Genomic DNA, 54,274 nt, shown 5'->3' on the forward strand with positions numbered 1-54,274 from the left:
CATATAAGAATCTGTATGACCATCACCAATATTTTTATAATGCTCATTTGGAATCGAATAACTAATTATTTTCCCCTCTAATGTTTCAAATCTTTCTGTTTCATCAATTCTAATTTCACATGGTTCAAACATTTTTTTTATAAACAAGCCCAATTCATAATCCGACATTTCTATAAAATTAATATAATCTTTTTCTTCCGTTTTTCGCGAATATCCCCCTCTATTATTCCGTTCCCATCTTCTAATTTCTAATTCATCTCCATTTTGTTTCAAATCAATTCTTTGATAATTCTTGGAAAATGTTGGAAAACTTTTATATTTTGTTTGTTTCCAAAAATTGTTTAATTGAGATTCGTCTACTTTTGGGGAACTTTCTGCAATTTTTATTCCTTTTCTAATTGCACAGCCTATCTTATCTATTGTTTCTTCAGCCATAATTTCAATTGTAGGTTCGATAGAAATATAACATCCCATAAACCTTTCAATGGCATTAGGCACAATTAAGAAACCATATTTTTGATTATAATATACAGAAATCATATCCGTTTTCTCCTCTCTATTACTTAAGGGGAATAAAATATTCCCCTTAAGCTATTTACTTTGCTATTATTTTCCTACTGTAATAATGAGTTTAACACCTTTATCAATACCATGTTTTGTAGCATTATTAACTGCATTTATCTGAGCTTCGCTTAATGTTACATTTGGAACAACTACTTGTAATTGTCTACCCACTATTTCTTCCGCATTAACAAATTTACCATTAAATGTTTCTCCTATAAATCCTGAAACTTTATTAATGTCCTTGACAATTACCTTTTCCAATTTATTACCATTTTGATAAGTCTTTGCACCTAAGTCTCGGCTTTTAACACTAGTCACAACACCATTTTCTACTTTATCTATGGTCGGGAAATTGTGTCCCAAGTTATTTCCCATAGCTTTGTCAATAATATCTCCTCGCTCTAATGGTGGTTTTTCCCAAGTGCCTTCTGGCAATTTTGTTTCGGTTACTTCTGCAACTAATTTTTTAAACGATTTATCAATCCCATCATTATGGGTACTTCCTGCACTCCTTACTACATTCAAAAGTTTCCCAGCCCCATAACTAAGGCCACCCATAACGCCACCTGTCACTGCTCCTGCAATACCACCGACTAACGTATCTTTTGCTACTTGTTTCAGACTATTTCCAGACAAACCTGAATTCACTGCACTATATGAAGCTCCACCAATAGCTCCAATAACTGCTCCTGAAACCATCGCCGTTCCTAAGCCACCCATTGCTGGCAATGCTGCCAGAACTGCTCCTGCAGCCAAACCGCCTGTTGCAGCAACTACAAGACCAGAAACTGTAACCGCAGTTATACCAATGGCTACTTTTTTCACCGCATTCCAGTCTACTTTTCCAAGCTTATCTGTAATACGATTTGTTGTCGTACACATATGTCGTACCACTTCTGAGCGGATTTCTGCCGTTCTTTCTGAAACATAGGATTTGAAAGATGTATAAGTTTTTCCAATTTTCTGTACCCCATTGCTTACAGAACGAATAAACTGACTTCCTCTGGATGTGATCTTTTGATATGTACTGCTACTGGTTACACGATTTTTCACAGATTGATATGTCTGTTTTGCATGTTTAGCTGCATTTTTGGCAGTTTTTGCTACCCCCTTCACTGTGTTAACAATAGTTTTTGCTGCTTTCTTAGCTGTATTTACTACTGTTTTGACTACCTTTTTCGCAGTATTAACGATTTTCTTGCCGACACTCTTGACTGCTTTCGCTGCTTTTTTAGCTGTACTCTTAATCCTGCTCCACAATGAATGTCCTGTCGGATCACTGTAATTCAGCGGATTATTGGTCGTATAATCGTAGCGGTTTCTGGTCAATGGATTTTCTGTCGTTCCAAGGTCACTATCTTCAGTTGTAAAGGTTCCGTTCTCTGCGTTATAGTATCTTGCCCGCAGATACTGAAGTCCTGTTTTTACATTTGTGGACTCCCCATTGTAACCGTAGTAATTGACACCGTCTGCTGTTCCTGATGTAAGGTTACCGTATGAATCATACTGATAACTGTTCGTCAGATTAGCTGTTTCGGTCAGGATTCCGGTCACGCTGTTTCTTCCGTCATATAAATAATAACTGCTTTCTTCCGATTTATCAACGCTTACCCGTTCTCCGATTCCACTTTCTCCATAAGTATAAGCCTGACGTACTTTCTCGTCTGCTCCATACTCTGCAAGGACTTCTGTATTCTCGCGATTGATATCGTTGATATACTCTGTCAGTGTGTATCCTTTGGCATTGGAACCGCCTTTTACCAGAGAGGCAAGCTGCTCTTTCGGGCTGTTTCCATCTTCGGTACGCTGGTTCGCCGGGATCAGGACTTCATCGCCATAGCAGTCTTCCCATTTATAGGTGTTATCAAGTTCGAATACCCGGTTGTTATCTCCATCGTACATGGCTGCCATCAGGACTGTTCCACCCTGTTTTACTACTGCCAAACGATTCTCTGCTGTGTATTCATAAGTAACCGGATCTGCACTGTTTGTCTTATCACATTCCTGGATCAGATTGCCATCTTTATCATAGCTGTAGGTTGTTCCCGGATCGCCCCAGATCTTTGCATTGGTGCGTTTGATGAGCTGGTTGGAATCGTTGTACTTATAGTTATATTTTGCTTTGCTGACACCATCCTCGATCTTCTCGTAAGAGGTCCGGTTTCCAATCTTGTCATAAGTATAATTATGGACTGTCTTTTTACCGCCCTCTGCTTTTTCTGTACAGCGTGTCAGTTCCCAGTTGTCATCGTATTCATAGGTACGTGTCGTCTGGATCTCTTTTTCCTGATGCTCACAGTCTGCTTTGTCTGTCTCTTTCTGTGTATCGCCCCAGTTGTACCAGTCTTCCCAGCTTGGCGTCTTTCTTGTTCCAGCTTCCAGTTCCGTAGCTGTTTCTCCAACTACATATCCCTGATCATTGTACTTGTACTCATAAGTACTGATTACTTTGCCGCAGGAACCACAGGTATTCACAATCTTTGTGATATGATCTTCTGCATCGTAAGATACTTCCGTCTTTGTTCCATTACTTCTAGTAACTTCTGTCACACGGTTCAGTGCATCATGCTTGTAAGTGGTTACTTTTCTATTACGGTCTGTCAGTTTTACCAGATTATCATTTAAGTCGTATTCATAGCTGATCTTTGTCCCATCCGGGTATACGATTGCCTGCAGATTATCTGCGTCATCATAAACGTAGCTGACATCCTTTTTCGAACCGCTTGTCACTTTGGTGATTCTTCCAAGTGCATCGTATTCGTAGCTGCTCTTGCCTGTCTGATCCTTCATGGATACCCGTTCCCCGGCACTGTTATATGCGTAGGTCACGTCCTTTTCGGATGTCTCGCCTTTTGCGTCCTGATAAGATTTCTCCAACAGGTCATTCAGTTTGTCGTAATCATACGTGGTTTTCTTGCCGCTTGCCTGTGTATGTCCGGTCAGTCTGCCTTTTTCATCATAGTCGAATTTCTCCGTTCTTCCTGCCGGATCTTTGATGGATGTCAGGTTGCCTTCTAAGTCATAAGTATAATTCGTTGTCTTATTTGCTGCATTGGTGAAGGTCACCAGGTTATCCATGTTGTCGTAACCATAAGTTGTTACACCGCCAAGGGCATCAGTTACTTTGGTCAGGTTGTCATTCTTGTCATATTCCAGATGGCTCTTTAATCCGGTCTTATCTGTAACAACCTGAATATTCCCATGTGCATCGTAATCAAATCCCGTTGTGAATCCACGCTTGTCTGTAATAGAAGTTACCCTGCTGTCCTTATCATAGGTATAGGATTCCTTCTGCCCCAGTGCATCGGTCTCTTCTGTTACACGGTTGTCTTTATCGTAGACTGTCTTTGCAACATAGCCCATCGGATCTGTTACAGATGTAACATTATAATTCTTATCATATCCATAGCTGGTCTTTCTTCCACCCGGTTTGGTGATCTCAGTAATATTTCCTGCCGGGTCGTAAGTGTAAGCAGTTATCTTACCAAGCGGATCAGCTGCAGAAGTCATCTGACCTGCCAGGTCATAACTGTAGGTATTGCTCCGTCCAAGCGGATCTGTCTCCTTCACCAGATTGCCATACTTATCATAAGAAAAGCTGGTTGTTCCATCCAGTGCATTGGTAGAAGACTTCATGTTATGGAGCTTATCGTAAGTATAAGTAGTGGTACTCTTTAAGCTGTCGCTTTCTTTTACCACGTTGTCCACTTTATCATAAGAGAAATTTTTAGTATAACCCAGTGGACTGGTCATACTCTTCAGACGTCCGGCTTTATCATAACTATAGGTATACTCTCCACCATTCGCCTGTGTCATCTTTGTGACATTGTCATTCAGGTCAACACTGTACTGTGTCTCATTTCCCTTTGCATCCGTTACAGAAATGACATTGCCATGCTTGTCGTAATCATATTTGGTAACTGCTCCCTTTGGAGAAATCTGTTCCGTCATGTTACTCAGGCTGTCATATTTGTATTCGGTAATGAGTCCCATCGGATCTTTTGATTTGGTAAGATTTCCAATGGCATCATAACGGTATTCATTTGTTTCTTTTAACGGAGAAGTCTCACCGATCTTGCGGTCCAGTTCATCATACTGGTAGGTTGTCGTATTTCCATTTCCGTCTGTCTGGGATACGAGATTGTCATTTTTATCGTAAGCATACTTGGTAACCGTACCGTTTTCATCGACAGATTCCGTCACATTATCATTTCCGTCATACTTAAAGGTGCTGGATGCTCCCAGTGGATTTGTCTGAGAAATAACCCGGTCTTTCTTATCGTAAGCGTATTTATATGTGGCTTCCTCTTCTTCTGTCATGGATAACTGGTTGCCGACTTTATCGTAGGTAAAGGTTGTTTTATGACCTTCCGCATCCGTTACCGCTGTAATGCGGTCCATAACATCATATTCATAAGATGTGATACTTCCGTCTGCTTCAGTAAGTTTCAGGAGTCTGCCGTACTGATCGTACTTGTATGTTGCTGTCCTGCCAAGTTCATCGGTCTGTGTCAGTACATTTCCGGCACCATCATAAGTATAATCCATACTGTTTCCACCATTGTCGGAGGAATGGATCAGGTTGCCTGCTCCGTCATATTGATAGGTAATTACGAGTCCCTGTGCATCCGTACATTTTACAAGCTGTCCGATGGCATCGTACTCCATCAGCACCTTGTCCCCTGTCGGCAGTATTATGGATGTGTTATTTCCCTCTTTATCATACACATAACTATACGCATTGCCGAGGGCATCTGTCATCTTTGTGCTGTTGCCCTGTGAATCGTATTCGTAAGTGGTCTTTCCTTTCAGGGCATCCACCGTCTGTTCCAGATTGTCGGTGGAATCATATTTCATTGCTGTAATGTTGCCCTTTGCATCGCTTACCGATGTCATGTTTCCATTACCATCGTAAGTCATGGTACTGGTATTTCCATTTTCATCGGTAGAGGATACCAGATTTCCATTTAAGTCATACTTCATGGATACGGTATATCCAAGGGCATCTTTGGATGTAGTCAGATTTCCTGCCTTGTCGTAAGCATAAGTATCTGTTCTTCCCTCTTCATCGGTAGAAGATACCAGATTTCCTGCTTTATCATAAGTATATGTGGTAGTTCCACCTTCTGGGTTGGTTTCACTTAAGCGGTTTCCTGTATTATCGTAGGTATAAGTCCAGGTTCTTCCACTGTCATCTGATTTTGATACCAGATTGTCTGCCGCATCATAAGTATAAGTGGTAACTGCACCTAATTCATCTGTCTCTTTAGCGAGTCTTCCGCAGTTATCATATTCCTTGGAATGGCTGCTTCCATCTCCATAAGTAATCTTGGTTTCATTTCCTAATGCGTCATATTCATATTTGGTTATATTACCAACTGCATCTTTGGACTGAAGCACCTGTCCAAGAGAATCAAACTTGGATACGGTTGCATTTCCATTTCCATCGGTATATTTTTTCAGATTTCCTGCTTTGTCATATTCATAGAGCTTTGTTCCAAAATCTTTATTACTCTCTTCTATGACACGTCCCATGCTGTCATACTTATAAGTAATTGTATTTCCTTTTGCATCGGTTGCTTTGACCTGCTGATAATTCTTATCATAAACGTAGCTGATCTGATTTCCTTTCGGATCTGTACCACTGGTCATGTTGTACATCTTATCATAAGTATAAGTGGTGGTATTCCCCAGTGCGTCAGTACTTGCTGTAATATTTCCCACACCATCCAGCGTATAAGCGGTCACACCGCCATCGGCTGCTGTCTTGGAAGTCAGATTGCCATTCGCATCGTAACTGTTCGAGGTTACATTTCCAAGTGGATCTGTCATGGTAACTGCACGATTCATCGCGTCATACGTGAATCCCCATGCTGCTCCATTTCCATCCACATATCCGGTCATGTTCGGTCCGTCATACGAATACGTTGTTGTGACACCTCTGCCGTCTGTCTGGGATACCATACGATGTTTGTCATCGTAAGTATAGGTAATGGCTGTTCCATCCGGTTTTGTAGATGTGACCATATTTCCATTACCGTCATAACTGTAAGTAACCGTTGCTCCGTTATATCCAGTTGCACTGGTCAGCTTATTCTGCTCATTATAAGTATAAGAGGCTGTCTTTCCATCCTCTCTTGTCTCCGTTGCTACATTGCCAAATGTATCATAAGTGTAAGTTTTTGTTCCGGCTGCTGTCGTTTCGGAAGCAAGCTGATTCTCTGCATTATAAGTCTTTTCACAGGTTGTTCCATCCGGATATTCAATGGATGTTGTGCGGTACTGATCATCATAATGATAAACGGTCTTATTTCCTTCGTTATCCGTTGTTGTAGTAGAACTCTTTCCGTACTTGAAAGTTGCCGTTCCTTTTTCTGCATCAGTCTGCTCTACAACTCTTCCTTCTTTATCGTAAGTATTCTTTACAACCGTATTGCCATTCTCATCTTTCCAGCTTGTCATACGGCTGTCATCATCATATTTGTACTCTTTTGTTGTTCCATTCGGATCTGTTACAGATATCAGATTTCCCTGCTCATCATATTTGTAAGAAACTTTTCCACCATCTGGAAGAGACAGTTCCTTGATATGCCCGAATTTATCCTGTTTTACCCCGAATGTTTTTCCGGATGGTGTTGTAATCTTACTCAGATTATAATCATCGTCATAATCTAATACTGTCTTAAATCCATTCACATCCGTTACATAACGTAAAATTCCATATTTATCAAATGACCAGACGCTCTGATCCGCATCTGTCAGTTCCCATCCGATGTAGTCATGGTCTGTATCTTTATAGCTGACTGCTTTTAAATCATATACATAACCATCCGGAGCAGTGTAGCTTCCATCTTCATTCTTATCAAAGATCAGATAACTTCCGTCCCCTCTCATATACAGAAGACTTCCGTCCTCCATTTGAGAAAGTGACTGGTCATAGTTAAAGCTCCATCCACGTCCGAACATGGAATGCTGGTCTGTTCCTTTGGAATTGTAGCTTCTTGTAATGGAGAATTCTCCATTCAGTTCATTCATCGTCGCATCGGACTGATCCATGTAGAAGTTACCAGTATTTAAGTTGACTGGTTCAAATCCAAATTCACAGTGCAGGCCTCTTCCCATCAATGCTCCGTCAATCCGCATCTTATCCTGATCGGTAAGCGGTGCAGGACTATATGGAACATTTGTCTGTGGGTTACGGATAAAGATCGTGTTATTTGCGACTACCAGTGCGTCCATAACCTGATTGTCTTTCATAATGTTCTTAAGCGGAACACCATAATATTTTGCAATCTTCGGGAATGTATCAAACTGCTTCACTTCATAGATCACAAAGCTGTCACTGGTCACTTCTTTTCCTGTTTCCAGCTTTCCATCAATCTCTTTCGATGCTTTTGCTTTGATCTTATAAAGCTTGTCCTTCGTCAGCCCTGAATACAGTGCACTCTGCCAGTTGGAATCTTTGCTGTAATACTTATTCGCCTCCGGGAACTGCTTATTGTATTCAGTACTGTCTGGATAGGAATACAATGGTTTTGCATCTGTTTCGTGATGTTCTTCATTTTCCTCATCTGGAAGCAGATAATATTCTACTGTAGATTTGCTCTTTGCAATTCCGTCTGCAAATACGGCATCAAACTTCAGCTTTCCATTTGTATTCTTTTCTGTCATCGGGCGAAGCAGGATCGTTGTTTCATCCAGTGACATATCTCGCAGATATGGATCTTCAGCCGGTGACCACTGGATGCTGAGTTTCGGTCCATAAACGGATGCCCTGTTATTCAGTACCTCACACTGCATAGAAGCTCCAAGGTTATTTGCCTCGGCAATGGCTACCAGTGCAAATCCGTTATTCGCATGAGTTCCCTGCACCCAGTCATTGACCAGATCTTTGACGTCATAATTGATATAGCTGTTCCTGCTGGTACTTGCATTCTGTACATCCTGAAACGTAAGATTTACTGGTTTTGTTTTCCATGTGATGGAGGTGTTCCACGACTGATCTACACGATAAAGTCCAAACTGGGATGCACCACCACTGTATGCAGTTTTCTGACTGACTGCAAATGTTGCACTGTCAATTTTGGAATCTTTCGGAATCTGACTAAAATTTGAATTTACTTTGATATAAGTCCGGCAGTTCTGGTGTGCAGTACCAAATCCTGCAAGGTTCCCAGACTTAATACCATCATCAAATCCGACATACGGATAATTGTTGTCACCAATCTGACTGGTAGGACTTCCCTCTTCCACACCGATCATGTTAAAGGAACTCTTCTGAATCTCTACTGGTGTCGGATCGATCCTGACCGGATACTGACGTTCTTCTGCCGAAAGCCAATCCCTATCTGGTTTTACGGTCAGGATTGTTTTTCCATCTTCTTCCCGAAGTTCCAATGTGATCAGGAAACTGATTTCCCCGGCAGCATCTTCCATTGATGGCGTCTCCAGAAGATACTTCGCATCTTTGATTGTCTTCCCTTCCGGATAGATATAGACCTGATTGTCTTTTACTTCTGCCTGATACCCCGGAATCTGCAGCTCGTATTCATAGACTTCCCTGTCTGTTGGCTGCTGAAGTACGATATCTTCCTTAATGCTGGAATCCAGTACTGTATACTGAACATCTGCGCCCTCGTAAACTTCATTATAAAGGATCGCATTGTCTTTAATAACGGAATGTGTATAATCTCCATCTACCGGAATGATCCCGATTCTGGTCTTTCCATTTTCAATCGTTACACCATTCTCTTCTGACATCTGTTCCGGAAGAAGGATAGCATAATCGTTTGCCTTGTTCTGATAAACTTCTGTTTTCTCTTCCTTTTCTTCAGTTGCCACTACACTGCTGGCTTCCTGTGCTTCTTCGGATGCCGGAGTATCTGCTTCTTCTGGTTTTACAAGTGTATTATCAACCAGCTCGGTATCTCCATCCTCATTCTTATAAGTTCCGACATAACCTCCATAAACGGTTGTATACTGCTTGTCCCCTGTCTTATAAGTCTTGGAAATGGCATCATAATCAATCAGTTCACCTTCCGGTTCTTCTGGAATCGGATAGTAATCCTGTGGTTCTTTCAACTCCACTTCTTTTTCCTGCGGATTTTCTTCTGTTTCTTCCGCTGGAGTTGTCTGTTCTTCCTGCGTCTCTGTATCTTCTGATGGCGTCGTTTCATTTTGTACGTCCGCATCAGACTGCTGACTCTTATCTTGTTCTCCAGATGTGGAATCTGTAATCCCTGCTTCCTCTTCCGTCAAAGCCTCTGGTCTGGAGAAATCTGCATTCTTCTGTACATCCTCAATGGCCTCTTTTGCCTGTACAAAAATAGGCTCTGTTCCCTGTAGTGCCATCAGGAGTGCAAGTACTAAGGCTATAGCCGACTTTCGAAATCTCTTCATAGTCTCTTTCTCCCTCTTGTAATCTTTTTCTATAATTCCTTTACAAAATAACCGCTACCCTCCTTTTTTCTGACTTTGGCACTACTATAATCTAAAAAATCACAAAATTTTCATAAATGGTAAAAATGCCCCTTGAGGTGGCAAAAATAGACGAAATCGGTCGAAAAAAATAGTAAGACACCATCGCCTTACTATTTTTCATCTAATTTCATATATAATAATATTTTCACTTGAAAGGATTTCTCCGTATGGCAGATCTCCATCTGACCATGATATTTTTCTACTACGAGTTTCACATTTTGTAATCCTATTCCATGTCCTTCTTTCCTGCTTTTCGTTGTCAGATAAATTCCATTCCGCACTTTTGGTGTATCTTTTATGCTATTCTCAATCTGGATATTCATGATTCCTTTTCCATAATACATCTGAAACGATAATCTCCTTTCATCTGAAGCTGCTGTCCCACGAATAGCATTATCCATAAGATTTCCCACTATTATACTTATATCAAATAATTCTTCCCCTATATGATTCGGTATTTCTACAGAAATCTCCGGATTTTCAATTACTGATTTCGAATCTTCCAAAATATAATTCAGCAGATTATTCATATTACGGTTTTCTGTATATAAATGATGACATAAGGCTGTTCCGGCTATATTCTCCATTTGTTTCAGATACGATAGAATCTCTTCATTTCCTCCCGTTTTTGCCATTGCCCCTATTGTTGTAAGATGGTGCTTGTAATCATGATGTATCTTATTCAGCCTGTCCTGTGATTTCATCATCATCTCCAGTTCTTTTGCATACTGGCTCATCTGAATCTTCATCTCTTCCTGTTTTGCTGTTTCAATATAACTTTTCTGAACCTCATCGTGCAGATAAAAAATAAACACATTGATAAACAGTAAGAATAATACAATCGTAGACCGCACACCTCTTCTGTCTGGCAGCAATATCCTGATACAGACTATAATACTGATCACCGGGACAGAAAGCATAGCAAGCCAATGACGGTTCTTTATATAATAACTTCTCTTTACATCCACTTTTCTTTCAATAACAACTTCCAGTAAAAAGAATATAAAATTTCCCATTACGATAGTTCCCGGTCCCATGTGATGATGCACCGGATTTCTTGCAACCGCATACCGTTGAAAGAGCACGATTGGAATCCCATTACATAAAATTCCCATAATATATACCATAAGTGTATTCCAGACATGATGTTGCCAGTCTGCCTGATATGCCACTGTTATAATTAACAGAGCGATCAGCTCAAAGATCAGATCTCCGTACATCGTTCCCCACTGCATACTTCCCCAACAGGAAAGCAGATACGCGCAAAAATATGCAAATAGCTTTTGTGTATCCTCATCTTTGGGATACAGGATGGTATTGTAACGGAACACAGTATAAATCCAGAATAATTTACTTGTCAGATAAGTGATCAAATGGATATTCATAATCTTTTCTTCTCCGTTTGTAATAGTCTTTCCCTGACCTTCTTGCGATTTGCTTTACTGATACTGAGACGTGTCTTGTCTTTCATAACCACGTTGTCATATTCGTAATGCTCCACGTGTTCCATATTGATGAGATAGGACTTGTGAATCAGTAAGAAATATTCTTCTGTTACATCCGCTACATCCTTTAATTTTCCTCGATATTCAAATTCTTTTTCCGATGTCACGATATGTACTCTTTTTCCCAGACTATAAAAATACAGGATCTTGTCATAAGAAATTTTGTGGATTCCTTTTGTATCTGTATATTCAAATATTTTCTTCCGTTCTTTTAACAGTTCACGTAATTCACCTATTACCCGGAAAAGTTCTTCCTCTCGGATCGGCTTTACAAGAAAATCAAATGGATGCGGAATAATTTCATTGCATATTCCTGATATGTTGAAATATAGGTAATCTGCAGTTCTTTTCCATAATTTTTCTTTCGTATCTCCGTTCCGATATCAATTCCATTCTCATGTTCCAGACAAATATCAAGGAATAACATATCGTAGGATTCTTCTTCTAGTCTGTTAAGAAGCTGCACCGCAGAATAGTATATTTCTACAGATATATGGCAGTCATTCGCTTTTCCATAATGGAACAACTTCTGTTCTAACCAATTACACAGGATGATATCATCATCACAGATTGCAAGTTCCAGCATATTTTCTCACCCTCAGTCTTTCGTAACACGACAAATAGGGAAAAGAATCCCCTTCAATTCTTTTCCCGAATGGACATCACTAATTTTGTGTCATTTTTCCGATGCAACAGCACCACTTCCTTTGCTGTCTTATTTTGTCCTCTATATAATAAACACTTGAGTAAGAAAAAACTGTCGCCATTTTATAATTTATTTATACTTTTTATAATTTATTTGTATTTTATCCAAATATAACAGCAATAACTAATAATGTCACCCCCTGCATTATTCTTTTTATTTTTTGCGTCATTTGATAAAACATCAACGTTTTTGATGAAAAAAAGGGGACTGGCAAAACCAGATCCCCTCTTTAAAATACATGCTCTTCTCTAAAAGAATGATAAATCCACCATCCTCTGCTTATTTTTAAAAACTTTTTCCTTTTTTACAATACTTATAAATATTAAATGGTTTTTCTTTTTTTTCAAATAAAATCCCTGTTGTTTTAATAATTTTTATAAGTTCATCCGACTCCATATCTGTCGTTTTAAATATAAATATTTTCTTTTCATTTGTTATGAAAAAAAAGAAGTTTTTATATAAGAACATTCTATCAATATTTTTAAATTCATAAATTTGATCTTCATCTATTTTAATTGCGTTTTCATCGATATCCACCGTTTCATATCCTGATCTACCCCAGACAAATTCATGAACATTTTTTTCAAAATTTTTACCAATCATTTGATACCAAATAATCCAAGCCACACAAGCCACACAAGTTCCAATCCCTATTCCAAACATCAAATAACTTTCCGACAGATAACAATTAATCGACAGTAAAAATTCTACAGGTGTAAAAATATAGATAATCATTCTACTTTTCTGTCTTGTTTTAAATAATTGATTAGGAATTATAAACCCAAGCGAAAGCATTCTTTCTAATTCTTCCCTATCCTCATCTGACACAATTGATTTAATATGCATTCTTCTTAATCCCCCTTTTGCCAGAGGTCCTCTTTATAAAATCGAACCTCTGGCCATTGTCTCTTTTATTCTTTTACAATTTACAGCGCTTGAATCAACAAACCAAAAACAGTACCTGCTCCAGCTGAAAATAAAGCAATAATTGACGGAATTGCATTTACAACTAATGCACCCGCAAGAACTAATATTACGGCTCCTGCCAGTATATTACTATGCTCTTTTGTGAATTCTACAACATTAAATTCAAGACCACTATTAGAATTTAATGTCATTGTAAAAATCAAAGCAACCGATATTGTCCACTCTTTTTCCTCTTCTGGCAGCAAATCTGATGTACTAAATACAATGGAAAACTCTACACTATTGGCAAAAACATTATTTATTTCAAAAGCAATATTACCAGATTTAACCGATAAAGCAATTTTTTCTATCGTATTTCCAAAGTTATCTGCTCCCTCTATACCTGTATCTGATAAATTTGATGAAATCTCCATAATTTGATTTTTGCAAGTTTGTGTCAATTCTCCATCATTTCCTATATCCACTTTTATATTATAAATTTTACCAGTTGAACTTTCAAGCGATGTGGATATTTTAGTAGAAATATCAATTGCTCCTTGAGGACTCATCATTGTTCCCAGTGAAATTTCCTTATCATACTCCACACCCACATCCATAATTTTATTCAGATAACCAAGCGGCTCCATTACATTATAGACATATTGATTTCGTGCTATTTTTACCTTTGCCCGAAGATTTTCTTGCGCTATTTCCTCATCTGTTTTTGTCGATACGGCATCGAACTTTTTAAATCCAGTATCTCTCCCTGAATATGCATCTTTATCCAGCGGAAACGAAGGTGATGAAGAAAATGAACTCAACTCACAAAATTGATCAAACGCCCAGTTCTTCGGCATCGAATATCCCAAATTACAGCTAAACCCAGTCGACATATCTGCCACAAAAGATTTACTTGCCAATCCTGCTTCATAAACTTTAGTGCATACATATCTTGGTGCATAAATGCCGACTTTATAGTTTTTATCATTTGTCGAACTAAAAAAGATCATGTGAATCTGTTCAAAATAAGGTATAATAAATGTATCAATCTGATACGAATAACAATCAAAATCCACTGCAAAGTATATAGTCGTTCCACTTGGTATGCCGATTCTCTCAGCCGCTAAAATTGCCGTCTGAGCATCAACACTTCCCTGTGATGGATCTTTAAAATAGTTTAATTCATATCCTCCATCCTGATATATCGGGAATACCGATAATCCTGCATTTTCAATGTTTTTCACTTCTGTTGATGTCAAATATTTCGGTGTATGTTCTTTTCCAACAGAACCTGTCAGATAACGTCCTACATGAGTATACCCTGCATTTTTTATATCTAATGCCTGTTGTTTATTTAATACTGTTGCACAGTCACACGCTTTTGCTGCCCTGTTTGTATCGCCTTTACTCGTAAGCAATGATTTCATAGTAGAAACATTTACTTTTCCTTTTGTTACAAGTCCAATTCCTGTCAGACCATAAAACTCCTGAAATTCTGACACCTTTGACTCTGTAGTCGAATCAAACACGCCATCGAATCTTCCCGGATTATATCCGTTAAAATATAGTCCGTATTGAGCAATCTTATTAAATGGAACATATTTCGTCGAGTTCTGTCCGTTCTGTAATGTACCCGGAAACGCATTTGTTGTTGCATCGCCAAAATTAACTGAATTCAAATCTGTAATTAATTCAGTTGTAACTCCTTCAGCCGCCTGCAATGCACCAACTAAAGACAAAATTGTCTGTCTTGAGGCAATTCCATCACAAGGTCCAACACCAATAACATCTGACCAGTCACTATTTAATTGCTGTTGAATAAGAACAATATTGGAATCCCCACCAGAAACCTTTGTAAACCAGTTTAGGGATAACAATCCAGACCAAACTTTCCAATCAATTTTGCCCGTAACTTCCAGTCCTGCATTTTCCTGCATCTTTTTAACTGCATTTACTCCTGATGTATAATAAATTCCAGTAATTCCTCCAGCAGCATATCCTTTGCAAAACAGAGCACACTGAATCAAGCATACATTAACCTGCGGAGTATCATTCGGATCCATTTTTGTAATAATGGCTAACTTCTTCATGGTATTAATAGTAAGTGGTCCAACCGTTCCTGTAATCGTTGAGATTCCATTCTGAATCTGAAATGCACGAATGATTCCCTGCATCACGGCTGTTCCGGTCTTTCCATCTTCATCCAGTTTTACCCAATCCTTATGTCCACCAAACATCGCATTTAAATATTTTTGTGCTGCTTTTACATTCTGATCACTCATATTCACTACCTCCTAATTCAAGTCAATTATAAAGATTTCTAACTCTTTATATGTCTATCACTAAAAGTTACAATAACAATTTATCAATCAACTGTGCCTATTTTGTGACTATTTTCCAAAGAATTCATTAACTCCCTTATAAAATCCTTAACAAATTATGAAAGAAACCATCAATTTATCACCCCATATCCCATTATAGAACTGTAATCTACTGCATAATTTCTCTGCCGTACCTGATCACTGGAATTTCCCTCAATCGTGTAAACTCTTCCACCTTCACACTTTTCTACTATTCCTACATGATCCGATGTTCCATCATGATCCCAGTCAAAAAAGATGATCATTCCAGCTGTCGGAGTTGTTCCGCCACTCTGCCACTTATTCTTTCCCTGAAACCAGGACACTCCATCACTGCACAATGAGAATTTAGGAACATTCCCACTTGCAATCAGACCGCTCTGATCCGCACACCAGCTTACAAAACAGGCACACCATTCTACCCGACTGTCAAATCCGTACCAGCTCCAGAACTTCTGACCGCCACTGTTTCCAAGCTGCCCCATTGCAACCGACACAATCTGCTGATTACCAAACAAACCAGCAAACAGGCTGCCACCGGAATAATACCGCATCACATGGGGAACGTATTGGGGATCTCCGTAACTGCTCCATCCATGCGAAGCTGCCTGTTCCTGTGAAAACTGCAATGCATTGGCTTCTGTATAACCGCCTCTTTGCAATGCCCATCCTATGTAGCCATTTCCATAGTTATATCCCTGCCATGCAAGTTTCAGCTTGTCCAGATCCTGTGGACTGCTGCATCCTGCCTGTCTGATACAGTCTGCAAAGGTCTGTACTCCAACCTCTATCGAATAATCCGGATCAGTAATAGAACCAGGAGTGTGTGGGAATCTTGTATTATATGGACTTTCCGAACACTGCATCGGGTCTGTTCCCCTGCCTCCAGATTCCTGCATCATGATGGCCTGTATCGCAGACACATATTCCGGAATGCCGTATTGGGATGCATACTGCTGTATCACAGAAGTATACGCAAGCACTTCTTCACTTAGGGATTCGGAGCTTTCCGAATTACTGCTGAAAGCTGCTCCTGCAATGATTCCCACAATCAGAATAAATACCAGAAGAAATGCACTACCTCCGGCAGCAATCCATTTTCCCATTTTTTCAAGAGCTACTACCCCTTTTTGAATCGCTGCTGTAATTCCCTGTACGGATAACTTTGAACCCTTTCCAGTTACCTGAAGGACTGCTTTTCCACTTTCTGCCGATGCCTGTGCTGACTTTCTTGCCATCTGGGCTGCTCTTGCTTTCTGCATCGCCTGAAGACTTTTTTCCATCTGCTGTTTCTGCATGGATGCCTGTGTCTTTATTTTTTCTTGAGACAGACCGGATACTTTTACCACTCTCGGTGCTGCTTTCACCTGCCGTTTACCATTCTCCTTGGCAAGTGCTGCCTGCTCCGGTTTCAACTTGATTAATTTCTTTCCGCTTTCTGCCCCCTGCTCCATTGCTTCTTCGGCAGCTTTCGCTTCTTCCTGTCTGCTTTTTCTTTCCTTTATCTTCCTGTAGGTCACTCCAGCAAGTTTTTTTCCACCTTGATATGTGGTTTTCCCTATACTTTTTCCTGCCACACTCGCCGCTCTGTACTGTACGGATTCTATTTTTTCAGTTCCATACTGTGTTGGGGATTCTGACTGCCCACTGCTTTTTTCATGTAGTTCCCTTGGCTTTTCTTTTGCTTCCAGAACCGCTGAGCGAACCAGTTCTTTCGGAAGTCGGGCAGCCGGATTTCGAATCTTCGGATTCTTATCCCTTACCCGTTCCTTGATATCTTTCATCCGGTCACCCTCTTTCCGTATCTCTTATCTCATCGGGCAACATCCCGATGTTTCTTTTTTTCCTGCTGTTTCTGCAACTGCTCCACCTGTCTGATTGCCTCATTTACCAGTGGATGTTCGTTGTAATATGGCACAAGTTCCAAGTCTCCCCTGTCTTTTGATGACAACGGTAATGGATATTCCATGTCTGAATAAATTGATTCTGGATCATGAATAGAAAACTCAATAGCCGGACACATATTGGCAGATGTTCTACAATATTTCTGGTACTTTTTATATGCCTCTTCCAGCGTTCTGCATTTTGTATATTCTCCTAAATCATGGAACTCACCGCACTCTGCAGCATAAAAAGTTATCGTTACTTCTTCTTTTTTCTTCATTATGATTCTCCCGGTTTTGTTGTCATTAGTTTATAAAGGTCTGTATTCTTTGGGAACGTATTCTCAAATGGTACGATATTCCCAGAGCAACGGATTAGGCCACTGCCAACCGATACATTTGTAATATAGGACAGTTGGTTTTCGGAAATATTCAAAAGAGCTGCCAATTCTTCCCTGTCTGTACTTGCCTGATTCAAAAGAATCAAAAACTCACTGTTTGCCAACATCAGTCTTGCAGTGTCCGATTTCAGAAGTTCCTCAACATTTTGGGTTAAACCTGTCACGAATCCATTGTATTTTCTGATTCTCTTGTACAGTCGGTAGAAGAAATTTGCACTGTATTCATAGCGGAATAACAGATAGAACTCATCGGCAAATATCCATGTCGTTTTTCCTTCTTTCCAGTTCTGAATTACCCTGTTGAAAATACTGTCTAAGGTAACCAGCATTCCCAGTGGCATAAGCTGTTCCCCCAGTTCCCGGATATCATAATCCATGATCCTGTTCTTCTTATTCACATTGGTCGGCTGTGCAAAGGTGTTCAGGCTTCCATTGATAAAAAGTTCGGATGACAGTGCAAGTCCCCTTGCCTCTTCTTCCGGCTGTAACATCAACTGTCGGTACATATCTTTCAATGTCGGAACTTCTCCGGTATAACCACTTCGGATATAATCCCGGTACACATCTGCAGCACAGCGGTCCAGAATCGACTTTTCTTTTGCCGACAGATTTCCTGCTCCAACCAACTGCTCGAACACAGACAGGATAAACTCCGATTTTTCAATCAGTGGATTCTTTTCATTGCCGTAGGCTGCGTCCATATCCATTGCATTCAGATGATTGTCTGATGTCGCAGATACTTTTACAACCTGTCCGCCCAGAGCCTCTACTAATTTTGTAAATTCGGACTCCGGATCAAGAATCAGGATATCGTCATCGGTACTCAATGCCAGATGCACAATCTCTTCTTTTGCCGAAAAGCTCTTTCCTGATCCACTGACGCCCAACCGGAAACTGTTTCCATTCATCAGTTTCTTCCGGTCGGCTACCAGAAGGTTCTTGCTGACTGCATTCTGCCCATAATAGATACCTCCCGGCTGCAGGATTTCCTGTGTATGGAACGGGATTAAAACAGCCGTTGATTCCGTTGTCAATGTACGCAGGGCATTGATCTTTCGCAGTCCGTAAGGAAGCACTGTATTGAGTCCGTCCACTTGCTGCCACTTTAATGTTGCCATCTGACACAGATGCTTTCTTGCGATTGACAGAATCAGTTCCGTATCGGAATCCAGTTGCTTTTTGCTGTCTGCCAGATGTACCATTGTCAAAATCCCGAACATCATACGCTGGTCTCTGGTTGTCAGATCATCGAGCATTTCCTTGGTTTCTTTTCTCTGAAGTTCCATATCGTATGGTACGATTGCCGAGAAGTTATTATTAGCGTTCTGCCTTCTCTGCCAGTTGGTCACGTTAGTTTCCACACCAAGCAGTCGGTTCTGGATTTCCCTTACCGCTTCATCCGTAGGGACTGGCAGGATGTCAATCGACAACATCAGATTCCGGCTAAAGTCACACAATTCTGAAATCATGTCATCTTTGACATAACTTGCATAATCCTGCATATACAGGACTCTTCCGTATCTGTCACCGATTTTAAAATGGTCACGTTCAAATTCCATAGAATCCGGACACATCCAGTCTTTGAAGCTTGTCCCCTTCTTGGCAAATTGTTTCAGATCAAACGGAAATGCCTGTGGGACATCTCCCTTGAAGAAATCCCTGAAAATCTGGAGCCGGCTCTCTGCGTCCAGTCCTTCTGCTGTGGACGATAACTTTGCCAGATGTGTTACGATGTCTGTTCCGATACGTGCAAAATAGGTTCTTGCATCATCAATCGATCTTTTATGTACACTGACGGTCAGATACCGTTCCTGATAGATGCTGTTGTTTGTTCCTGTAATCTTAGACAGGAGCATTTCGTTGTATTCTTCCCGATAGTGGTCCAGTCCATCTTCCTTCATTGGAAGCAGAATAGACTTTTCGAATTCTTCTTTATTGATTCTCCGATTATTGATGGTAATTTGGGCAGAAATGCCGGAATCCAGTGAATTTAAGAGTTCAGAATAATCCAGAAACATTTCTGTCTTATTGTCCTTACTCGCAATATAATAGTTGATATCTGTAAAACGATATGTTTTTGAGAATTTCGTTCCCTGTTGAAAAATTCCATCCGGCCAGATTCGCTGGATGGGAATTGCCTGTTGGACGGATTTCGGAACTTTGAAGCGTTCCTTATCCATCCGAAGTGCCTGACTTAAGGTTTTAATCAAAGGCATCACTCCTTCCCTTGCGTTTCTTTCTCTGTTTTGCTTCTGCTTTTTGCTCCCGCTCTTTTATGATTTCCGCTCCATCCTTTTGATTCTTTTCTCCCAGCGAGATGGTCTCCTGCATGCAGGAGTAGTAGATATCTTCCGACTGAAACACCAGTTTCTTCGGATACAGCAATTCGGATTTGATCACTGCCCATAAAAACTGTTCGGCTGTCATACCATGATATTTGAAAAAGCCACAGGCAGCAAATGGAGCAGCACCAAGCGCACACAGCCATCCGGTTATTTCCTGTCCGGTAATATCACGCATTCCAAAGTAAATTCCGATTGCTGTAAGAATCGCAAGAACAGAACACACACATTGTCTCAGGTCCAGTCCCATAAACATGGATTCTTGATAGTCCCTGATTTCTTTGTTCATCTTTACTTCCATAAATTATCGTTCCTCTCCCCTGTTTTGTTTCTTCGTTTTCTGTGGTTTTTCTTTCGGTACTTCTATCCCGGCAAATCTACAGTGTTCCGCAACGCCTTCCGGATCAAATTCCGCAAGTCTTGCAAGGTCAAACGCTACCTTCTGATAGGTTGCATATCCTGATCTTCCTGTTTCATTCAACACTTTTCCAAGTTTATGTTCCTTGATAAAATGAAGCATATCCTTGGTAAAATCTCCTGTTATAAAAGCCTCATTTGGCTCTAAGAACTGATAGGGCAGATTAATGGTTACATCTCCAAAATCTTCCCAGTCTCTCCCTTCCTTATGGCAGAGTCCTACATATAAATTCCCATTGTTCCGATAAGAGCTCACTCGTATCGCTACTGTCTCACGTCCGAATTCCCAGTTATATCTTAATGTTTTCTTTGTATCCATATTTTTTAACCTCCAAGTCCCATCATTTCTCTGACAATACGGTCAGATGCCTTAATTGCTCCAACCAGCACCAGTAAATTGAATACCAGTTCTCCTACATAGTTCCACACGATTGTAACTGCACTCAGCTCCGTATCTCCCACTGCCGGAGGACTTGCCGCATAAGCAGAAAAGATAATACACGCCAGTGCAATAATTGCCCCTTCCAGACACACGCCTATATAAGAACGGATAAAGTTCTTTCCAATAGACTGCGTGGGTTCTCCTGCAAACGAGGAAATCGGAATCGGGGCGATTGCCGTATACATATAGATTTTGAACATTCTGCCATACACTGTCAGGATCATCACAAATGACAATACGGTGATCAGCAGACTGCCAAGCAGTGTGACAATCCACAATGGAATGGATTCCAGCATTCCCACACTCTCGATCTTATCTACAATCTCCGTTGGCAGTTCCGTCACGCTTCCTGCCATACTGGAGCCACTCATTACGGTTGTCACGATTCCTTGCACAATGGAAAACAGTGCCTGCATAAGTTCCATTCCATACGTGATTGCTCCCTGAGCAAGTGCAAACCGGATAAATGCTTTTAGCACATGTTCCGGCTTTTTCAGATCTGTAAAACTGCCACACGTTTTAATGATTCCGGCTGCAAAAAACAACACCAGTAATCCATAGGCAATAGCTGTCAGTGCATCATTGATATTGGTCATAATCCGCCAGATGCCGCCGCCTTTAAAAGTTGCCGGATTTTCAGTAAGCAGTGTCCACAGTTCTGCCATCTTTTCACTCCATGTAGACAACGCAGAGTTCAGATTCTGTACAATCCAGTTATCGCTCAAAAACTTTCACCTCCCTGAACATACTTTTGAATGCAGGAGTACCTTCCGGCACTCCTGCTGTTTCCTGATATACTTTTTCAAAGAGGCTTACGCCATAATCAGATCCAGGATTTCTTTGGCGAACGTAATAATTACTCCTCCGGCCAGTGTCAGAAATCCATTTGCCCTCTGGCTTGGATCATGGCTTTTTAAAGACAGACCAACCTGCACAACACCAAATCCAAGCAAAATCAAACCGATTGCACGAATCAGGGAAAAAATAAAAGTAGACAGGTTATTGATAACGGACAACGGATCACCGGCTGCGAATGCGGTCGTTGCTCCAACCGTTACGGTCAGTACCAGTGCCATGTAAAGGCTCATCCACTTTTTCTGTTTTCTCCCCATCGGCATCGGGGTTGTCATTTTTTCAGTTGTATTCTTTTTTGTTCTATTCTTTTCTCCTGTGAGAAATTTCTTCAATACACATCACTCCAATCCATCAAAAAACTGCTATTCACCAAGGATGTCTTCGGTAGACAGCAGTTCGTAGTCGTCTAATCTGTTAATGTCAATCTTTAGGTCGTCGTGAGCCAGTGGTGTTTTCGCATAATCATAAGGCGATGCACCACCGTCCTCTGTGTATCTGAAATTCACATGCTTTTTTAAATCATATTTATCGTCCATGATCGGACGCTCCCCACGAATAAACAAAATCGCTTTGCGGTTATCTAAAAGCCGTATTTCATCCGGTGTTAAAAGTTCCCTTCCAGTCTGCTGATAATTCACCGAATAGCTGCCGCTACGCCCTTTTGTCTGTCCGTAGGTATTGGTATCCAATGTTTCTTTTCCCAATAATTCCGAGACATACTTATGTCCTTCTTTTTCATTTCCACCCAGATATAAAAATTCATCGCAGTTGCCGATCAGACTCTCATACGAGTCTTTAAATAAGGCTTTCATCTGTGCGATATTCTGGATGATGATACTGCAGGAAATCCCTCTGGAACGCATGGTTGCCAGAATCTTGTCAAAATCATCCGGCAAGGCTACGTTTGGCCATTCATCCATAATGCAGTGTACCGGAATTGGAAGCCTTCCTCCGTACTTCCGGTCTGCCACATAATACAGTGTCTGAAACAGATTACTGTAAATCATGCCGACCAGATAATTCATGCTGGTGTCGGCATCCGGAATACAGCAAAACAGTGCTACTTTTTTCTCCCCGATACTGTATAAGTCCAGTTCGTCTGTACAGGTCAGATTTGCAATCTGTTTCAGGTTAAAAGCTGCCAGACGGACACCAACCGAGATCAAAATAGACTTTGCAGTCTTTCCGGCTGCCTGCTTATAAATGGCATACTGCTTGACCGCAATACTCTCCGGGTCCCGCATTTCCAGTCTTTCAAACAAAATGTCCAATGGGGACTGGTAATCCTCATCATCTTCTTTGACCTGAGCGCTTCCAAGCATTTCCATGATCATCGGAAAGTTCTGTTCTTCCGGTGGAGCCTCATGCAGCAAATACAGCATAAGTGCCTGTAAAAGTGCAGTCTCGGACTTCTCCCAGAACGGGTCTGAACTCTGCGCTCCCTTCGGTGTTGTGTTGCGGATCAGGTTATTGATCAGCTTCAGTACATCCTTATCATCCCAGACATACGCAAACGGATTATAACACCAGGAAGTCTCCGGATTGATCAAATCAAAAACCCGGACTTCATATCCATTCCGTTCCAGAACACCTCCGGTTTTACGCAAAAGTTCTGCCTTGGGATCAGTAATCACCATCGAACAGTTGCACTGCATGATGTTTGGGATTGCATACGTCCGGCTCTTTCCAGCTCCTGAACCTCCGACTACCAGCACATTTAGGTTTCGTTTGTGCTTATAGCCGTCCAGTCCCATACGGAAATGCTGTGTTAAAAGCAGATTTTGCGTGTATCGTTTTTCGCAGTAACGTCTGCAGATTTCGGACACGTTGCCCCATTTTGCGGAACCATGTTCCACACCTCTTCTATAATTTCTTTTTTGGGATTCATAAATACCAATGCCTAAGAAATAGGCTGCTGTGAATATCAGAATACATTTGAACGTATACGGTGTATACGTGATAAAAAACGGCTGTTCGAGTTTTTCGCTCAGCGTTTCTAAGATTTGAATAAAATTCTTATCCGGTGCAATGGCACAAGCGGTAATCGCTGCCGCCCACCAGACAAATGGCAGAAAGACAAGACACAGAACCAAGTCCTGCTTTTTTTTACTTATCTCTGCAAGTCAGATTCTCTTTTCTTGCGTGGCTTTTCTTCTGGATGTTCCTGTCCTTCTTTCTTATGAAAGGAATCCACTCCCGGTATCAGTGAGAGACTTCTGCCGTTGTCCCAACTGATGCCGAGCTGACCTGCATCATCCACATACTGCACAGTTCCTTCCAGTCCCTGCGGCATACCCGCTTCTCCGTCCATCGAATCCAGACAGATTCTTGTTCCTGCCGGATATTGTTCTCTAAGTCGTGCCACTTTTTCTCTTGAATAAATGACCAATCAACCACTCCTTTCTCTACCAGAACATGTGTCTGGTGGTATTCGGTTTTGCAACCTGAATAATGATTTTATCTATTCCATCACTATATCTTCCGGCTGCAAGATATTTACTTCTAAGCCTGTTCAGTGCCTTACGGATCTGCCTTTGTTCCCCGGCTGTAATCTGCAGCCGTTTCTGGGCGAGGTCGTATTCACTTACTTTTTTCAGAAGAGCTTTCGTTTCTTCCAAACATTCATCCTGCTCACTCTGTGCCTGCAGCTCATCATTCAGTGCCACCACGAACATATTTTTCATAATGTTATCCATCTTCAAATAGTATTTTGTCATCTGGCTGACCTCCTTTTTTTATTACACCAACCATATCACAAGACCTCCGTAATAGCTACTCCAACCGTCCAACTTTTTCACTTTTATCGTTCCGGCTGGCTCTTTGCTTTTTTCTCTTTTCCGGATACTTGTTCAGATGGTTTTTCATCCTTGGTTTCCGGTATTTTTACAGGGTCTCCGATTGCGAACTCATCGGTTATATACTCCTGTTCCTTTGCACCAAAATTGCGTTCGATATGGTTTCGTATACTGTAGGAAGCCTGACGGACATCATTTAAAAAGTCTCTCAGTTCCTGCGGATCTTTCTTTCCACATTCATTTCTCTGTGCAATATACTCCAGATTGAATCCGGTAACATCCACACCATAACGTTTTGCAATCACATAGGCCGCACAATATGCCTGTGCGCTGACTTTCTGTCGGCTGTAGGTTCCGGTATGCTGGTCCAGTGCTGCACATGCCAGTTCTCTGTTCAGTGCATGGAATGTCGTTACTTCACTCATTCCGTTGCGGATATAAATGGTACGGTATCTCGGATTGTACTGGGCCTGCACTTTGTCTGGCAGATTATCCTCAATCTGTACACGCACCGACTGGTCTTTTAAGACAACTCCTACCAGTTCTGTCAGACTTCGCTGTGGGCGTTCTTCTAATGGCTTTCCTGACATCTGACTGATGTCAAATCCTTTTCCGATCGTATATCCTCTCCGCATTTCTCCGTCTTTTTCGTATTCAGTGGAAATCATATAAGTAATGCCATGCTCCCCTGCTTTTACTGAACGGTGTTCTTCTCTCCAGCGTTCATAAGACCTTACCACCTTAAAATCCGGATGCTGTCCGTAGATCAAAAGCAGATTCGGAGTTCTCTGTGTATTACACTCTGCCATAAAATCCAGAAAGCCTTTCAGTTTTTCTCCATCCTGAAAAACTCCCTGTGCCTGTGAATCTACTTCAGCCCATACCTCTTCTCTTTCCTGCTGCTTCTTGGCTGCATATTCTTCCTTGGTCAATTTCTGTTCAGGAATCTGCTGTTCTTCCGTTCCACCTGAAATCATGTCTGTTAAATCCATATACATTACCTGCCTTTCGTTTTCATATTCTTACGTTTCTTCCTGCTCTCTCTGGCATTTTTCCGTCTGTCCGGCCTCTTACGTTTCTCTTCCTGTTCCTTACGGATATCTCCGAGTTCTTTCCGCACAGATGGTTTTTCATTCTTTTCTTCCCAGCTAGTTTCCCGACCGGAAGAAATATTTTTGTTGCGCGAGAAAGGTTCGGACGGATTCTTTGCTTTCCCCTCCTGCGCATGTGTAAAATTTCCTTCCGGGAAAGCCTCATCCCCGATCTGGAACATTTCTTCCGCATCATCCAGTTCAAATTCTATCTTGCCTTCCGGCAGGACAACAGTCTCTGTCCGTACATTCTCCCCGGTTTCTTTTTCCATCTGGTTCTCTGCCTTTTCCGGTGCATTCTCTTTTTCCACTGCTTCTGTAACCATAGAGCCTGATTCTGCTTTTACAAAATCCAGATTCATCCGGTCTAATACCCGGTTCATCTTTGCTGCATCATCTGCAAATACCATGACCTCTGTCTGATCCGGATTCACCTTATCTTTGATGACAACATATAAGATACCTCTCGCTTTGGCTTCTTTCGCAAATTCTTTTAAGCGGTCACCCGGAACGGTAAAAAATTTCATCGGGCGCTGTTCCTTTAACATTCTGGTAAGCCTTGTTTTCCCTCTTGTCTTTTTCTGATCTTTCAGGGCGGCCGCAATAAAGATTGCCACATGCTTTGCCACATTTCCGGTAATCTTCAAAGAGTATTCCATTCCTTCCAGACTGTACCGCACCACCTGATCTGCCGGTTCTGCTCCGTAATTCATACTTATCTCACCTCCTGACTCTCTTTTTCTTTGTGTTCCACACGTTTCTCATTCTGGTTTTGTTCTTCTGCCTTTCGAAGTCTTTCTTCGATTTCCAATGAATGCTTTTCAATCCGGACGGTCATACGGACTTCTTTTCCGAGATTTTTTAATTCCTCATTGATTTCAGACAGCCGTGCTTTTCCACTGTCTTCACTGTCATTCCGATAGAGCTTTCTGCGTTCCTTCATCAGTTCTGAAATCTGCTTTTGTAACGGCTCACGGTATGTGGCAAGCTGTTCTCTGGTCGTAATGTCATGCTTCATTAAAAACTCAATCTGTTCAATCCTCTGATCCAGTTTCCGGATATCCTCTCTGACAGCGTATGGACTCCTTTTCGGTCTTTTTGGCAGTACCCCCATTTGATATAAATAGGAATAATACAGTGCCTGAATCCCGGTCAGTTTCTTTTTGGGATGAATCTGTACTGCCTTTTGATAGACTCGTTTCACCTTGGGCTGTAGTATCTGCCCACGTATTTCCTCTTCAGAATAATTTTTTCCAAGGGAACGCAGACGAATATACCGCTCCATTCCCGGAGCTTTTAAAGAAATGTATTTCCTGTTCAGTTTCCATGTATAACCCCGCTTTTCCATCTCTTTTAGGAATTGTGACCAGGAGTAGCTTTCCTGTACCGATTCCCTGATATCCAAACGGATCGCCGTTCTCCATGTCGGCTTTCCTTCCTGTTCTGCTTTCCACTGTACATAAGGGATTGATTTTTTCTGATTGGATTCAATGATAGACAGACCATATTTTCTGCACAGCTCATCGGAGATCTTCCGGATCTCCGTATAATAACTCTTTGCATTGCTGTGGTACTTACGCCCGTCTGCCATGCTCACAGAGTTCCAGACAATGTGGTTATGATAATGTCTGGTATTCAGATGCGTTGTGATAACGACTTCATACTGTCCCTTTAAGAGCCGGTCTGCCAGTTCCTGTCCGATGAGATGTGCCAGTTCCGGTGTCACCTCACCTTCTGCAAAACTCTGTACCAGATGGTATCCTTCCACACCGCCCATCTTATGGAATCTCTTTTTTGTTGCCACCATATCTGCATACGCATTTTCATTGGTACATCCGATGGTATCTTCGAAGACCGCCTGTTCCGTCTTTGTCCGGTTCATGGCATAATCAATGGCAGCCTCCAAAGAGTCTGCTTTCTGTGTGGTTTTTTCTTTGTCTTTCACATATTCGATGGAACGGTCCAGGCGGTGGACGGGGATAACACTTGTATAAGCCATCGGTCATTACCACTCTTCCTTTACCAGATGCCATGTCTCTTTGGTAAGCCGCAGCATTTCCTGAATACTCTGCTCGCTTGCCATACCAGAAGCATTGGCAACATGTGCAAGCTGATTGGCATTGTTGCATAAGCCTGCAATCTTTCGGAGCAATTCGGGATGATGCTCACAGGGTTTTGCATGAACCTGCGCTCCTAAAATCAACGAACGCATAAACTCTTCCCGGCTCAGACCGCTTCTTTCGACCTGCTCATTCAGTTCCCTGACTTCCCTTGCATTAAGCCGTACCGGGATCACATGGTTTCGTTTTCGCATTGCATCACCGTCCCTTCTTTTTTCTCTTCCTCTTTCATCATACCGCCAAGATCCTCATCGGATTTTTTCGCTGCAACCATGCAACAGGTCACTATCACTCCTATAAATCCTCCGCTCATCAATGCGATTACAATCATTACTCCATTTCTTAACATGACTTGATCCTTCCTTTCCATTTCCGTCTGTGTCCGGGGGATTGGGGTTCTCCCCAAAGTGCGTTTGGATATCCAAACGCTATGCTTGCAAAACGAGTACCGCCAGTTTCTGTAGCACCGGATTGACTCGATTCTGATTTATTTTGATTCTTTTATCTGTACCAGTCCATCAAGTGTCGTACAAATGATATGGAGTCTGTCTGCCATACTGATTTCGGTATTCATTGTTCCTGTCACTTCTTTCCCACATACGACTACCATCCGGCATCTCCGTAAAAGGATATGGGACATTCTTCCATATCCCTGCATATCTTCTGCATCAGACTCTTCCAAGAATGGTGAGAATACAAATCTCGGACAGATTGGTACATACCCAAGTTCATAGATTTTTCTGCAATATTTCTGCACTTTTACCCGGCTTTCTTCTGCTGAACAGCACACATAAGCCAGCGCCTGTTCCATACGCTCCATCTCCTTCCTGCATCCAGTTGGATGCCACTCATTTTCTCTATAAAAAACAAGATGTCCAATTGGACATCCCGGCTACTTTTCATCCTCTTTCTGCTCTGCTTCTAATGCAATTTTCACTCTGTCACTTCCCAGTTTGTAGTAGGCATCTGTTACCTCAATTCCCACTGCACGATAACCTGTCATAACCGCTGCAAGGACAGTTGTTCCTGCTCCGACAAACGGGTCCAGGATCAGCCCTCTCGGTTCACAAATCTGGATAACATCTTTCATAAGCTGCAACGGTTTCTCTGTCACATGAATCCGGTTCTGCGGATTGCCATATCGGAAGACGCCCGGCAGACAAGATACCGGACGGTTGATCGGCATCGGTCCGTTACTGCCCCACACAATATATTCAGCCTGCTGGCGGAAACGGCCTTTCTGTGGACGGGAGTTTCCCTTATCCCACACCGCTGTTCCTCGCCAGATCCATCCTGCCCACTGCAATGCATCGGTAATCGATGGATACTGACGCCAGTCAATGAACAGACAGATCGGAGCACCTTTCTTGCAGGCTTTCCGCACATCATAGAGCCATTCAGCCATCCAGTGCGTCCAAGATCTCTGGTCTTTGTTATCCCCATCGAAATCCGGAAGTGCATTGGCAGCACTCATACTGCTGTATTTCTGATTTGTAGTACGATTTCTTTCATTCTGTTTTGTTCCACCGGATGCATACGGCGGATCGGTAATAACTGCATCAAAGATTCCCGGCTGGAATGCTTTGACCAGTTTTAATGTATCTCCATGTAATATTTTCCAGTTTTCCCCTTCAGTATATTCCTCCGGGTATGTTCCCTCTTTCATAAGTTCTTCCAAACTCAGGCCATTTGTCATAGGCATCATCCTTTCTTTTCTCAGCGTTCCGGCTGATTTTTCTTCTTTGTCTTTTTATTTTCTTTGGGCGGCGGACTCAACTCAGTTTCTACATATTCGCTGATAATCAAAAGTGCTTTGTAATAGTCCCCACTTTCCAATACCCTTTTACGCATTTCTTTTGCTTCTGCTGTCTGTTTATTCTTTTTCAAAAGAGTTGAGGCATCGCCCATAATGGAAAAAATATTCCCATCATGTCCAAGGAGCTGTAACTTGGGACGTTGTTTCTCAGGCTTTGTCGGAATCTGCTCTGTTTTCTTTTCATACATTTTCGGCTGTTCCATATTAGGATGCCAAAAATGCACATTCATCGTTCCACCATCTACCTTGATATCCCTCTGTTCAAATCCTTCACCCCACCCGTCACTGTACTGCCCTGTAATGTATTCGGTGAATTCCTGTAGTTCTTCCTGACTTAAAAATTCATTTAATTCCAGTTTGGTACAGCCGTACAGGATTCCGTCTTTGTTTTCTATCGTAACAACTGCACTTTGTATCTTTTCCTGAATGGACTCACTTCCGTCAAAATACTGCATGAGATCATCTTCCCCATAGCGTTCCAGTTCTTCTCGGATGACTTCTTCATAATCGGCAAGTTCTGTTCCATCTAATGGCATTCCATATTCATCACTCTCCGACCACTCTTCTTCCCATTCGGATTCTTCTGAATAAAGATTTCCAGTCAGCTCCGTCAACAGATGTACGTGCATCGTTCCTTTTTCTTCCATTCTCTATCACCTTCTTTCCAATGGTCTGTCCCTGCATTTATTTGCCTGCTTTTTTTCTTTCGCAAGGTCTGCATAATCTGCCCCTTCTTTTTCCGGCAGATTGCAGATAATCTGATACGTTCCCTCGTAATGTTTTTTCATCTGTTCTTTCGCCCATCTCCCGGCAAAGTCATTATCGGTGCATATTTCAATTTCTTTGATTTCCGGATGGTTCTTCAGAAACTCTTCCAGTGCGTCCGGCGGCTTTTTAAAACGTTCACTCTGTATCAGTGCGTTTTCTTTCGGAGCAGCGATTCCCCCAAGGGAAAGACGATATTTATCCCTCTTTCCTTCTTCCAGTGTCATGTGTGCCAATGCATCAATACACGCTTCATATACGGCAACTCGCTTTGTTTCTCTTTCAGGTGGAATGCAAAAGCTGTACTTTTTTTCACTCCCGGTCTGCTCCATCTTGAATCCCTTCCCGTTTTTTTCATAGATTCCTCGCAGGAATGCATATCTTGCTTTTCTGGATTCATCTTTCCCAACAAAAACTGCGTTATGGTACGGGACACTTTCATAAAGGATTTCATGTGAAATACAATATGTGATCACTTCATCGCTGATTCCTCTGTGGTTTAAATAAGCCCTGATTCGTCTGCAATTACAATATCTCTCCGGCAGTTTAAATAGTGGTTTTTCCTTTTCGGCAGACTGTGTCGGAATAAAAGACGGACTCTCTTCGCACAGCAGTTTTACAGCATCTGTAAATTTCATTCCATCCACTTCAATCAGGAACCGCAGTGCAGACACTCCCCCGATATCTCTGGATTTCCAATGCCATTTACTCGACAATTCATTGATTTTAAAACTGTCATGGTCCGTCAACTGCCATTCATTTCTGGTTCTTGTCTTTTGCAGTCTCTGTGCCTGATGTGTTCGCAAATACTCATACGCAGTCATATTTTTTGCTGCCTGAATCTCTTCTTCTGTTACCCAAGGCATTACAGAATCGTATCCTGAAGAGCCAGTACCTTATCTGTCCGCTCCCAAGGAAACTCCTTTCTTCCAAAATGACCAAAAACTGCCGTCTGCCGGAAAATCGGACGATTCAATCGAAGGGATTCCATGATCTGAACGGGTGTCACTCCAAACACCAGTGGGATTGCTGCCGCCAGACAATCATCTGCACACACTTTTCCTGTACCAAAGGTATCTACCTCAATCATAACCGGTTCTGCTACTCCGATTGCATAAGCCAGAGACACCTGACACTTGCTTGCAAACTCAGCAGCTACTATATTTTTGGCGATATACCTTGCCATATAAGCCGCCGAACGGTCTACTTTCGAACAGTCCTTTCCCGAAAATGCACCGCCGCCATGCGGAATCATACTGCCATAAGTATCCACCATCAGCTTTCTCCCCGTCAGTCCGGTATCTGCATCAAACCCTCCACACACAAATTTTCCTGACGGATTAATCAGAATCTTCGTATCCTCATCCGGCGGCAGTAATCTGAGTGCTGAGCGAAGCACTTTCTCTCTAATCTCGGCATCTAACTTCTTCAGGCTCTTTTCTGCACCATGCTGGCAGGAAACAACAACACTTTCCAGTCTCACTGGTTTTCCATCTTCATATTCTACGGTTACCTGTGCTTTTCCATCCGAAAAGATATCTTTGATATATCCGCTTCTTCTGCAAGCCGAAAGTTCACGTGTGATCCGGTGTGCCAGAACAGTCGGCATTGGCATAAGCTGCGGAGTATCATCACACGCATATCCGACCATAACACCCTGATCTCCAGCTCCCCTGCTTCTATCTCTTAATTTTGCGCCGATATTATCCCGAAATTCTTTCGACACACTCACTGCTTTCGCAATATCTGGACTCTGCTGGTGTACAAACGTATCCATTTCTATCCCATCTGTACAATATCCACACTCTTCTAAAACTTTTCGGATCACATCAAACACTGGTGGTTCATATCCGCTGGTGATTTCTCCTGCTACAAACACATTTCCTCTTGTAGCAAGGACTTCACACGCCACTCTCGAAGATGGATCGTAACGCAGACATTCATCTAAGATTGCATCTGCTATCTGATCGCATACTTTGTCTGGGTGTCCTTCTGTTACTGATTCTGCTGTATAAAAACGTCTCATCATTCTTCTCCTTATATACAGACAGGGCAGAAGCTGCTTTATGCACATCTCCTGCCCTGTCAGATTGGTTTATCCTGTAATTCTTATTTTATTTTTCTTCTGTTTCTTTTTTGTTGTCTGTCATTTTTGACTTCTTTCTGCGGTATACAGTCACTCCTGTAGCTGTTCCAGCAGATGCCAGTGCAAGCAGAACAAACGCCCATATTTTCTGGTTATCACCTGTTTTTGGTGCATTTGTTTTTTCTGTTGTTTTCTCCGGTGTTCTGGCATCTTTCATTTCTACTTTCTGGACTTCCATTGTATCTTTCAATGTAAATGTGACATCTTCCGCAATCTCGTAACCATCCGGTGCTGTGATCTCACGCAGAGTAAGTTCTTCATTGACTGGGAGTTTTTCAACGGAATGTGGTTTTCCATCTGTAATCCACTCTTCCAGAACAGTTCCGTCTTTGCGGATAATCTGAAGCTTTGCCCCTTCCAGTTCTTTTCCGGTTGTAAGGTCTGTTTTTGAAATTTCCACTTTGGAATATTCATCTTTCATCTCAACCTTTGTCACACTGCCATCTTCTTTGACTTCAAACATCACATCGCTGGCAGACACATAGCCATCTTCATAAGGAGCCAGTTCCTCATGTAAGGTATAACTTCCTTCCGGCAGTCCGTAAATGACATGTTCTTCCTTACTGCTTACCCATTCTTCCACAACATTTCCGTCTTTATCAATGACCTGCAGTTTGGCTCCTTCCAGCTCATTTCCGGTAGTTGCATCTGTTTTTGTAATGCGTGTTTCTGTCGGCTGATTCTCAACTTCTTTGTTCAGTTCAATCTTTGCAAGATTCTGATTTTCGTAAGTTGCATCTACATTCCATACTTCCTCATTTGGAAGATATCCAGCTTTTCTGACTTCCTCTTTGACATAGTATTTTCCATGTGGAAGATCACTGTCGAAAGTAAGTGTTCCCTTTGCATCCGTTGCTTTCTTTTCCAGCAAGGTATCTTTCTCTACGAGAACCTCTCCCTGATTAGAAAGAATATCTTCTGCAGCATACAGTCCAAAAATAACACCTTCCAGCTTTTCGCCTGTGACAGAATCTTTCTTTTCTACTGATACGAAAACTTTCTGTCTTTCATTTTTATAGGTAACGCCTTCATAAACAACTGCCTGTGTATCATCCTCTGCTGTCAGGGTAAATTCTTTCTGTTCTGTATTTAGGACAAAATTCTCTCCTGCTACAACTTCTTTCAGATAATACGTTCCCAGTGGCAGATTGTTGATAACTGCTGTTCCATTTTCATCTGTAGTCAGTTTGGCTACCAGGTCATCTTTCTCATATCGGACAACTGGATTTCCTGCTTCGTCCTTTGCTCCGTCCGGTGAATAGATGGTATCTTTGGCATATATTTCGAATTCAGCGCCTTCTACTCCGGTTTCTTCATATTTAAAGCCTTTATAAATACCTGTTTCTTCTTTTCCAGATACGGCATTTCTTACTTTTGAAACCAGTGCTTTTACTTTTGCCAGAACAGAATCTCCGGTTACTTCGGTAAGCTGTTCTCCCTTTTTCGTCAGGAGCAGGCTTCCTACCTGTTCATCGTTTTTCTGTTCTACCTCTACAATCGCAGCTCCTGTATCTGGATCAATCTGATGTGCAGTGTTTGAGGATACTGTAATTACAATACCACTCTGTGGATTTTCTTTATATGTTCCTTTTGTAGTCTGTTCTAATGGTGAAATAATCGTTGTTCCATCATACAGGGACTCCTCGCTTCCCTGTCTTACAAATCCTTCCGGTGCTTTCACTTCTTCGATTCGGTAGGTAGAGCACTTCAGTTCCTGCGGTGTGATCAGATATCCTTCCTCGTTTGTTTCGAATACACTGATCTTTTCTTTCTTCGGATACTGAACAACCTGTTCCACATATTTCTTATTTGTCACATCGTAAATCTTATAAGAAGCACCAGCCTTTAAAACAGTATTTCCAGTCTGTGCATCCTTCTTTACAATTTTCAGCAAAAATTCAAACGGGCGGTCATCAAATACTCTCCACTGCATTGGCTCTCTGCTGTCATTTTCCACATTTACAACAAATGGATCAATGGTTTTCAAATTCTCAGGGGTAGTACTTTCCACTACAACATAACTTCCATACGGCAGTTCCGGGCTGACTGCATATCCTTTTGTATCAGTGATCAGTTCTGGTACTGGTACGGCTGTTCCATTCTCGTAAGTAACTGCAACCTGCTCTTTGCTGAAGTCATAATTTTTGAAATCGCTTGCTGTATAGCTTTCTCCATTGGCTGGCTTCAGTTTTCCATTTTTTACCTGTGTCAGGTCGCTGATCAGATATACCTTAAATCCTGCTCCTGCAACCAGGTCTGTTTCTGTCTGCTCTCCATCTTCACTGATTTTGATTAACTGGAATGCCTGTTTCTTTACCTGCTCTTTTACCGTAAGGTCTCTTGTCACTTCGGCAACATCCTGACCTTCATAAGTTACTGATACCTCGTATTTGGTAGTATCCAGTGTATATCCTTCCGGTGGAGTGATCTCTTTTACATACATTTCTCCAAGGTATAATTCTGAAAATTCCAGTGTTCCGTCATCTCCGATGACTCCCTGTGCAATCAGGCTGTCCTGTTTATACAGAACCCCTGTTGTGCCATCCGGATGCACGATGTCCTCTTTTGCATACAGACCATACACAGCACCACGAAGAACACTGTCCCCCTGCGCTTTAAATGCAAGTGTTTCTTTATCGATCTTTGCGATTTTCACCTTTCCGGTGACTCTCTCATCTGTTGCTGTTACAGTCATTGTCTTTCCGGCAGTAACAGCCACTTTATATACTTCTGTATTCAGTTTGTATCCTGTCGGAGCAGTGATCTCTTTCACGTACACTGTTTTCAGTGCAGAATCAAAATAATCGCTGACTGCTTTTCCGTCTGTTCCGGTTGCTGACATTGTCATCAGCAGATTTTCACACTTCTTATCAGTATAAATACCATAAACTGCTCCTGACAGTGGATTCTGTGTATTGACATCTTTCTTCATAAGTTCAATGCGTGTCATATTCAGCCACTGTACACTGAAGCTTACCGGCGCTGCTGTTTCGCTTTCAAATACACCGATATCCTGCTTGGAATCTCCGGTTGTCAACACCAGTGTTCTCCATGTCTTTCCGACAGAACCATATAAGTTGCCGGAAGCATAACTGCCTGTCAGTAATAAATCTGCGGACAGATAGAATGTATCTCCACCATAAATCTGGATTTTTCCATTTGTAACACTTGTTCCTTTGGAAAGATTATGTGCTGTCACATTTTCTGGTACACTCAGTGTCACATAGTTTCTGTGATCTCCAGACAGTGTGATATTTGGTGTTTTCTGGATGTTTCCATCCCGTACTGCATTCAGCTTTGTGCTTGAAAGGCTCAGTTCACCTTTTGGCGGTTCTTCCTGTCCAAACAGATAATTGATATATGCGATAACCCCTGCATTTACAAGGTCATTATAATTACACCCTGTAAATCCGGCTTCTCCTGCATAAGCATAGCTGGCTGCAATGTGTGTATACACATACTTTTCATCTTCCGTTTTTCCAGACAGATAACTTCCTGTCAGATCTCCTGCCCCGCCATAACCATAATAAAGGACTTTCTGCAGATTTTTATTGCTGTCCAGTACCTGTGCTACATAACTTCCACTCGGTGGGGATGCTTTCTGGGACTGAAGGCAGTATGCAATTTTTCCATTGACTGTAAACAGGCAAGTAAGATAATTTCCAATATAACTTGGATAATAAATAGTTCTCCCCTTTGTCAATGTAACTGTGGAACCGCTGCTTGTAGCTCTTTCAGCCGCAGACAATACCATCACATTTCCCTCTTCGATGTCCTCTTTCAGTTCTTTGATTGCCTGTGCAGATGCATCTTCTTCGGATGTTTCAATTTCTACATCTGTGTAGTTCTGCACAGGCGAATCCGAATCATCTTCAGATTCTGTATCTGACTTCTGTTTCTCTCCACCATTTTCTTCGGAATGTGCCTGTCCTTCGGTATCCGTCAGAGTCACTTTACGGGTGATGGTATAGCTGTCACTCTTATCTTTTGGAACGACCATATAAGTGGCAATATATGTTCCTGCTTTGTCTGAATGATACTCTCCACCATTCTCATCTTTGATACTTACAAGCGTAACATCTTCTTTTTCTGCATCATAATGGATTCCTTCCATACTGGTTTCCACTGCAAATGTATCATCTGAAACTGCTTTTGTGATATCATCTGCTGTAACTGATGTATCTTTCTGGCTTGTTACCGCCTGTTCAGATGCCTGTACTTCCGTCTGCTGTTCCGAGCCTGTCTGTTCGGCCGCAAACGCATTCGCACTGCTCAAGGTACTGATGCCCATCAGGACAGCCAGTCCAAAAGCAGCAATTCTGGTCTTTAATTTTCTAACCTTCATGTGCTTTTCCTTCCTATTATAAATAGATTTTTTCAGTAAAATACCGCAGAAGATGTTTCCTCTGCGGTACGTTTTATCTTGCATATCGATTTTTTTCTTTTTTTACTTCCTGTCTGGTACGTTTTACCGCTTCCATGACAGACTCCGTTGGAATCTGGTTATCCTTACATCCTTCCAGAATTCCATCCAGATAAAATTTCGATGGCTTTGCCGGAACATCTTTGTGCGGAGCGTTCATCATATATACAAACACTTCTTTCTCCACACCATCCTGATTTTTTACCCGAATCGATTCTTTCCCATAAAAACTTGGGAATCCTTCATAAAAATCCAGACTCTTCTCACACGCTTCTGTGATTTTCCATAAGACTCCTTCGACATAGCTTCCTTTTTCCGGCAGAACCGTTGCTACCCCATTGCCCGGAGCCCTTCCCCGAAATGCCAGCCGATAATTTTCAAGCCGGACGTTTTCCACAACTTCCGCAGCCGGACACCTGTACTTCATCTGCTCCAGATTCATGTTGCTGCCATAAGCGAAGTAATATCTATCTTTCATTTTTTCTCACCTCTATCTGACTCCTTCTGTCCTTTGATTTTTCTTCAGACACTCATACGTGCTTTTATCATATCTCCACGCAAGATCACCATCCAGATTTGCCAGCAGATGTTTTCGAACATTTTTATATTCGTCTCCAATTAACCCAAGTCTCAATAAAAATGTACGAAATGTAAATGCCGGGTTTTCTGATATCAGTGTCTTTTTCATCTGTGTCGATCTCTGATTGATTGCCTGTGCGGAAATGGCTAATGCCAGTGTAATATTTGCTCTCACCTTTCCTGCATGTAGTGTGCTTTCAAAACAACGCCATTCCAAAGTTCCCTTGGAAAACACAGCATGAAGATTCAGAGCATAATAACGGGTATGATCATAATGGGTATGACTTCCATCCCTGCCTCCATACCAGACATTTCTTACTCGGTCCATTGTGATTGATTTATTTGGTATTTTTCGGATTTTCTCCAATACCTCCGGTCGCACCCTCTGACAATAACTATTTGCTCTTCTCTCCTGCACTTTCAGTGCTTTGAACAGGATATCTTCCTTTGCATACATAATTGTCAGTGCATTTTTCAGACTCTGCGGTGTATGATTCGATGCATCTACATGAACATGCTGACCACAGGACTCATTTACAAAACCTCCATGCTGTCGCAGACATCGTACTACTTCCTGTAACTTTCCCATTTCATCATAGGATAATTTCGGTGATACCATTTCTGTTGAATATTCTCCACCTGCGTCTACAATTCGACCGTATACTTTCCGTTGTGTATAAATGCTCCCATCAGACATAAATTTCCACTTTTTTCCTTCCAGATCTATCACTGACCAGACTCCATAAGTAGTGCCGTCATAATATGCTTCTGTTCCAAACATTTCAGCAACAACTTCTGCAGCACGTTGTCTGGTAATCCCTGTCATTTCGATTTCTGTGCCAAAGTATTGGTCTTTTATTCCGATCATGCCTAATGGATTCCTTTCTCAGACACTTTCTGTGTGTTAAGTTCGGAGTCTGCCTTTTGTAACAATCTGCCAATTGCCTCGATAACATTGACAGTTACTCCGTTTCCAGCCTGTTTATAAAGCTGTGCGTCAGAAGTGCTGTCTATGATCTTATCAATCTGCCAGTCGTAATAACCCTGCAGTCGCAGACATTCCCTCGGAACTAACCTTCTTATTCTGCCGTGATACAAGATGCCATGACGATCGGTTGCAGTAATTGTAAACATCGGTTCTTCGGGTTCTTTCATACGTCTGCCGTTCTGACGAACATTCTCTTTTGCTGGTGTTAAGACTGCTCTTGCTCCATCCTCTGCTAATACACCAGAACATTCTCCTTTGTATTTGTGGACACCGCATTGTCTGGTATTCAGGCTTCTGCATTCTTCCGTTACCACCGGCGGAGGTGAAAGATCGACAAAGTGCAGCGTTCCCTGTTGAACACCTGTTGTCAGGGTATGTGCGATCTGGTGTCCGACTCTTCCTCTCCTGCTGTTGAGATTCGCATAACCCAGATCGATGCTGTCCCCTTCTCTTGCAAGTTTGTAGCCGAGCTTTGTATTCTCTTTGATTGGAACACCTACATCATATAATCCTGTCTTGCCGCCCATTCCACCTGCCTGTGATGTCAGGGTACAGCTTAGTCCTTTGGGACTGTAGACTCTTTTCCCCTGACTTCCTGCCCGGACTTGAACAAGAGCTGCTCCATTTGTTTCTGGTTCAGGTAATACTTTTCCGGCACATCGGAAATCAAAATATCCGACAATATACACCCGTTTTCTTGCTTGGGGGACTCCGAAATCCTTGCTGTTAAGCACTTTCCATTCGACATGGTACCCCAGTTCAGAAAGCGTACTGAGGATGGTGCAAAACGTCCGGCCTTTGTCATGCGATAACAAACCGGGAACATTTTCAAGGATAAAATACGAGGGTCTTTTAGCTTCAAGAATCCGGGCAATTTCAAAAAAGAGAGTTCCTCTTGCATCTGCAAATCCTTCTCGCTTTCCGGCGATAGAGAATGCCTGGCAAGGAAATCCTGCACAGAGTAAATCAAAATCTGGCATTCGTTCTGGTTCGATTGTTCTTGCGTCATTACAATACCACTCCCCTTCCGTATCAAACAGCAATCGGTAGTTCTTATCCGCATAAGTATCCACCTCGCAATGTCCGACACAGACAAAGTTTCCTGCCCGTCTTAAGCCTTCACGAAATCCCCCGATTCCGCTAAAGAGATCAAAAAATTGAATGGTTGCGGCTATCAACCTCCTTTTTGCTGATAAAAACAGGCGGCATGATCTCTCATACCGCCCTTCGTTATTCTGTATCAATTGGTTACCATTCTGTTGGTTCTTCTGCTTTGGATTCTTCCGGATCAGTCTCTCCTTCTGGTTCAGTTTCCTCTTCCGGTTCACTTTCCCCTTCTGGTTTGTTTTCCTCTTTCGGTTCACTTTCTCCATCCGGTTCGGCTTCCTCTTCTGGTTCACTTTCCCTTTCCGGCTCAGTTCTTTCTTCCGGTTGAGTTTCTTCTGTTCCCAATTCTCCAGTTGTCTGTTCGGATTCTTCAGGCTGCTCTTTGCTTTGCCATTCGACCTCTACCTTTTCCAGTGCTTCTTCTATAATCTGAATTAAGAAGTCTTTCTGTTTCATGTGTTTCTTTCCGATGACTACTTTTAATCTCTGGAATAATTCCTCTGATACCTGTACTGCTACTGTTCTTACTGCTCCCATGCTTATTTCTCCTTTTCCTTCCACTCTGTTGAAATGTTCTTCAATGACCTGTTGTAAAAATTTTTGTGTGCTGCTTTCTGTGAGTTCAATCTCTTCTCTTACTTTCTCATGTAAGTCCATCGGGATCTTTCCGCAGATATTTTTCATCTCTGCCATAACCTTTCTCCTTTCACTTTTGCTACACACAACATACTCCAAAGCCGCATGGAAAGCTATTCACAATACCCACCAAAGATATCGATGCATTTCTTGCCTTACCCCTAGCAGATCCAACAATGTATGTATCGTGCAATCATAGGCCTCACCCCCTTTACAAATTTTCCATTTGAGATAGAAAATCCATCATCTGATCTGGTATTTCTTCCGATGATGGTTTCGTTTTCAATTGTTCCGTAGTGCCACATATTCCTAATTCCCGAACACTTTCTTTTATCGTCTTTTGAATGACTTCTTCCATCCATTTCCGATCCTCTTTTTCCAGAATTGCCTGAACCAGATACTGGCTTTTCTGCCCTTCTGGAACACTTTGAAATTTCTCCCATGCCCTTTGGTGTTCTGGTTTTTTCAGATTCGGGCGGAACGAATACACAGGGCGTGTCATCTCGCCCACATCTGCTGTACAATCCGTTCATACCCTGTTGCGTTGGCATGGACGTCCTCTATAAAAACAGGGCGGCAAATCGCGTCCTGTGCGGTCACGTGGCGTTTTAAAATTGCAGAGCCTCCACCCATAAATACGGTTGGTACTGCCCGGAGATCAAATCCAGCTTCTGTTACCGCAGACAGTATTCTTTCTATATATCTACGTCCGTTCTCCTGTATGATCCGTCTGGCCTCTTCTGCCATACTGCAAGATTCCCCTCGAAGCACACGCTCAATCTGAGTTTCTGTCACAGACAGTCCGGTATTTCTACGCACTTGCTCTGCTGTTTCATCAATGCATCGGATCACTCCAAGCTCCAGACTCCTGCACGTTGCTGCATTCGGAACAGCATTGTCCAGCCTCATAAGGTCAACGGTCCAGCCGCCAATATCAACAAGCAGAACAGACGGTTCATTCTTCAGATACTCTGGATGCAGAGCAAGCGCAGAGTATCCCTGTGGGAACAGTTTCACATCTTTTATTGTTATCTCATATAACTCACTTTCATATAAAAATCGCACTGGCTGCTCTTTCCGCAACAGATACTCCCTGAATCCCTGTTTCTCTCTTCCAAAACTTGAAAGCGGAAGTCCGACAGCCAGAATTACCTCTGTCTTTCGTTCCGCTTTCCGATGCTTGATTTCTTCTGCAATGGCTGCCAACGTCAGCAGATAATAATTATCATTGGACGTTTTATTTTTTACCAGTGTCTGTCTCCCTGTACCACAGACGTAATACTTTCCCTGATACTGCAGAACATTCTGCATGGTATACGGCTCGTAATCATACCTAATAATTCCACTTGGGAAAGACACTTGTCTTGTTTTTATTGCATAATAGCCATGATCAATTCCTATGATTATCACAATCACACCCTTTCATTTTTCTGTTTAACGTAAGGTCAAAAATGCTTTCACTGCTGCAACGGATTGTTGCAAAAGTGCCATTCGTGAACACTTTTCTATGTTCCAGCGTCCCAAAACCTGCGGAAAATCTGGCTTTTTTATACCACTATCGCCAGAGGAACACTACTGTTCCTTCCCAGCCGGTTATAAAATATCCCTCTCCCGGCGGCGGTCCAGCCTGTCCGGGGGGAGGGATATATCGCAAGTTTTCTTTTTGAACAATCGCCTGTCTTTTTATTTTTATGAGATGTTTTTCCTGCTTTTGTAAAATGGGAAGATACTCCGGTTCTGTCAGAAACTTCCGTATGTAATTCCCCTTTTCTCCCAGTCTGTTATCATTTTCTAGCAGCTCCATTTCCACCATGTAATGGGTATCTGGATGAAATCTCTTCTCACACAAAATGCTGTCCCCTTTTATATAATCGGATTTAGCCGATTCTCTTGCTGCCGCCAAGAGTTCATAAATACTTACTTCCACCTCTTATCACCTCCCAAAAGACCAGAAAAAAGCAGACCTCTTAATCGAAGTCTGCTCCTGTCGGATATGGTAATCCTCTTTCTTCATATTTTTTATCAATATAATTTCGAATCCATTCCCTGTATTCTTCCGTTAATGCCAGTTCCTGAAATTCTAACAACCACTTTTCCCCTTTTGCTTCGTCATCAAGCCATCGATCTTCTATGCACTCCGGCTCATCTAACATTTTCATCATCGCTTCAAATGGCTCTTTTACATCATCACCAAATTCTTTCCATAAGGCGATTCCATAGTTCTCCAGTTCAAAAAATTCTGTCAGATATGTCAATCGTTCCATATCCCCCAATGTCATTCTTTTTTCATCTGACAATAATGCTCGATCTCTTTTGCCACATAGATTTAAAAATTTTCTCTTTTCCATCTCCACATCCATTATACTTTTACCTCTTCCTGTTAAAAATAATTCCTTATTACGAAACATTATAAAATTTAAATTCTTTAGAATCAATATATATGTTTCTGTATTACGAAACTTTTTATTTTATAAGGGGAGTTCATCATTATGCAAAAGATTAGACCAGATATGGATATTGGTAAAAATATCCAAGCAATTCGATATAAAAACAATATGACTCAAGACCAAGTAGTTGCAAAATTAAATCTTATGGGTATCTCCATCACCAAAAGTACCTATGCCAAACTGGAAACAAATCGCATGAACATTAAGGCATCTGAATTAGTTGCACTTGCAAAACTCTTTCATACCGATATCAATGCTTTCTTTTCCGGCTTGCTATAGTTCGACATTCCCCGACTCCCTGTGTATATAATAGCATATAAAAAATAAGAACCAGTCTATATTCTTATCGGATATAAACCAGTTCTTTTTTCTTATCAAATAATATAAAAGTGACAGGGAATTCAGATTCTTATCTTCTGTCACTCATGTAATTATTATTCTATTTTAAATTTAATGAATTTACCCATTCTTGAATTTCTTTTTCAATGTTATTTTCTATATAAACGTCATACACATTTTTCCACATTATCTGTGTATACTGTTATTTTCAACCCCATAATTATAACTTGGTACACGCTATACACTACTATAAACTGTACTCCATTTTAGGGAATCCCAGAAGGATCTCGTCATAAGAACTCATATCCATCTCTTTTTTCATAATCGCCGGTCTATATTTTTTATCACTCATTTCCACACTGCTTCTGGATTTTTTATTCATCCAGTCAAGATCAAGCTTTGTATATGGAACTTTCGGCTCAATCTCAAACAAATCCGCTTTTGCTTCCTCTGCGATCATCTGTGCTACTTTTTTTGTTGTTCCGCTTGCACTGAAAAATGCCACTAATTTTTTACTCATAATAAAAAGCCCCTTTCTATACGTATTTTTCACAAAAAAATAGATGTATAAGATTTACATTCATCTTACACATCTATTTTAAGCTCTATCGCTTCATTATGTCTAATGCTTATATTGAATTTTGTTTTATGCCTGAAAAGCATTAATCTCCTCGATCATTTTACGGACTGCCAAAGAATATGGGATATTCCGTCGCCAGGCAATCACCGTACTGGTCGTGATTTCAGGAGAAATTCTTCGCTGTACAAGAATATCCTCTCGCCAATACTTTGCAGCACCCTCAATTGAAATTGGATACCCCAATCCATTTGCCGCCATAACTCCGGCATTCGTTCCAAGATTACTCGTAAAAGCAATCTGTAATTTTGAAAAGTCTTTCCCAAACCAGTTGGCAAGTTCACTTTGAACGTTCATTCTTTCCGGCAGGATCAAGGGCTTTCCAATAAGATCTTCTTTTTTTATAAACTCTTTTTCTGCCAGTGGATCATCCGGCCGCATTCCGACACACCAGTGATCGCAATCTGTAATTCTGATATAATCCAGCCCTTCGGTGTCCACCGGCTCCATGAATAATGCAATATCTACAAGTCCTTTGTTCATCATCTCATACACTGCATCTGCTGTTGCAGTATGCAATACAATCTGAACCAGCGGATATTTTTCTTTATATGTTTTACATATCTTCGCCAATGTCTCCACTGCTGCAAATTCACCGCATCCAATGGTTATCGTGCCCTCTACAACCTCTTCTTTTCCTTTCAGTTCCTCAAGCGTCCTTTCCTCAAGATTAAGAATCTCCAAGGCACGCCTTTTTAATAAAATTCCTTCATCAGTGAGCGATATTTTCTTCCCGTTTCGAATAAATAATGTTATTCCCAGGTCCTCTTCAAATGCCGCCATTTGTCTGGATAGCGTTGGCTGGGTAATATGCAATTGTTCTGCTGCTCTTGTAAAGCTCTGTTCTTTTGCTACTGTTAAAAAATAGCGTAATAATCTTAATTCCATATCTTTATATTCCTACAAATTTTTCTTGTAACCATTCTATCATATTGCATCCCAGGCATCATCTATATCTTTACCTTTAATAATAAATCGCACACAAATCAATTATATCAAGAAGTAAATTATACTGCTTCTTTGCTGTATCGTACATTTCATGATTCGTCGGTGCGTTCTGTGAACACAACGTTGCTTCCGAAAGTTTTGATGGTGCTGAATGATATAACATCAAGTCTTCTACATGAATTTTCATTCTATTTCTGATATATCAAATTCAACCGCTTTCATTAAAATCTTACTCTGTGGCATCTTTTATTTCTATTATATTTAACATTCTACCGCCACCTTGATCACGCCGTTCCTCTTATTTTCAAAAAGTTCATAGGCTTCTTCGATTCTGCTAAGTGGATAGGTGTGTGTGATCAGTGGTTCCGTGTTGATCTTACCTTCCGCGATCAGTCTCAGCGTTTCTTCACAATCACAACCGTCTACTCCTCCTGTTTTAAAAGTCAGATTCTTTCCATACATATCCGGCAGAGGTAACGTCTGGGCTTTATCGTAAAGTGCCACCACCGTCACGATTGCATTTGGTCTTGCGCATTCCCATGCAAGACGGAAAGTAGATTCTGCTCCTGCAACTTCAAGAACAACATCCGCTCCACCATGCTCGCTGTTTGCCTGAACAAAATCAAAACATTCTTCCGGCGAAACTGTAAGAACTTCCGGATAATGTTCCCTGATAAAGTGCATACGCTTTTCGTCTTTTTCACACATGATGATCCGCTTCGGATTTTTCAGCATAACAGACAATAAGGTACAGATACCTGTAGGACCGGCTCCAATGATCAGCACCGTGTCATCCTCAGTGATCTCGGAAATACGTGCTGCCCAGTAACCGGTGGCAAGTACATCTCCTACAAATAACGCCTGTCTGTCCGTAACTTTATCCGGAATCTTATTCAGCCCCTGATCTGCAAATGGTACACGGACATATTCTGCCTGACCGCCATCGATACGGCATCCAAGAGCCCAGCCGCCATTTTCATCGGTACAGTTATTCACATAACCTTTCTTGCAGAAAAAACATTCTCCACAAAAAGTTTCTACATTTACCGTCACCCGGTCTCCTGGCTTCACATTCTTCACAGCAGTTCCGACTTCTTCCACAATTCCAACCATCTCATGACCGACTGTAATCCCCGGCACTGCCCGTGGAACGCTTCCATGCTTAATGTGCAGGTCACTGGAACAAATGCTGGCAAGTGTCACCTTTACAATGGCATCTCTTTCATGCATCAGCACAGGCTTTGGCTTTTCCATTAATTCAAATTTTCCTTTTGAAACATAAGTATAAGTCTGCATTCTTTTCCCCATCACTTTCTATAATAATTTATCAAGAATTTCCGCTGCTGATCTATTACCGAATACGCCATTGCCAAATAACAACCAAGATAAGAAGGTGCACCGGATAAAACGCATAACAGAAATACTTGAACCACTTGCTATGGTACCCCTGCTCTCCATGATATAACCAGATTGGAATCAGTGCCAGCAGTGCAAAGCTCTGCTGTGCAATCTCAAAATGATGTCCCAGAATCGTTACCGGATAATACAGATTTCCCAGCATAACTACATTCAAATAATACAGCCCGACAAGCTGTGCCGCAAAAGAAATCCAGGTTTTCTTGCGAAAAAAATAAAAAAGCAATACCGTCAGTATTCCTGCAGCATTGTAATCTACCATGGTTATGGTTCCAAGCAGAAAATCCATCAAAAGCACGAGGCAAACCACAAAAAACGATATCCATTTCTTTTGTTTCTTCTTTGCCTTTTCAATGATCTGTATCGATAACACCCCTAACAAAAAGGTCCATAGTACATTTTGATGAAACGGGTAAAATACAGAACTTCCCATAATCAGGTTAAATGGTATTTCTGAAATTATGGCAAATAGAAAAAGACGCAGCATGTATTTTTTCACATTCGAAGTATAATAGCATCCTTCTGCGATCATAAATGCGAAAATCGGAAAAGCAAGTCTTCCTACGCATGTCATCCATTCCTGTGCTGGAAATAGTGTCGCCCACAAATGATCACATAACATAAATAGCATTGCCAGAATATGTAGTGTAAACGAATCAATTCCTCTTTTTTTCTCCATAGGTTCTTCTCCATCTATCCAGGCATAGATATCTGCCTTTTATTCTTTTCATTATATTATGGAGCATTATCCAACGTCAATCAACTCTTGCGTCCTAATCTATCACTAATTCAGCCAGAACTCAAATACTCAACGCATTCTACTCATAAGGGGTGTTCATTTCTTATAATTTATATTATGCTTAGATTAAACAGAAGGGAGTGAATTATATGGATTTAATCAAAATCGGAAAATATATTGCAGAAAAAAGAAAAGCTCTTGGACTGACGCAGAAGCAATTGGCAGAAAAACTGAATATGAGTGACAAATCGGTTTCTAAATGGGAACGAGGCATATGCCTGCCGGACGTGTCAATTTATATGGAATTGTGCAGCATACTTAGAATCAGCATTAATGAATTTCTTGCAGGTGAAGATATCGGTGCTGAAAATGTAATTGAAAAATCAGACAGCAATCTTATTCAGATTACAAAAGAGAATAAAAAGAAACAAAAAAATTTAAAAACAATTCTTGCTGTAGTAACTGTTTTTGCAGTAATTGTCTCTGCGATCCTTGGCACTTTATTCTTTCACAAACTGATACAGCCAAAAAATTATATTACCGCAGTTGATCAGACAAGTCCTGAGATGAAAACAGCAGAATTATTATCCGGAACAGACGGCGCATATCTTTTTCATTATTTTACAAAAGATGAATTTAAAACACTCACCATTTATGTATCTGAATATCAGTCTGGGACACTGATCAGTAAAAGTAACGTGGCTGATTTAGACTATGACGGAATCGATTCCCCTTCCAGAGGCGTCATTGCTGTTGTGCCGGATTTTGAATCTTTTAAGGTAAAATTAATTGTAGCAGATGATTATGCAAAATATTCTACGGATTTTCCTATTTTAGAAAATATAGAAAACAGAGAATATTATGGCAGAAGTGCAAGCCAGATAAAAGGGGAGATTCCGATTCAGATTCATTCAGCTTCGACAATAGAAGGCAAGACTGCTATCCCTTCAGACTCTGAGCAGGGATTAATGGCTCTAATCTATGGAAAAGACGGGCTGTCAGGGATTCCTATCACGGAAATGGAAAAAGGAATCGTTGGTGTGGAAAATGATTATGTATATTATCTTTCCTTCCAATTTGGGGGTAATCAAAGTTTTTGAGGGGATGTCTTTTTGAGGGTTTAGATTGACGATTCCTTAAGGGTCTATATCATTGACAACAAATATTATAAGGCTTTCTGTATTTTTACAGTTTCATAGCACTGCGGATGCAGTTCTCAATAAATTCTTCTCCAAAATCTGTATTCAGGCTGAGATCAAAGTTTCCGGCTGCATCCCACATACGTCGGGTGTAATAGCGATAGTTATCTGCACGCAGTTTTTCATTTTTCTGAACCGTAGCTTTGGCTTCTCCCTCAGAGATATTCTGTCTCTGTGCCACTCTTCTAATTCTGCTCACAAGAGGTGCTGAAAAAAATACTTTCAAACAGTTTCCGGAATTTCTGAGAACGTAATCTGCACAACGGCCTACTATCACGCAATTGCCTTTTTTCGCAAGATTGCGTACAACCTGGCATTCTGCCTCGAAAATTTTATCCTTCGGCGCTTCATCCTGTCTGTCTGTATTCAGATACATCTGATTGACCAGATCATAAAGAAGGCTGTTTGTCATGATCTCCTCGTTTTTCTTAACGAATTCCGGTGTGTATCCGGTGGTCCCTGCTGTCTGTTCTTTTGCTTCGTTCTTGTTTTCTGCAGATACGCTTTCCGGGAAAATCATATCTTTCAGGAATGCAAGTTTCTTACCGATGAGTCTGGCGATAAAGCCTACCAGAAGGGCAGCAATAACAGTACCTTCTCTTATACCAGCCAGTCTGTCCGTTGCGATTTTCCCCTGATATAAAAGCAGGCAATGAAATTGCCGCCCGGTTTCAAAACACGCCATATTTCATGAAATGCTTTTTGCTTGTCCGGAAATGCATGAAAACCATTCATACGGACAACGGTATCTAAAAGCTTAAAACTATCGTTCTCTGATCTTTCTGACATTACGATTCATGAGGTGTCTTCCAATATGTCTATAAGCAAATGCTTTAAAGGCTGAAATTTCTTGATGATGTTCCTTCAATAGTTCATCTGGACAATCATAAACACCAAAATCCTGATTGATTCCCTCGCTCTGAATATAAGTATTGTTCCTATCAAACTCAATAATGAGATTTCTGAAATCCTTGACTGCTACTCCATAACCGCAAAATGCACCTGTACATTCCGAATTTTGTTCCTGTAACTTCTTTATGTAGGTTTTATCCAAAATGAAAGCTTCCAGTTCGTACCACTGATTTTCGAAATTAATTTCTACCCAGCTATGGAAAATACTTTTTGGAGCATTACGGTAAACAAACCCGGTCATAGCCCCTTTCTGCAATCTTTTATCAATCGTAAAACCATGTACTCTGCATGGAATATTGCAGGCACGTAAAAGTGCCATAAATAAAGTTCCTTTTGTATTACATTGTCCATAACCATCTGCAAGTACTTTTGAAGCTGAAATTCCGTCATCAATATTATATCCAAATAAAACATCATCTCTTACATAGTTGTAGATTGCCTTAATCCTTTCAAATTCACCCATTTCCTTCCATTTCATATTTTGAATAAGTTTTTGAATTGCCGGATTAGAAAAATCAACCATTCGTGTTTCCCTAAGATACTTATCTTTCATTTCCTATCGCCTTTCCCATAGGTTTTCTCACGACACAATGCATTCGCATACCTTTACGAATTTCAAATTTTTCTACTTTTAATCCTGCTTTTTTGCAACATTTTATGACCACATCTCTTGTTGGCACTTGGACATCTCCATGTCCGCATATATTTGCCAACGGCATTTCCAATGTATTCATTAGCCATACCAATACTTTATTGTCACTGGTCACATCTCTCAGTATCAATCTTCCATTTGGGCGAAGACATCTTTTCACACTGTCAAAAAATGCCTGTGGATCCGGATAATGATGGAAGCTCATAGAACAAATAATTGCATCAAATGAATCCTTTTCAAAAGGAAAGTTCTCACAGTCTCCTACAACAAATGTTGCATTTGAAATATTTTTCTTTTTTGCCTGTTCAATCATGGCAGGAGTCAGATCCAGTCCTGTATAATGTCGTTCTGGATATTTTTCTGCTAATAAAGAAATCATCGGAGCAGGTCCGCAGCCTGCATCCAATAAATCTCTAAATGGCTCCTTCTCTAATTCTTCCAGAATATCCGGATAATCCTTCTTGCACATTTCGTAAATACCAGCATGGCTACTTTCATATCTTCCTGCTGCTTTTGTAAATTCTTTAATTGACAATTTTTTATATTCTTCATTTTTCATGCTTTTTCTCCAATCACAGTACCTTTTTCGCCTTGCATCCGCATTTCTTCATTCTTTTCATATAAGCATAAAACTGCTTATGCAATTCCCTCATTTCATCTGGTGCCTTCATAGCATGTTGATACATAAATTTATCTCCAAAACTACTTCCAAATGTAACTGCCAGCATAATCGTCAGAAATGACAATGGCAAAAAGCGAAAAATATTCATTTTCCATGGTGACAGTTTACCCTTTTGTTTTCGCAAAAAGTTAAAATTTCTTTTCAGCCTTTCCGCTGTTTTCCTCATAATTTTCCATTCTTTTTCCACTTTCTCTGGATCGTCTGATTCATAATACGCATCTGCAATCGGTACCACCATAGCAAGATGACAAAGCTGCCATAGATGCATATCCGTTACTTTCTGGTATGGTATATGAGCATGCCTCAATATCTCTGAAAACTGCTTAGTTCTTTCGGATTTATTTCCTGATATTTCTGCAAATGTTGTCGGCTGAATCAACCTTGGAGTGAGTGCTGCATCAAGGATACCATCATCATTTATACTTCCGCCTGCTCCTGGAAAAGCCGGTAATATTCTCCCTTTTCCAACAATGTTTTCCCATTTATTGTAACTGTCCAGTGAATTTATCATTGTAACAATCGTATTACTTTTATTATTTTTCAATTCAGTAAGTGCTTCATACAGCTGGTTTTCCCGGACAGTAAGCAAGACAAAATCATAAATATCATCGTTTGGTAGTTCTCCAAGAATCCTAATTTCTGCCTTTATTACTTCCTGATTTTTCTTATATAGCAATCCATTATTTCTTAAAGCCTCAAATCTTTTTCCTCTGGCATAAATACTTGTATCATAACCGGCTTCTGCAAATAAAGCTGCATACAAGGAGCCGATCACACCCGCACCATAAATCAATATTCTCATAAGAATCATTCCTCTCCTCTTACCCCAGTGCCACATCCAAGATCATCATCAAACTAAATCCAAGTGCGAAGAAAAGCGTACCGATATTCGAGTTCTGTCCCTGAGACATTTCCGGAATTAGTTCTTCAACCACGACATATAACATGGCTCCTGCTGCAAAGCTGAGTAAATATGGTAATGCCGGGATTACCAGCTGTGCGACAAAAATCGTCATTACTGCTCCAATCGGTTCAACGACTCCTGAAAGTACACCTCCCAGAAATGCCTTTCTCTTACTTTCACCCTCTGCCCTAAGCGGCATGGATATAATCGCTCCTTCTGGAAAATTCTGGATAGCAATTCCAAGTGATAAAGCAAGTGCACTTGTTGCTGTAATCTGTGCATTTTCAGCAAGAAATCCAGCATACATTACACCAATTGCCATACCTTCAGGGATGTTATGTAATGTAACTGCCAACACCATCATCGTAGTACGGCCAAGTTTGCTTTTCGGTCCCTCTGCCTGATCACTTCCAACATGAAGATGCGGAATCAAATGATCAAGTGCGAGTAAAAACAATATACCAATCCAGAACCCAGCAACTGCAGGAACAAACGATAAAGTTCCCATATTCTCAGATTGTTTAATTGCCGGAATCAGAAGACTCCAGATTGAAGCCGCAACCATTATACCTGCTGCAAACCCTGCAAGTGCACGTTGCAGTAACTTGCTAAGTGTTTTTCTCATAAAAAACACGCATGCTGCACCTAGCGTTGTTCCAACAAACGGAATCAGTATACCTTCAAAAATATTTATTCGCATTATATTTTCCTTCCATATATGCTCGAAAAAATTCATTGGCAAAAATAATTATCTTCAGCGGTATAGTATTAGTTCTATAGCTTATTGATTATATTGCCTAATACCTAATATATGTTATTCTATAATCTTTCATACTTTCATCGTGTTAGTTTTAACTAACCGTCTAGTATAAAGAAAACCGTGTAAAAAGCAAACTGTAATTTTACACGATTTTCTTATGCTTAAGTATATCACTTACGTAATCATATAACAATATATTTCTTTCAACAATTTACAAAACTGGGCGGTGGAATTTACTCTTTCACACAATAATGTTATGGTTGTATCTCCTTCTGACAGCAGTACTGTAAAAATATCATATCTTCCAAAGGTGTAAATTCTACGTTTTTGCATTCGACTCTACGATTGCTGCATCAATCTTCTGAAAACGTTCTGTCAAATCTCTTTCCTCCTTCGTGTCATCTGATACAATACGGTTACCATTACAGAATTATTTTCCCAAGCTGCCAGAATGCCACCGCACTCGCCGCTGCCACATTCAGCGAATCAACGCCATGTGTCATCGGAATTTTAACCGTATAATCACATAACGCTATTGTCTCGTTTTCCAGTCCTTCACCTTCATTTCCAAGAATAACTGCCAACTTTTCTTCCTTCATCAGTTCCGAATCATCGATGCTGACCGAATCATCAGTCAGCGCAAGTGCTGCCGTCTTATAGCCAAGCTTTTTCAATTCTGCAATCGCCTGTTTTGGCCAGATTACTTCCCGCTTGCACCGCATTTCATTGCTATCCCGGATAAATGTCCACGGAATCTGAAATACGGTTCCCATACTCACCCTGGAAGCCCGTCTGTAAAGCGGATCACTGCATCCCGGACTCAGAAGTACCGCCTCCATATTAAGAGCCGCTGCAGACCGGAAAATTGCTCCTACATTTGTCGGATTCTGCACATTTTCAAGAATCGCGATTCTGTTTATCCCATCACACAGATCCTGAAATTTTCGAAGCGGTTTCCGTCTCATTGCGCAAAGCATTCCTCTGGTCAGTTTGAAGCCTGTCAATTTAGTCAGCACCTCAAAATCCGCTGTAAAAATCGATACTTTCGTATCATCAAATCTGTTCATAATCTGACTTGTTTCTTCATTCTCTTCCATCTGCTTCTTTTCAACAAGAACAGACAGTGGCTCATAACCCGCATCCAATGCTCTGCCGATCACCTTCGGACTTTCCGCAATGAACATTCCCTCTTCTGGGTGATCTTTATTCAGAAGCCGTGCTTCTGTGTACCTGGCATAAATATCCAATTCCGGCGCATTAAAGTCTTTGATTTCTATTACATTCAGCATTTCTTTTCCCCTGTTTTCATCCGTATATTTAATCTGATCACCTTTTACAGACCTTCGCGATACACCTTATTGATCGTTGCCTGCGCATGTTCCAATTCTTTTTTCTGGATAATTGCATTCCGATCGCTTAGAATTGCCAGCATCTCATCCACCACATCTTCCGGTCGCGGATCTGATATGCGGTACAGATAGCCGAGCATTCTTGTTGCTGTATAATCTGTGTTCATCTGTTTATAAGCAATTTCCCTGCAAAGGCTGTCCGGATAGCCTTTCTGTTGCAGTGCTTTGTATAGTTCATCATAAGTACCGGTATCTGATATCCTGCTGAACGGAGTTCCGACACCAGTTCATAACCATCCATAACCGGCATCATAATATCGGAAATGATCAGATCAATATACTCTTTATCCAATATTTCTAATGCCAGTGCTCCATCCGATGCACTTTTGACCTGATATCCATTCTTCTCAAGCACTTTTTGGAATAGCTGGCTTAATTCTTTATCATCTTCTACAATCAATATTTGAAACACGTTTTCCTTCCTCCTTATTAAAACAGATACCTTGCCCATCCAAGCAGATGCTGTACCAAAAGTACGTTTCTCTGACGCTTCTTTGTCAATTCAATTGGCTCTACATGATACGGATCACGATAGGTTCCATCTTCCAATACCTGTCGGGACACTCTTTCATATTCCATCATGCCTTCTTCCAACTGTTTATTAATCTCTTTGCTACGTATTACAAGCATCAGTTCCGTATCCAGATACGTGCTTCTCATATCCATGTTAAAGGAACCTATTACGGATAGATCATCATCAATCAGGATGCTTTTTCCGTGGTAAGAATAGCCGCCTTCATACTCCCAGATATCAATTCCTGTATTTAAAATTCTGTTTCTGTTTCTCGCATAATCAGCAGAACCAAACGGATTTCCATTGTTGGCAACCGAATTGGTCATGATAGAAAAATCCGGAACTCTCTCCGCAATCTCTTTCCATGTATTATACATCATATCATTGCA

The 54,274-nt window shown here is 41.2% G+C and carries 51 protein-coding genes and 2 pseudogenes; 2 read left to right on the top strand and 51 right to left on the bottom strand.

Annotated elements, in window-relative coordinates; all coding sequences use genetic code 11:
* From PGQ33_RS14715 to PGQ33_RS14890, 36 genes are all read right to left on the bottom strand, one after another.
* Positions 1 to 540: contact-dependent growth inhibition system immunity protein (locus PGQ33_RS14715; protein WP_270205986.1), on the bottom strand; the 540-nt coding region annotated here is incomplete at its 3' end.
* Between the two features lie 66 nt (positions 541 to 606).
* Positions 607 to 9,963 (bottom strand): DUF6531 domain-containing protein, encoded by a 9,357-nt coding sequence (locus PGQ33_RS14720; RefSeq protein WP_199669453.1) that lies wholly within the window; start codon positions 9,961 to 9,963, stop codon positions 607 to 609.
* Between the two features lie 191 nt (positions 9,964 to 10,154).
* Positions 10,155 to 11,429: a sensor histidine kinase gene (locus tag PGQ33_RS14725; protein ID WP_117980794.1), complete on the bottom strand. Its 1,275-nt coding sequence runs from the start codon at positions 11,427 to 11,429 to the stop codon at positions 10,155 to 10,157.
* Complete coding sequence (locus PGQ33_RS16885; RefSeq protein WP_330663292.1) at positions 11,426 to 11,869, bottom strand: LytR/AlgR family response regulator transcription factor; 444 nt, start codon at positions 11,867 to 11,869, stop codon at positions 11,426 to 11,428. Before PGQ33_RS16885 ends, PGQ33_RS14725 begins: the two co-directional genes overlap by 4 nt.
* On the bottom strand, positions 11,818 to 12,135 hold the full coding sequence (locus PGQ33_RS14735) for a response regulator (RefSeq protein WP_233543005.1): 318 nt from the start codon (positions 12,133 to 12,135) through the stop codon (positions 11,818 to 11,820). The genes PGQ33_RS16885 and PGQ33_RS14735 overlap by 52 nt, the downstream gene beginning before the upstream one ends.
* A 405-nt stretch (positions 12,136 to 12,540) precedes the next feature.
* Positions 12,541 to 13,101, bottom strand: a complete 561-nt coding sequence (locus PGQ33_RS14740; protein ID WP_006426967.1) for a hypothetical protein — start codon at positions 13,099 to 13,101, stop codon at positions 12,541 to 12,543.
* A gap of 80 nt (positions 13,102 to 13,181) precedes the next feature.
* Complete coding sequence (locus PGQ33_RS14745) at positions 13,182 to 15,443, bottom strand: glycoside hydrolase domain-containing protein (protein ID WP_117980793.1); 2,262 nt, start codon at positions 15,441 to 15,443, stop codon at positions 13,182 to 13,184.
* A 170-nt stretch (positions 15,444 to 15,613) separates the two neighbouring features.
* A complete protein-coding gene (locus PGQ33_RS14750) occupies positions 15,614 to 17,305 on the bottom strand; it encodes a lysozyme family protein (RefSeq protein WP_006426969.1) in 1,692 nt (563 codons plus the stop codon).
* A 29-nt stretch (positions 17,306 to 17,334) separates the two neighbouring features.
* Entirely contained in the window at positions 17,335 to 17,685 is a 351-nt protein-coding gene (locus PGQ33_RS14755) for a hypothetical protein (protein WP_006426970.1), read from the bottom strand.
* Positions 17,685 to 20,015, bottom strand: coding sequence for a VirB4-like conjugal transfer ATPase, CD1110 family (locus PGQ33_RS14760; protein WP_199669452.1), 2,331 nt, complete (start codon positions 20,013 to 20,015; stop codon positions 17,685 to 17,687). Before PGQ33_RS14760 ends, PGQ33_RS14755 begins: the two co-directional genes overlap by 1 nt.
* Complete coding sequence (locus PGQ33_RS14765) at positions 20,008 to 20,448, bottom strand: PrgI family protein (RefSeq protein WP_270205987.1); 441 nt, start codon at positions 20,446 to 20,448, stop codon at positions 20,008 to 20,010. Before PGQ33_RS14765 ends, PGQ33_RS14760 begins: the two co-directional genes overlap by 8 nt.
* Positions 20,449 to 20,451: 3 nt before the next feature.
* Positions 20,452 to 20,883 carry a DUF4313 domain-containing protein gene (locus tag PGQ33_RS14770; RefSeq protein WP_055215240.1) on the bottom strand — a complete coding sequence of 144 codons (432 nt, stop codon included), beginning with the start codon at positions 20,881 to 20,883 and terminating at the stop codon, positions 20,452 to 20,454.
* A 5-nt stretch (positions 20,884 to 20,888) separates the two neighbouring features.
* Positions 20,889 to 21,731 (bottom strand): hypothetical protein, encoded by an 843-nt coding sequence (locus PGQ33_RS14775; protein ID WP_171027960.1) that lies wholly within the window; start codon positions 21,729 to 21,731, stop codon positions 20,889 to 20,891.
* An 87-nt stretch (positions 21,732 to 21,818) separates the two neighbouring features.
* Complete coding sequence (locus PGQ33_RS14780; protein ID WP_006426976.1) at positions 21,819 to 22,136, bottom strand: hypothetical protein; 318 nt, start codon at positions 22,134 to 22,136, stop codon at positions 21,819 to 21,821.
* A gap of 87 nt (positions 22,137 to 22,223) precedes the next feature.
* Positions 22,224 to 23,948 (bottom strand): VirD4-like conjugal transfer protein, CD1115 family, encoded by a 1,725-nt coding sequence (locus PGQ33_RS14785; RefSeq protein ID WP_179976722.1) that lies wholly within the window; start codon positions 23,946 to 23,948, stop codon positions 22,224 to 22,226.
* A 23-nt stretch (positions 23,949 to 23,971) separates the two neighbouring features.
* Complete coding sequence (locus PGQ33_RS14790) at positions 23,972 to 24,226, bottom strand: DUF4314 domain-containing protein (protein ID WP_227084817.1); 255 nt, start codon at positions 24,224 to 24,226, stop codon at positions 23,972 to 23,974.
* A 40-nt stretch (positions 24,227 to 24,266) separates the two neighbouring features.
* Positions 24,267 to 24,578, bottom strand: coding sequence for a hypothetical protein (locus tag PGQ33_RS14795; RefSeq protein ID WP_004614509.1), 312 nt, complete (start codon positions 24,576 to 24,578; stop codon positions 24,267 to 24,269).
* 83 nt (positions 24,579 to 24,661) lie between these two features.
* Positions 24,662 to 25,648, bottom strand: a complete 987-nt coding sequence (locus PGQ33_RS14800; RefSeq protein WP_171027959.1) for an ArdC family protein — start codon at positions 25,646 to 25,648, stop codon at positions 24,662 to 24,664.
* 5 nt (positions 25,649 to 25,653) lie between these two features.
* Positions 25,654 to 26,460 carry a PcfB family protein gene (locus tag PGQ33_RS14805; protein WP_004614511.1) on the bottom strand — a complete coding sequence of 269 codons (807 nt, stop codon included), beginning with the start codon at positions 26,458 to 26,460 and terminating at the stop codon, positions 25,654 to 25,656.
* A 2-nt stretch (positions 26,461 to 26,462) separates the two neighbouring features.
* Positions 26,463 to 27,746, bottom strand: a complete 1,284-nt coding sequence (locus PGQ33_RS14810; RefSeq protein ID WP_110102386.1) for a relaxase/mobilization nuclease domain-containing protein — start codon at positions 27,744 to 27,746, stop codon at positions 26,463 to 26,465.
* Between the two features lie 6 nt (positions 27,747 to 27,752).
* On the bottom strand, positions 27,753 to 28,061 hold the full coding sequence (locus PGQ33_RS14815) for a plasmid mobilization protein (protein ID WP_015513332.1): 309 nt from the start codon (positions 28,059 to 28,061) through the stop codon (positions 27,753 to 27,755).
* Positions 28,040 to 28,216, bottom strand: coding sequence for a DUF3789 domain-containing protein (locus PGQ33_RS14820; RefSeq protein ID WP_015513331.1), 177 nt, complete (start codon positions 28,214 to 28,216; stop codon positions 28,040 to 28,042). Before PGQ33_RS14820 ends, PGQ33_RS14815 begins: the two co-directional genes overlap by 22 nt.
* 138 nt (positions 28,217 to 28,354) lie before the next feature.
* The gene (locus tag PGQ33_RS14825; RefSeq protein ID WP_015513330.1) at positions 28,355 to 28,678 is read right to left on the bottom strand and encodes a DUF7768 domain-containing protein; all 324 of its coding nucleotides are present in this window, start codon (positions 28,676 to 28,678) and stop codon (positions 28,355 to 28,357) included.
* Between the two features lie 81 nt (positions 28,679 to 28,759).
* Positions 28,760 to 29,563, bottom strand: a complete 804-nt coding sequence (locus PGQ33_RS14830) for a DNA-methyltransferase (RefSeq protein ID WP_226793175.1) — start codon at positions 29,561 to 29,563, stop codon at positions 28,760 to 28,762.
* A gap of 20 nt (positions 29,564 to 29,583) precedes the next feature.
* Positions 29,584 to 30,330, bottom strand: a complete 747-nt coding sequence (locus PGQ33_RS14835) for a hypothetical protein (RefSeq protein ID WP_007884619.1) — start codon at positions 30,328 to 30,330, stop codon at positions 29,584 to 29,586.
* 6 nt (positions 30,331 to 30,336) lie between these two features.
* Positions 30,337 to 31,314 (bottom strand): DUF3991 and TOPRIM domain-containing protein, encoded by a 978-nt coding sequence (locus PGQ33_RS14840; protein WP_117980789.1) that lies wholly within the window; start codon positions 31,312 to 31,314, stop codon positions 30,337 to 30,339.
* A complete protein-coding gene (metK, locus tag PGQ33_RS14845) occupies positions 31,314 to 32,474 on the bottom strand; it encodes a methionine adenosyltransferase (RefSeq protein ID WP_171027942.1) in 1,161 nt (386 codons plus the stop codon). The genes PGQ33_RS14840 and metK overlap by 1 nt, the downstream gene beginning before the upstream one ends.
* A gap of 88 nt (positions 32,475 to 32,562) precedes the next feature.
* Positions 32,563 to 36,939, bottom strand: coding sequence for a SpaA isopeptide-forming pilin-related protein (locus PGQ33_RS14850; protein ID WP_055247154.1), 4,377 nt, complete (start codon positions 36,937 to 36,939; stop codon positions 32,563 to 32,565).
* 73 nt (positions 36,940 to 37,012) lie between these two features.
* Positions 37,013 to 37,495, bottom strand: a complete 483-nt coding sequence (locus PGQ33_RS14855) for a gamma-glutamylcyclotransferase family protein (RefSeq protein WP_006426989.1) — start codon at positions 37,493 to 37,495, stop codon at positions 37,013 to 37,015.
* A 12-nt stretch (positions 37,496 to 37,507) separates the two neighbouring features.
* A complete protein-coding gene (locus tag PGQ33_RS14860; protein ID WP_006426990.1) occupies positions 37,508 to 38,464 on the bottom strand; it encodes an amidoligase family protein in 957 nt (318 codons plus the stop codon).
* Between the two features lie 2 nt (positions 38,465 to 38,466).
* Positions 38,467 to 39,762 (bottom strand): DNA (cytosine-5-)-methyltransferase, encoded by a 1,296-nt coding sequence (gene dcm, locus PGQ33_RS14865; RefSeq protein ID WP_055247004.1) that lies wholly within the window; start codon positions 39,760 to 39,762, stop codon positions 38,467 to 38,469.
* Between the two features lie 70 nt (positions 39,763 to 39,832).
* On the bottom strand, positions 39,833 to 40,384 hold the full coding sequence (locus PGQ33_RS14870; RefSeq protein ID WP_007884604.1) for a hypothetical protein: 552 nt from the start codon (positions 40,382 to 40,384) through the stop codon (positions 39,833 to 39,835).
* A gap of 154 nt (positions 40,385 to 40,538) precedes the next feature.
* Positions 40,539 to 40,829, bottom strand: coding sequence for a plasmid segregation centromere-binding protein ParR (locus PGQ33_RS14875; RefSeq protein WP_117980787.1), 291 nt, complete (start codon positions 40,827 to 40,829; stop codon positions 40,539 to 40,541).
* The gene (locus PGQ33_RS14880) at positions 40,826 to 41,734 is read right to left on the bottom strand and encodes a ParM/StbA family protein (protein WP_158575437.1); all 909 of its coding nucleotides are present in this window, start codon (positions 41,732 to 41,734) and stop codon (positions 40,826 to 40,828) included. Before PGQ33_RS14880 ends, PGQ33_RS14875 begins: the two co-directional genes overlap by 4 nt.
* A gap of 148 nt (positions 41,735 to 41,882) precedes the next feature.
* A complete protein-coding gene (locus tag PGQ33_RS14885) occupies positions 41,883 to 42,254 on the bottom strand; it encodes a DUF5720 family protein (RefSeq protein ID WP_233543001.1) in 372 nt (123 codons plus the stop codon).
* Between the two features lie 40 nt (positions 42,255 to 42,294).
* Positions 42,295 to 42,591, bottom strand: a complete 297-nt coding sequence (locus PGQ33_RS14890; RefSeq protein ID WP_227084812.1) for a hypothetical protein — start codon at positions 42,589 to 42,591, stop codon at positions 42,295 to 42,297.
* A 225-nt stretch (positions 42,592 to 42,816) separates the two neighbouring features.
* On the opposite strand from PGQ33_RS14890, the gene PGQ33_RS14895 reads away from it, so the two are divergent.
* Entirely contained in the window at positions 42,817 to 43,053 is a 237-nt protein-coding gene (locus tag PGQ33_RS14895) for a helix-turn-helix domain-containing protein (RefSeq protein WP_005341369.1), read from the top strand.
* 328 nt (positions 43,054 to 43,381) lie between these two features.
* Here the strand turns inward: PGQ33_RS14895 and PGQ33_RS14900 are convergent.
* From PGQ33_RS14900 to PGQ33_RS14920, 5 genes and pseudogenes are all read right to left on the bottom strand, one after another.
* Positions 43,382 to 43,633: pseudogene (locus PGQ33_RS14900) on the bottom strand (flavodoxin); the annotation flags it as partial.
* 126 nt (positions 43,634 to 43,759) lie between these two features.
* Complete coding sequence (locus tag PGQ33_RS14905; protein ID WP_270205988.1) at positions 43,760 to 44,638, bottom strand: LysR family transcriptional regulator; 879 nt, start codon at positions 44,636 to 44,638, stop codon at positions 43,760 to 43,762.
* A 76-nt stretch (positions 44,639 to 44,714) separates the two neighbouring features.
* On the bottom strand, positions 44,715 to 44,885 hold the full coding sequence (locus PGQ33_RS14910) for a hypothetical protein (protein WP_270205989.1): 171 nt from the start codon (positions 44,883 to 44,885) through the stop codon (positions 44,715 to 44,717).
* 74 nt (positions 44,886 to 44,959) lie between these two features.
* Positions 44,960 to 45,994 carry an alcohol dehydrogenase gene (locus PGQ33_RS14915; RefSeq protein ID WP_044998576.1) on the bottom strand — a complete coding sequence of 345 codons (1,035 nt, stop codon included), beginning with the start codon at positions 45,992 to 45,994 and terminating at the stop codon, positions 44,960 to 44,962.
* Positions 45,995 to 46,049: 55 nt separating this feature from the next.
* Complete coding sequence (locus PGQ33_RS14920; protein ID WP_008369111.1) at positions 46,050 to 46,793, bottom strand: TraX family protein; 744 nt, start codon at positions 46,791 to 46,793, stop codon at positions 46,050 to 46,052.
* Positions 46,794 to 47,002: 209 nt separating this feature from the next.
* On the opposite strand from PGQ33_RS14920, the gene PGQ33_RS14925 reads away from it, so the two are divergent.
* Entirely contained in the window at positions 47,003 to 47,953 is a 951-nt protein-coding gene (locus PGQ33_RS14925; protein ID WP_270205990.1) for a helix-turn-helix domain-containing protein, read from the top strand.
* A gap of 85 nt (positions 47,954 to 48,038) precedes the next feature.
* On the opposite strand, the gene PGQ33_RS14930 is transcribed toward PGQ33_RS14925, so the two are convergent.
* The 10 genes and pseudogenes from PGQ33_RS14930 to PGQ33_RS14970 form a co-directional block, all read right to left on the bottom strand.
* Positions 48,039 to 48,737 (bottom strand): cytidylate kinase-like family protein, encoded by a 699-nt coding sequence (locus tag PGQ33_RS14930; protein ID WP_270205991.1) that lies wholly within the window; start codon positions 48,735 to 48,737, stop codon positions 48,039 to 48,041.
* Positions 48,653 to 48,841 carry a class I SAM-dependent methyltransferase gene (locus tag PGQ33_RS17070; RefSeq protein WP_334294811.1) on the bottom strand — a complete coding sequence of 63 codons (189 nt, stop codon included), beginning with the start codon at positions 48,839 to 48,841 and terminating at the stop codon, positions 48,653 to 48,655. Before PGQ33_RS17070 ends, PGQ33_RS14930 begins: the two co-directional genes overlap by 85 nt.
* Positions 48,816 to 49,517, bottom strand: a complete 702-nt coding sequence (locus PGQ33_RS14935; RefSeq protein ID WP_015527132.1) for a transglutaminase-like domain-containing protein — start codon at positions 49,515 to 49,517, stop codon at positions 48,816 to 48,818. The genes PGQ33_RS17070 and PGQ33_RS14935 overlap by 26 nt, the downstream gene beginning before the upstream one ends.
* The gene (locus tag PGQ33_RS14940) at positions 49,507 to 50,175 is read right to left on the bottom strand and encodes a class I SAM-dependent methyltransferase (RefSeq protein WP_270205992.1); all 669 of its coding nucleotides are present in this window, start codon (positions 50,173 to 50,175) and stop codon (positions 49,507 to 49,509) included. Before PGQ33_RS14940 ends, PGQ33_RS14935 begins: the two co-directional genes overlap by 11 nt.
* Positions 50,176 to 50,188: 13 nt before the next feature.
* Positions 50,189 to 51,100, bottom strand: coding sequence for a ketopantoate reductase family protein (locus PGQ33_RS14945; RefSeq protein ID WP_117834902.1), 912 nt, complete (start codon positions 51,098 to 51,100; stop codon positions 50,189 to 50,191).
* Positions 51,101 to 51,119: 19 nt separating this feature from the next.
* Positions 51,120 to 51,902, bottom strand: a complete 783-nt coding sequence (locus tag PGQ33_RS14950; protein WP_270205993.1) for a ZIP family metal transporter — start codon at positions 51,900 to 51,902, stop codon at positions 51,120 to 51,122.
* A gap of 482 nt (positions 51,903 to 52,384) precedes the next feature.
* Positions 52,385 to 53,251: a TrmH family RNA methyltransferase gene (locus PGQ33_RS14955; protein WP_008369093.1), complete on the bottom strand. Its 867-nt coding sequence runs from the start codon at positions 53,249 to 53,251 to the stop codon at positions 52,385 to 52,387.
* A 44-nt stretch (positions 53,252 to 53,295) separates the two neighbouring features.
* A complete protein-coding gene (locus tag PGQ33_RS14960) occupies positions 53,296 to 53,571 on the bottom strand; it encodes a hypothetical protein (protein ID WP_270205995.1) in 276 nt (91 codons plus the stop codon).
* Positions 53,547 to 53,822 (bottom strand): annotated as a pseudogene (locus PGQ33_RS14965) (response regulator transcription factor); the annotation flags it as partial. The pseudogene PGQ33_RS14965 and the gene PGQ33_RS14960, both read right to left, overlap by 25 nt.
* On the bottom strand, positions 53,801 to 54,274 hold a 474-nt coding region (locus PGQ33_RS14970; RefSeq protein WP_270205994.1), incomplete at its 5' end, for a phospholipase D-like domain-containing protein. The pseudogene PGQ33_RS14965 and the gene PGQ33_RS14970, both read right to left, overlap by 22 nt.

Origin of the sequence: Coprococcus sp. AM100_B19A (assembly GCF_027662015.1) — a bacterium.
GTDB lineage: Bacteria > Bacillota > Clostridia > Lachnospirales > Lachnospiraceae > Allocoprococcus > Allocoprococcus comes.

What these genes read in the sequence shown, in the direction of transcription:
- PGQ33_RS14935 (WP_015527132.1), bottom strand. Translation starts at nt 49,517, where the DNA reads ATGAAAGATAAGTATCTTAGGGAAACACGAATGGTTGATTTTTCTAAT.
- PGQ33_RS14795 (WP_004614509.1), bottom strand. Translation starts at nt 24,578, where the DNA reads ATGACAAAATACTATTTGAAGATGGATAACATTATGAAAAATATGTTC.
- PGQ33_RS14750 (WP_006426969.1), bottom strand. Translation starts at nt 17,305, where the DNA reads ATGAAAGATATCAAGGAACGGGTAAGGGATAAGAATCCGAAGATTCGA.
- PGQ33_RS14820 (WP_015513331.1), bottom strand. Translation starts at nt 28,216, where the DNA reads ATGTTAAGAAATGGAGTAATGATTGTAATCGCATTGATGAGCGGAGGA.
- PGQ33_RS14725 (WP_117980794.1), bottom strand. Translation starts at nt 11,429, where the DNA reads ATGAATATCCATTTGATCACTTATCTGACAAGTAAATTATTCTGGATT.
- PGQ33_RS14835 (WP_007884619.1), bottom strand. Translation starts at nt 30,330, where the DNA reads ATGGAAGAAAAAGGAACGATGCACGTACATCTGTTGACGGAGCTGACT.
- PGQ33_RS17070 (WP_334294811.1), bottom strand. Translation starts at nt 48,841, where the DNA reads ATGTCAGAAAGATCAGAGAACGATAGTTTTAAGCTTTTAGATACCGTT.
- PGQ33_RS14815 (WP_015513332.1), bottom strand. Translation starts at nt 28,061, where the DNA reads ATGCGAAAACGAAACCATGTGATCCCGGTACGGCTTAATGCAAGGGAA.
- PGQ33_RS14925 (WP_270205990.1), top strand. Translation starts at nt 47,003, where the DNA reads ATGGATTTAATCAAAATCGGAAAATATATTGCAGAAAAAAGAAAAGCT.
- metK (WP_171027942.1), bottom strand. Translation starts at nt 32,474, where the DNA reads ATGAGACGTTTTTATACAGCAGAATCAGTAACAGAAGGACACCCAGAC.
- PGQ33_RS14940 (WP_270205992.1), bottom strand. Translation starts at nt 50,175, where the DNA reads ATGAAAAATGAAGAATATAAAAAATTGTCAATTAAAGAATTTACAAAA.
- PGQ33_RS14800 (WP_171027959.1), bottom strand. Translation starts at nt 25,648, where the DNA reads ATGGATTTAACAGACATGATTTCAGGTGGAACGGAAGAACAGCAGATT.
- PGQ33_RS14920 (WP_008369111.1), bottom strand. Translation starts at nt 46,793, where the DNA reads ATGGAGAAAAAAAGAGGAATTGATTCGTTTACACTACATATTCTGGCA.
- PGQ33_RS14860 (WP_006426990.1), bottom strand. Translation starts at nt 38,464, where the DNA reads ATGATCGGAATAAAAGACCAATACTTTGGCACAGAAATCGAAATGACA.
- PGQ33_RS14720 (WP_199669453.1), bottom strand. Translation starts at nt 9,963, where the DNA reads ATGAAGAGATTTCGAAAGTCGGCTATAGCCTTAGTACTTGCACTCCTG.
- PGQ33_RS14945 (WP_117834902.1), bottom strand. Translation starts at nt 51,100, where the DNA reads ATGAGAATATTGATTTATGGTGCGGGTGTGATCGGCTCCTTGTATGCA.
- PGQ33_RS14910 (WP_270205989.1), bottom strand. Translation starts at nt 44,885, where the DNA reads ATGAAAATTCATGTAGAAGACTTGATGTTATATCATTCAGCACCATCA.
- PGQ33_RS14895 (WP_005341369.1), top strand. Translation starts at nt 42,817, where the DNA reads ATGCAAAAGATTAGACCAGATATGGATATTGGTAAAAATATCCAAGCA.
- PGQ33_RS14950 (WP_270205993.1), bottom strand. Translation starts at nt 51,902, where the DNA reads ATGCGAATAAATATTTTTGAAGGTATACTGATTCCGTTTGTTGGAACA.
- PGQ33_RS14855 (WP_006426989.1), bottom strand. Translation starts at nt 37,495, where the DNA reads ATGAAAGATAGATATTACTTCGCTTATGGCAGCAACATGAATCTGGAG.
- PGQ33_RS14825 (WP_015513330.1), bottom strand. Translation starts at nt 28,678, where the DNA reads ATGGAACAGGCGCTGGCTTATGTGTGCTGTTCAGCAGAAGAAAGCCGG.
- PGQ33_RS14875 (WP_117980787.1), bottom strand. Translation starts at nt 40,829, where the DNA reads ATGACACGCCCTGTGTATTCGTTCCGCCCGAATCTGAAAAAACCAGAA.
- PGQ33_RS14765 (WP_270205987.1), bottom strand. Translation starts at nt 20,448, where the DNA reads ATGGAAGTAAAGATGAACAAAGAAATCAGGGACTATCAAGAATCCATG.
- PGQ33_RS14830 (WP_226793175.1), bottom strand. Translation starts at nt 29,563, where the DNA reads ATGACAAATGGCCTGAGTTTGGAAGAACTTATGAAAGAGGGAACATAC.
- PGQ33_RS14840 (WP_117980789.1), bottom strand. Translation starts at nt 31,314, where the DNA reads ATGCCTTGGGTAACAGAAGAAGAGATTCAGGCAGCAAAAAATATGACT.
- PGQ33_RS14915 (WP_044998576.1), bottom strand. Translation starts at nt 45,994, where the DNA reads ATGCAGACTTATACTTATGTTTCAAAAGGAAAATTTGAATTAATGGAA.
- PGQ33_RS14890 (WP_227084812.1), bottom strand. Translation starts at nt 42,591, where the DNA reads ATGGAACGATTGACATATCTGACAGAATTTTTTGAACTGGAGAACTAT.
- PGQ33_RS14770 (WP_055215240.1), bottom strand. Translation starts at nt 20,883, where the DNA reads ATGGATACAAAGAAAACATTAAGATATAACTGGGAATTCGGACGTGAG.
- PGQ33_RS14745 (WP_117980793.1), bottom strand. Translation starts at nt 15,443, where the DNA reads ATGAGTGATCAGAATGTAAAAGCAGCACAAAAATATTTAAATGCGATG.
- PGQ33_RS14780 (WP_006426976.1), bottom strand. Translation starts at nt 22,136, where the DNA reads ATGACAACCCCGATGCCGATGGGGAGAAAACAGAAAAAGTGGATGAGC.
- PGQ33_RS14955 (WP_008369093.1), bottom strand. Translation starts at nt 53,251, where the DNA reads ATGCTGAATGTAATAGAAATCAAAGACTTTAATGCGCCGGAATTGGAT.
- PGQ33_RS14870 (WP_007884604.1), bottom strand. Translation starts at nt 40,384, where the DNA reads ATGGCAGAGATGAAAAATATCTGCGGAAAGATCCCGATGGACTTACAT.
- PGQ33_RS14805 (WP_004614511.1), bottom strand. Translation starts at nt 26,460, where the DNA reads ATGAATTACGGAGCAGAACCGGCAGATCAGGTGGTGCGGTACAGTCTG.
- PGQ33_RS14905 (WP_270205988.1), bottom strand. Translation starts at nt 44,638, where the DNA reads ATGGAATTAAGATTATTACGCTATTTTTTAACAGTAGCAAAAGAACAG.
- PGQ33_RS14740 (WP_006426967.1), bottom strand. Translation starts at nt 13,101, where the DNA reads ATGCATATTAAATCAATTGTGTCAGATGAGGATAGGGAAGAATTAGAA.
- PGQ33_RS14930 (WP_270205991.1), bottom strand. Translation starts at nt 48,737, where the DNA reads ATGGCGTGTTTTGAAACCGGGCGGCAATTTCATTGCCTGCTTTTATAT.
- PGQ33_RS14755 (WP_006426970.1), bottom strand. Translation starts at nt 17,685, where the DNA reads ATGAAGAAAAAAGAAGAAGTAACGATAACTTTTTATGCTGCAGAGTGC.
- PGQ33_RS14810 (WP_110102386.1), bottom strand. Translation starts at nt 27,746, where the DNA reads ATGGCTTATACAAGTGTTATCCCCGTCCACCGCCTGGACCGTTCCATC.
- PGQ33_RS14850 (WP_055247154.1), bottom strand. Translation starts at nt 36,939, where the DNA reads ATGAAGGTTAGAAAATTAAAGACCAGAATTGCTGCTTTTGGACTGGCT.
- PGQ33_RS14735 (WP_233543005.1), bottom strand. Translation starts at nt 12,135, where the DNA reads ATGCTGGAACTTGCAATCTGTGATGATGATATCATCCTGTGTAATTGG.